Source organism: Marinomonas posidonica, assembly GCF_043643765.1.
Lineage (GTDB): Bacteria > Pseudomonadota > Gammaproteobacteria > Pseudomonadales > Marinomonadaceae > Marinomonas > Marinomonas posidonica_A.
In genome coordinates, this window is record NZ_JBHZSP010000004.1 from 1 (window position 1) to 57671 (window position 57671).

Below are 57671 nucleotides of genomic sequence, written 5' to 3' on the forward strand. Positions count from 1 at the left end.
CCTGAGTCCGATAGCGTATCGAAATCAGGCCTTGAAAGCCGCTTAGAACAGAGTCCAACTTTATGGGGTCAGTTCACATCGTGATTCGAAGGACAGGCTTTTTGTTATATCTACGAATGAATTAGTGTTGCTCTGCCGTTTGCAGGGCTTTCATTTCATCATGGCACTCTTTCATACGTACTTTGACTCGTTGCAAAGTCACTTCACAGTTTTGTGGTTGTGGTTTTTCCAAGGCCGTGTCAACTTCATCCAGCACCTTGTCTTCCACTTCTTCCAGTTGATCAACATAAGTAAAGGCTTTGTTGTCCGATAATTTTGCCATCAACTTGGTGTAAGTTTGACGGGCTTTTACTAGATTATCCGTATCCAACTCGGCATGGCCTTGTTCGGCAATAGCAAAGGGCTGAAGGTCATCAACGGCTTCGCGTTTGGCGTCTATCATACGATTAAAAAAAGCTTGATAGCGCGCGCCTTGAAGTTTGTCTTTCGCTTCTTGGTAGAACTCAATACCACCCTGCATGACTTGAATAATATCGGCAATGTGTTTGCTCTGTGTCGTTTGGGTTTGCATGTTTTCCTCCTTTTTGCGTTTCGAATTCAATCTCTAACGTTTTCTATGGTTGAGGATGGAGAATGAAAAAACAACCGTACCGATTAGGTTGCACTGAGGTTGCATCTTTACTGCATAAAATTGAAACCTGCTTTTGACCATCACAGACCTAATCTGCCACTGTTTATTCGTCTCAAAAGCAGAGTACAATAGCGACCTTTCAATTTTCATGGGAACGAAAATGTATACCTCAGACCGCCAAGTAGGATTCTATAAAATCGCCATCATTTTAGGCTTGTTGTCAGCGATTGGCCCCTTTGCCATTGATATGTATCTACCTGCCTTGCCGCAAATCAGTCAGTTTTTCACGGTAGGGGTGGCTGAGGTGCAATTCAGTTTGACGGTTTTTCTCATTGCGCAGAGTGTGTCACAACTTTTCTATGGGCCGTTGTCAGATAAATTTGGTCGAAAGCCTCCCTTGTTCATTGGTATGGGGATTTTCTTTCTCGCCACACTTGGCTGTATTTTTGCTTCGTCTTTAGATGAGTTAATCGTCTATCGTTTCTTGCAAGGTATCGGGGCTGCCGCCGGTGTCGTCATTGCTCGGGCCATTGTTCGCGACATGTATACTGGGGTGATGGCGACAAAATTGATGTCTTTGCTCATGCTGGTATTCGGGGTTTCTCCGATTCTCGCGCCTCTGGTTGGTAGTACCATTCTGACCTTCACAGATTGGCGTGGCATTTTTGTTTTGGTCGCCATTTGTGCCGGTCTGGGCTTGTTATTGATTCAATTTGGGTTACGCGAAAGTCAGTCTTTAGAAGAGCGCCACCACACTCGCTCACAAGGCAGCAGCTTAAAAGCCTATATGACCCTGTTAAAAGACAATCACTACATGGGGTTGGTGTTTGCCGGTAGTTTCGCATTGGCCAATTTCTTTATTTATCTGGCCAACTCACCTTTTGTACTGATCGAACATTATGGCCTCAATGAAACCCAGTACGGTTTAGCCTTTGGGTTAAACGCCATGTGCTTTTTCTTCGCCGCTCAATTTAATGGTCGCCTATGCTCACGTTATGGCATTGAAAGTGTGATTAGGGCTGGTAAGTGGATTGGTGCTATTGCTATGTGTTGTATGAGCAGCCTATATCTGATTGGCTTCGATTCTTTGTATTTGTTTATGGGATGTTATCTGATCGCCAGTGCAGGAGTCGGCTTAGTGATACCCACCACCTCGATTCTTGCCATGGAAAACCACGGCCGTATTGCTGGCACTGCATCAGCTTTATTAGGTACGATGCAAATCGCCATTGGCCCCATTTTTATTGCCGTTTTAAGCCCATTTATGGACAAAACACCTTTGCCTATGGTGCTGGGCATGACCTGTTGCTCGTTGATTGCTTTATTATTCGTCACCTTCACCTTATCGAGAAAAATACCTTTCGCTAAGGCGTAAATTTGTTATAAAGAAAGTCCGACAACGTCATAATAAAAAGCGGAGGAGCTGATGTCACAGCATCATACTGGTTCTTGTTTATGTGGGCAGGTGAGTTATAAGCTAATAGGAGAATTTAAGAAGTTTTTCTTGTGTCATTGTAGTCGTTGCCGCAAAACCTCAGGCACCTCACACTGTGCGAACTTGTTTGCGCCGGGTGCGGAATTAACATGGGTAAGCGGCGCAGACAACATACACTTTTATCGTCATCCAGACAGTAACTTTGCACGTGCTTTTTGCCAAACTTGCGGTTCCAATGTGCCAATTGATGCCAAAGCTCGCGGTTTGGTTGTGGTGCCCGCTGGTAGCCTAGATTCCGATTTAGACATAAAAGCCCAAGCCAATATATTCATGGGCAGCAAGGGCAACTGGGATGATAACCTTAACCAGGCGCCTTGCTTTGACGCCATGCCAAGCTAACGCAGTGGTGCTTTAAAGCCGTGCCAATTTCTGCGCGGCAGCGAGCAAAGTCGTTTCATCTTTAGCAAAACATAAACGAATGAGCCGTTGTTCTGTTGGTGGGTTCTGATAGAAAACACTGACAGGAATGGCGGCGACGCCAACCTCTTTCACCAAGTACTGGCAAAACGCCACATCGTCTAGGTCGCTAATCTCGCTGTAATCCAATAATTGGAAATAGGTGCCTTGGCAAGGTAGCAGGCGAAAACGACTGGAAGCCAAGGACTCACGCAAGACATCACGTTTGGCTTGATAGAAGGGCGATAGTTCAGCACTGGCTGTTGGAGTACTCAGTAAATGCTCGCCAATCGCGTGCTGTAGTGGTGTAGCAGTACTGAAAGTGATGTATTGATGCAGCTTTCTCAGTTCGCGGGTGATGGCTTCTGGAGCTACCACATAACCCACTTTCCAACCCGTTAAATGGAAGCTTTTACCAAAAGACGACACCACCATACTACGTTCAGCCAATTGATGGTGACGATGCACACTCACACTTTGAGTTTGATAGTGAATAAACTCGTACACTTCGTCGGATAAGACATAAATGTCTCTGTCTTTTATCGCTTGCCAAAGTTGTTCTAAGTCGTCATCTTGCCAACAGGTTCCAGTGGGGTTATGTGGCGTATTGATTATCACCAAACGAGTTTTATCTGTTATCAATGAAGCAAACTCAGACCAATCCGGTCGAAAGTCTGGTGCTTTCAACACCACACGCTTACATGCCCCTCCTGCTAATGAAACCGCTGGCTCATAGAGATCATAAGCTGGGTCAAATAGGATGACTTCATCACCCGCATTCACTAAGGCAGTAATACCATCAAAAATGGCTTCCGATGCGCCACTGGTGACTGTGATTTCAGTATCGGCATTGACCTGACGATTGTAATGGCGAGCAATAAGGCCTTGAATCGCTTCGCGCAATACAGGCAAGCCTGTCATTGGGGCATACTGATTATTACCATGCAAGATAGCGTGAGAAGCTCGCTCCAATAATGTTTGGTCTGCCGAAAAATCGGGAAAACCCTGTGACAAATTAATCGCGCCATATTGCGCCGCAAGGGACGACATTTGCGTAAAAATGGTGGTGCCAACTTGCGGCAATTTAGAAGTCAAAGTCACGATGACAGCCTTAAAAAAATAGTGATAAGCGATACGTTAAAAGACCGACACAAGCAGGGTCAACCTTTCTTTTACAATATGCTATAAATGCCTAAATTGAGGCAAAAAAAAGCCAAGACACTTGGCCTTGGCTTTCACTTGCAAACTAGTTTACTAGCCGAATTAACTTGCTTGTAAGCTTGGGTAATCTGTATAACCTTCCGCACCGGGTGTGTAGAAAGTATCAGGATTCGGTTGGTTCAATTCTGCGCCTTGCTTAACACGAGAAACAAAATCTGGATTCGCCAAAATCCCCGTACCAAAGGCCACACTGTCCGCCTGCTTGTCAGCAATGACTTGTGTTGCTTCTTCTGGAGTGTAGCCCATGTTCACCATCAAGTGACCTTCGTACACCTCACGCACAGCAGGCACAACATCCGCTTGCTGTAGACCAAAGAAATCCGCACGCATCAAGTGTAAGTAAGCCAAATTGTAACGATTCAATGCTTTAGCAAGGTAGGTCACCAAACCAACAGGGTCACTGTCTTTCATACTTTGGAAGCTGTTCAAAGGCGATAAACGCACACCTACACGACCGCTGCCCATCACATCCGTTACCGCATCCAAGACTTCCATCAAGAAACGCGCACGATTTTCAAAGGAACCACCGTATTCATCATCACGCTGGTTGGCACTGTCTCTTAAGAATTGATCAATCAAATAGCCATTAGCCGCATGCACTTCCACGCCATCAAAACCGGCTTCTTTGGCATTGATCGCAGCCTGTTTGAAGTCTTGCACTATGTCTGCAATTTCCGCTTTCGTAAGAGCTCTTGGCACTGTGTAAGCTTTTTTACCTTCAGGGGTGTGAGTATCGCCTTCAATGGCAATAGCGCTTGGTGCCACCGCTTCTTTACCACCATTCAATAGAGGGTGCGCAGCACGGCCCGCATGCCAGATCTGCATAAAAATACGACCATCGGCTTTGTGAACCGCTTCGGTTGTCAGCTTCCAGCCTTGAACTTGTTCAGCCGAATAAACACCGGGATCGTTACCGAACGCCGACGTACCTTCACTGACCATAGTACACTCCGTAATCACTAAGCCAGTTGCAGCACGCTGTGAATAGTATTCTGCCATCAGCTCGTTCGGCTGATGTTCTGGGGCACGACAACGAGTTAACGGTGCCATGGCAAAACGGTTCGGTAGTTCTAAATCACCCAGTTTGACTGAGTTAAAAAGCGGATTCTCGGTACTCATGTTGGTCTCCAAAAGAATATGTTTGATATCAAAGATAGCTAGTTAGTGTGGCTAAGTAGTGGGATTTCAATCGTTTGCACGCTATTTACTGAATTGATATTGGTGGCGGCTATTTAGGATTGGGGCTAGCGACTTGAGTCTTATCGATAGGTTTGCCACCACTTTAGGATCAAATGACGTCACCTTGGAGACTAGGTGCTTTGTGTTGGAAACTTCATCTCATACATGGCCTTGTCTGCCCGAAGAAGTAATTTTTCCAATGATTCGCCAGGTTGAATAATACTCTGACCGAAACTAAATTGAATTTCTTCTAATTGCCCTTGAAGCACAACCGAGAGTGGCGTTTTAGAGGTCTGTAAACTGTGCCAAATTGATTCTAATTTTCCATCTGCTACTTTTGCTAAAATCAAAAATTCATCGCCGCCCCAGCGTCCCACTATCCCCATGCCGCCAACTAACGTGGAAAGATGGCTGGCAATCTCCTGTAATACCTCGTCGCCAGCCAAATGACCAAATCGATCATTGATGGATTTAAATTGGTTCACATCAATGTTGATTAGACCGAAACTCTCATTATGAACTTCCCATTCCGTCATATAGAGATTCATTTGCTCATTAAAACCACGACGGTTGAGCAAACCCGTTAACACATCACAAGATGACAAGCGCTCTAATTCAGCGGTTCGAGTGGCTACTTTTTGCTCTAACTTATTCTGTTGATCAAGCAAGGCTTTAGACATTTTCTGGTACTGTTGTACTAAACGCTTAATTTCCGCACCAGCAAAGCGCCCACATGGCTTAACTTGATGATGTTGAGCCAACGTTTGGATTGATGTATCTAACACTTTGAGTGGACGAGTGACCACAAAGGAAATCATTATATAAAACAATGCCAATGAACAAGCTAAACTAATCAATGAAATGATTAAGATATTTAAAAACTCTTCGAGCGGTAGAAAGCGATCAATGTCGATAAAATTAACCTGATACCAATCAATCTCTGGAATATAGATTACGCTGGCAAGTTGACGAACACCATGGCGATAAACAAACGTCATTTGCACTTGATTCGGATCTTGTTTGGCGGCCGCGTAGTGACGTTTTAAGCTCTGTTGAGAATCGTCATCATCTAATAAGTGAAAAACTTGTTTTTTATCCAAGGTTTGCTTTGTAATTGAGGCGTAATCAATCAAGGATGCCTGTTGGTATAACTGGATTGCCCCTTTATAATTGGTAAAAACAATGGCTGAATAAATATCTTGCTTTTCGACCATTTGTCTCAAAAAATCTTTTAAATTCAGTCCAGTACCCACCACTCCGAGTATTTGCTCACCATCGCGAATCAAAATATCACTCCAAAGTTTTATGACCCCTAACTCAACATCTGGATTCACATTCAAATGGATATCAAGTTGCTTTTCAACGAGACTGTAAAACCAAGCATCAGAGGCTTTATTTGGATCTAAAGTGTACCGATAAAAATCATGTTTAGTCATCACTTCGCCTTTGCGACTAACTTGCTCATCGCTGTAGTAGTAACGATCGTTTTTGGTTAACGCAATGAAATAAGAACGGTCAGAAAAGTAGGGGCGAAATTGTTCTGTTGCTTTAAATGCTTGTTGTTTTAACAAGAGATTATCAGGATTCTTAGCCCACTCTTTTAACGGAACCAGCTGTGCAAAATCTTGAGAGAGCTTTACCTCTTGAATGAGAGGCAGTAAGGTTCTTACTTTATCGAATCGTAACTGCTTTTCAGCATAACGTTCTATCCAACTGACAACGATATCTTCCACGACCACTCTCATGGAAGTCCAAGCCAGAAACCCAACGGGGATAAATACCAGTAACGCGGCAATGAGCAATCGGGCTTTAATCGTCATAAGGTTTCAGTATGCTATGAACAGGGGGTTTAACATTAAACCGTATGAAAACAGATACACAATGCCAAAAAGCCCGATAAAATATTATTTTATGTAACCTGAATCACCACACGAGCAAACTGATTAAATGAGCCATTGCAACAAACCACCAACAGTACGACACCCGCCTATTATGGAGCCGAAGGTGTTTCGACGCTTGCTGTTACTGGCTTGTGTTAGCTTTATGCTGGTTTGGTTAATTGATGAAAGCAGTGGCATCATTTCTCAATATGATGCAACCGCCTACCCTATTTGCATTGGTTCTTTCGCAGTGATTTATGTGGCTAGCCGCTACGCTTCTCATTCACATCAAAATAATCTCCATTTGCTGACCTACCTGATCGTGGCAGGCTACCTAATCAGCACCAGCATTTGGCATCACATCGGCAGTAATGCCTTGTTTTCTAACGCAGCACAATGGCTAGGACTCAATTACGTCATCGCTTACTTATTTCTAGAAGTAAAACGTGCTGCATCTACCACTATAATCGTCTTAGCTGCCACTCTCATTGGTCACTATGTGGTACTCATTCAAAATCATGGATTGGAAGATACGATGGGCGTGGTATTGAATATCGCAGTTGCTCATATTGTTTACATTGTTTTGCTATGGACGGTTGTAAGATTAAGAGTAAAAGCGGCACAGGCCAATTCACGTATTAACCTGCTGGAAAATTATGCTTATGTAGACTTACTGACAGGTATTTTGAACCGTAGGGGCATAGAAAGAGTCTTTGATGAATTGGGCATTGATCAGATTGAAAAAGACTCTCAACGATATGCTCTGATGATTATAGACATTGATTATTTTAAACAAGTAAACGATCAGTTTGGTCATGCGATGGGCGATAAAGTCCTCGCCAAAGTTGCCGCTAAATTAAATCGAGCCATCCGTCCAGAAGACGTCATTGGCCGCTGGGGAGGCGAAGAGTTTGTGGTCTTAACATTGAACCGTAACCCCCAAGAAGTGTTAGCATTGGCGGAACAATTACGACTTGGAATTAGTCAGTTATCATTGGATGATGTATCTGGCATAACAGTTAGCATTGGTATTGGCTTCTCAAACCTAGCCAAAACACGACAAGAAGTGTTCAATATTGCGGACAGTAATCTGTACGAAGCCAAACAGTCTGGCCGTGATAGCGTACGTTGCAGTATCTAATTATCTACTGATACACATTTAATTACATAAAACTTACGATCGATGCTACCATGTAGAAAAGAATGAGAGCCGATTATAAGGCGAAAGGAATAACGATGTTCAGAAGTAATGTTGATGTTGAAATCTTAGAAGCCAACTCAGACCGTGAATGCACCTTCTACGCTGACTATTTGGTTCAGCAAATTCGCAGCACTGCCACCAAAAACCTTCAAGGAAGAACGGTAGAAGAGCGAATTAAAAACATCAATACCGAGCTAGATTTACTGATCCGTAAAAAGAAAGCCCCTAAGAACTTTGCAACGCAAATGACCACAGCCTTTGCTGCGACTCAACTGCCGCACAGTTATTTTCGCTGGATAGACAAACTCGATAGCCGCTTATGCCATTGGCTTTGGTGTTACTTAAAAAAACACACCTTAGACAAAGATCAAGAATACGCAGATCAAGGCATCCATCGCTCGCTTAAACGCCTTTCAAGCCAGCCTTTTTTAATCGAAAAAGACAGTAACGCAGATCGCCACACAGACATCTTGAATGCGTTTTATCATAGTGAACTAGACGCAAAGCAGCAACAGGATCTGCTCGATTCCCTAAAAAGCATGTGGTTTGAAATTGAAGAAGACTCCTCTGTTACGTCTTGGCTGGAAGACAATAATGTTGCTCAATGGCAATGGGCCTATTCGTATCTGCAGAATGTAAAAACTCGTCCACTTCCACTTGCTTGGACCAGCCATAAAGACAGTGAGAAACGAGACATTGTTATTGCGACAATTGATTTATCGAACAACCAAGACCGCAAAGCCTTACTAATTGATAAGATGAAAAAGGCGTGGAGCCAGAAGAAATTCCGCGAAAAATCGAATGGTAAAAAACCTTACAGCATCAGCATGACACAAAATACAAAGCAAAAGCTGAATGCCCTAGCGGAAGAGAATGAGTTAAAAATCAATGAAATGGTTGAGCAACTCATTCAGAACGAATACCAACGACGTAATCCATCTGCCTAAGCCTCTCAGCGATTTCCTATACAGAGCAACTACCTCGTAACGCAAACTGCGTTACGAGGTAGTTGCTGGTACTCTGAGTCTATTTAAGCTGTGTGTTTTTTAAACAAAAGATTGCACTCTGACGACACTTCGCTATAATCGCGCCTCGTATTTGACCGCTGGGTCAATTCGTATTGACCATTAAGTCAATTCATTCTTAACCGATTTGGGTTCCCTCACCCCAATAAAACGAAAAAGGTACAATATGAGCACATTTACCCCCGAGCAGCAGGGCAAAGCCCTAGGCTACCTCGCCATGTTCCATTTACTGGTCATTGCATCAAGCAACTATCTAGTACAGATTCCGTTTACCCTATTTGGCTTCCATACCACTTGGGGCGCATTTACCTTCCCTTTAATCTTCGTGGCTACCGATTTAACCGTTAGGATTTTTGGTGCTCAGCTTGCCCGTCGCATCATTTTTACGGTCATGATTCCATCCCTGATCATTTCCTACGTGCTGTCTGTTCTCTTTGCCCAAGGGGCATTCCAAGGCTTCGCCGCTTTATTAAATTTCGACACTTTCGTGGCGCGCATTGCCTTTGCCAGCTTGATGGCTTATTTACTTGGTCAGGCGTTAGACATTCAGGTTTTTAATCGACTGCGCCAATTGAAACAATGGTGGGTTGCACCAATGGCTTCAACCTTGGTCGGAAACGGACTGGATACGTTGGCTTTTTTTGGCATCGCTTTCTATCGCAGTCCAGATGACTTCATGGCCACCCATTGGCCTGAAATCGCTATGGTAGACTTTACTTTTAAGTTGATCATTAGCTTAGGTTTATTCGTGCCAATGTACGGTGTGCTGCTTAATTTCCTAGCAAAGAAATTAACACAGATTCAACCAAATTTTAGCTTGGCAAACCCTGCGAGATGATGAAAAAAGGCCTATTTCATCGAAATAGGCCTTTGAATATAAAGGAGAATAATGCCTTAGTCGTTATTCAAGGGGATTAATAACTGTATTTAAGGCCTAAACGATAGCGAGGACGCCATTTATCATTTGCGCTAACTTCTTCGCCATTAAAACGATAAGTCTCACCAGACTTATAAGGCTTCAAGCCAAATTCCACAAACGGATTCCAGCCATTCTTGAGTCCCGTATATTCACCTTTAAAGTTCACATCGGAAAACCAAGACGACTTATCTTCCCAACGAGGTCCTGAGGCTTCTGGATTAAATGTGTAGTCTATCGCAGAACTTAGAGACCAATTCTCAACACCTTTATAACCGGCTGAAAAAGTCCAACGGTTATAATGAGAATTGTCATAACCCACTTTGGTTTCGTAATTATAGCGATGTCTAAAACCAACAGACCAATCACTGCTTACCTTGTAACCAAAACTAAAATTAAACTGATGGCTTAATTTGTTCGAACCTGATTCCCATTTATATTGAGGAGTAAAAGTAACAGCGTCAGATAACTTCATACGATAGCTGATATTGCTCTGCTGACCGTTACCTGATAGCTCTCCAAAAGCATGTTCGTTATTACTCTTCCATTTCGCCTCAACACCAAAGCCAATGCCATTGGAAAAACGATGGCTGACTTCAATACGATCTGAATGACTGGCCGCCTGATCATCATACTCAGGCACAATCTCGTGCCTCATATTAATGCTTGTCGCATGAGCTGATACACACACCAATCCTGATAAAACTACACAAGATATAATTTTAACATCCATATAGAAACACCTTTTTATTATTATTGAACAGATATTTTAATATATACCTAAGATAATAAAATCGAAAGCATTTTTTGAATAAAAAATGATCAAATAGCTATCCAATAGAGGAAAAACTGCCGATTTAAACTCATCAATCTAAAAAATTAAGCTTCTAGATCAATGAATTAATGCACGGTGAAAATAACAAGAAGGGAGGTTAAATCTGATTCATTAACGCGGCTAAAACAACATTTCCTGACTTTGACACTCCAGTACTGAGACACAATTACGACCCGCAGCCTTGGATTGATAGAGCGCTTTGTCTGCACAACTTAACATTTCGTCAACGGAACATTGACCTGTCGCTTTATAAGCCACACCAATAGAAACCGTAAAATAAATTTTTTGATTGTCACCATTGAGCACCATACTGCGCTCCATTTTCACTCTTAAACGCTCGGCTTTTTGTATCGCTTCAGCTTGCGTCGCGGCTGGTAACAATACAATAAATTCCTCACCACCAATACGTGCAAGCACTTCCTCTTCGGCCAATACGCTACGACCACTCTCTGCTAGAGCCTGCAGTACTAAATCACCACTTTTGTGACCATATAAGTCATTCACCTGTTTAAAGTGATCCACATCGAGCATGATCAAAGCGATCGGTGAAGAAGTCGTGAGTGCGAGACTCAAAGCTTGCTCACACAATTCGAAGAAATAGCCTCGATTTACCAACCCAGTCAGATGATCGTAATACGCTCGTCGCTCAAGCTCTTCTTGTGCCCGAAAGTTTTCAATGGCAATGCTTGCTAAGTTACTAGCAAAATGTATGAGTTCCAGCTCTTTACTAGAGGGAGTAGATGGCATGGTCTTATAGATAGCAAAGGTCCCCAACAGAGAGCCCTTTGAAGAAATAATGGGATCTGACCAACAAGCGGAAATTCCCGCTAACGTCGCTAAACCATGGAACCTAGCCCAATATGGGTGACAAAACACATCTTCCACTATGACCCGCTGACGCAAAAACGCCGCCGTTCCACAAGAACCAACATTTAAGCCAATCTTTACCCCATCTATCGCTTGGTTATAGGCTTCAGGTAAATTCGGTGCGGCTCCCATTTTTAAGCATTGCGTCTGTGAATCAAATAACAAAACACTGCAAATCGCTTGTGGTATTTCATATTGAATTTGGCGTACCAGCATATGTAAGGTATCAATCAAAGCAGAACTTTTTGCCACCCGTTCTAGCATATTACTGCGAGCACTCAAGCGCTGCTCAGCAACACAGTAATTGGTAACGTCATTGAAGTACCAGAGTCGCTTATGGCCAACGATTGAAAAGCACAAATTGACGTGACAAGCCGCACCTTGCTTATCAAGTAGCTTTACTTGAATGTCTCGAATGGAATAGGGTAAGTCGGTTTCATCCAACCATGGCTCTATGACCTGAGAATAAAAATCAGACTGACCTGAAGCAAGATAGTACCAAGCACGGACGTCAGAAAGATCGGCTAAAACAAATCCAAATAAACGGTGGAAAGCTGAGTTAATGTATTCAATTGAACCACTATCAATACTGGACCAAAAAGCAGGAATGGGTGAGGAATCGACCAAAGTCTCCAGACGAAACAACTCATTTTCAGGGTGCGTCATAACAAATACCATGTGTACACTCGTGTGATCTAAATCCAAGGATCACGATTCCTACAAGTAATACGCAACCCCCTTTTCAATACAAGCAAAGAAGGAGGCTTTTTTGTATGGTTTTTGTACTAAATCAAAAACTAAGTAAAGAGAAACAGCTTAAACGCCGCAACGGTAGACATGATTCGAATTAACCATTTGAACTGAGTTGGCTGCACCTTTTTGAGAAATTGATAGCCAATGAAAGACCCGACTAATAAACCTGGAATCGCATACAAACTGGTTTCAGCACTGTTAACCGTAAGCAAGCCCAATCCAATGTAGAGAGGCAGTTTCAATAAATTGATAATGAAGAAAGCCCAAGCTCTTGTACTTACATAGGTATTTTTATCGAGTTTTTGCTCTAGTAGAAATAAGCTAAACAATGGTCCCGCCGCGTTAGCAATCATACTCACGACTCCACCAAAAAAACCCATAGAATAAGCTGCCCATGGGCGACGCATAAAAGATGCGGGTCGCACATCCAAATACAAGCCTAAGGCAATCATTGCAATGATAGTGAAACCTAGAAAACCAATAAACTGATCCGCATTAATGCTGGCCAAAAAATGACTGGCGATGATGACACCAATAAACGCCAAGGGTAAAAATCGCGCCAACACTGACCACGCGATCTTACTTTTATAACTCGATACCGCCATCAAATCCGTAAGGATGTACAAAGGTAATAATACCCCTAATGCTTCTGGACCTGGGAATGCAATCATGACAATCGGCAGCACTAAAAGCCCCATACCACCAACCGAAAATTTTGAAAAACCGGTTATTAATCCGGCGAGGAATAATACCGCTATGGATGTGTCCATATAAACCTCCTACACATCTGATCTAATCTGTCTTTAATGGGATTATGATAAGACAAAAAATGAAAAATAAATAATTTCGTTTTACTATTATAATGATATGAAAAGCTGATCATCTTGGTGAGTCTATGAAAATCGATCAAATTAAAGCCTTTATTGCAGTGGTAGAAACTGGCAGTTTTCGTTCTGCGGCTGAAGCCATCCATAAAACCCAGCCGAGTGTTAGTGCGGCCATTAAAGCTCTGGAAAGCCAATATGACATTACCTTGTTTGATCGCAACAGTTACCGCCCCGGCTTAACTGCGGAGGGGCATGCTTTTTTCAGACAATGCAAAAAACTCATGTCACAGGTAACGCAATTGGATTCCTTGGGACACGACTTGGCAAAAGGTGTCGCAACGCCACCACTGCACCTTTGTTTAAGCCAGATGAGCCTGGACCAAAACTGTATAGAGCGAGTTAAAGCCTTTCAGCAACACAACGCTGACGTCGACATAGATATCACAACAGATCATTTATACGGCTTGCAAGATAAACTCGCCAAAGGCAAATGTGACATTTCCATTGGCCCAAGATATGGCTTAGATGACCGTCATTCGTTTCTCGAACTCTATAAAATGGAAATGATTACGGTGATGAGCTCAAGTCTGCTTGAACAGCTTAACCTCACCACCAACAAGGTAAAACAAACGTCTCTGCAATCCATTCCACAGCTCCTCGTTATTAATACCGCCAGCGATGGTTCCAGCCATGGACACAGACACGTATTAACCACAGGGAAACGTTGGTACGTGAACGATTTTCAGGTTAAAAAAAGCTTGCTGCTAAATGGTATGGGTTGGGCGAGGATGCCAAAGCACATGATTCTTGCTGAATTAGAAAACGGGCAGTTAGTCCCTATTGAAGTCGACAATTTCATATCACGCAATCATGTGCCCATTTACATGGTACGACTGAGACAACAAACCCATCGCTTCCAAGTTAATTTATTCTGGGAAATGATGCGATCTTTTACGTCTAGATAAGATCTAAAAGATGTATTATCAAGGTGTTACATTCAAACCCCAATCATAATCTAGATAGACGATATCCAGATCGCCATTTTTCAAGGCCTGAATGGCCTGTGCGTCTAATGACAATTCAGCAGCATAATCCAACAAAAACGATGCTAAAGAAGCATAACCTGACCAACCTTTCTCGAAATCTTGTTTGTACCATTTGAAGATTGACGAGAGTTTCAACTCCCCCTTTTCTAGTCGATTACGACTAACATCAGATAAAAATAGGCGAGTTTGTTCATTGAGTTGAGTCTCTAATGTTTGCCCCTGATAGGCTTCAGCCCGTAACGCCGGGCAGCCAATGCTGGCACAATTGACCGCAAAATGAATACGTGGATCTTGGTAACGATCCGAGTCACGAATCATCTTATGCTCAATGTCATCCAAAGAAACCGTGTCACCCAGAAGAGGCGCGATGTCTTTTGACCAAGGCGAACGGAAGAGGCTTCCAAGATCTTTAATCGACTCAAGATCAGGCCATTCCGTCAGAATTAAAGCGACCGTCCAAGCATTATAAGCATTGATTAAGAACGCCAACTGCTCCTCACTTGACCAAGCGTCAAAGCGTGAACGTGACACATCAGACAAACGATCCAAGTAAGCGCTTAGACTCACTTGGTGTTCAGCAAAACCCGGATAATCGACCTGTGTCGCTTGTCCGCCCTGTAACACCCTCACATGCAGTTTGAGCAGTTGATCCCATTCCTTATGGTCAAAACCATCTTCTGCCGCGCTAAGCGTCTGACTGAAGAAACCAAACAGGATCGATGCCATCAACAACCAAATTTTCATTAGCCTAGCCTCGACGCCAGCTATGGTATTTCTCAAGCCAGCTCAATATTTTGGCTGGAGCATGCGCACGTTTCCATTCTCCAGCAGCATATTTATTGGCTTCCGCCCAAGTAGGATAAGTGTGAATGGTGCCCAAAATTTTATTCAATCCAAGACCGTGTTTCATGGCTAAGACAAATTCCGCCAACAAATCACCTGCGTGCTCACCAACAATGGTAACACCCAAAATTTTGTCTTTACCAGGCACCGTCAAAACCTTCACAAAACCCGTACGCGCCCCATCGGCAATGGCACGATCTAAATCATCTAAACCATAACGCACCACTTCGTAGGCCACACCTTTGGCCTTCGCTTCCTGCTCACTTAGACCTACACGCGCCACTTCTGGGTCAATGAAAGTCGTCCAAGGGATAACTCGGTAATCCACTCGAAAGCGTTTTAACGAACCGAACAAGGCATTGACTGCTGCATACCAAGCTTGATGCGCCGCCACATGAGTAAATTGATAGGGGCCCGCCACGTCACCTGCGGCATATATATTTGGGTACAGGGTTTCTAAATAATCGTTGGTGACAATGGTGCCTTTGGTTTCGATGCCCAGGTTTTCTAAACCATAGCCTTCTAATCTGGCTTCACGACCCACCGCACAAATCAGCTCGTCAAATTCAATTGCTCGCTCTTCCCCTTCATGCGCCACGACAATGCGCTTCACATCGCCATCACGCTGACAACGCAACGCCGTGTGAGACGTCAGAACCGACACGCCATCTTGACGTAAAGAAGCTTCCGCTAGATCAGAGACCTCTTCATCTTCTCGTGCCATTAAACGTTGAGAACGCTCAATTTGAATCACTTCAGACCCGAGTCTGGCAAAACTTTGCGCCAACTCACAACCAATTGGGCCACCACCAAGAATCACCAATCGCTTAGGAGGTGTATCGCGCTTAGATAAAGCTTCCCACAAGGTATCACTGGTCAAATACCCAACCTCTTCAAGGCCTTCTAATTTAGGAACAAATGGTCGAGCCCCAGTTGCTAACACAATACTGCGCGCGGTCATGCGTTGCGTACCGCCCTCGTTTAACTGAATTTCGACTGTCCAAGGGTCAATTAACTTGGCATAACCTTGAACCACATTCACCCCTAGCTCAGTGTAACGCTCCACACTGTCATGAGGTTCCACTTGGCGCACTACATCTTGAACTCGCGCCATCACCTGTTTAAACGAAAAGCTTGGTTCACTGCTCTGCAAACCATAGTGCTCAGCATGACGAATTTGGTTTGCTACCTTCGCGCTTTTGATCAATGCCTTACTCGGAATACAACCATAATTTAAGCAATCGCCGCCCATTTTGTGGGCTTCAATCAACGTCACTTTCGCCTTAACCGCAGCCGCAATGTAAGCACTTACCAATCCACCCGCACCCGCACCAATGACAATCATATTTTGGTCAAATGTCTTTGGCTTAGAGTAGCCCGCGTAAACTCGTCGCCCTTTTAACCAATTCAAGCTCTTTTTGGCAACCAAAGGAAACACACCCAAAAGCACAAATGACAACAACAATGAAGGCGATAAAATACCGGATAGACTGTCAATTTGACCCAATTGCGTGCCTGCGTTCACATACACCAGAGTCCCCGCAAACATGCCTAACTGGCTCACCCAGAAAAAGGTCAACGCACGGATACGTGTTAAACCCATCAATAAATTAATTAAGAAGAAAGGGAAAACTGGCACCAAACGTAGGGTAAAAAGATAAAACGCGCCCTCTTTTTCAATACCTTGGTTAATCGCCGCAAGACGATCACCAAACTTGGATTGCACCATCTCCTGCAACAAGTATCGGGATACTAAAAAAGCCAGCGTCGCACCGATGGAACTGGCAAAAGACACAATCAACAGCCCCCAGCCTAAGCCAAATAAGGCACCCGCTGCTAACGTCATGATGGCGGCGCCGGGCAAAGAAAGCGCTGTGACTAACACATACATTAATAGAAAAACGCCGCCCACTAGAATCGGGCTGGCACTGCGCCATTCTTCAAACTGTACCAAACCAGATTTTAAGCCAGACAGTGTTAACAACTGGTGCAAATCAAAATAAAAGAAGCCTGCCGCCAATAAGGCAATGAGCACCAATAAACCTATTTTCTTCATTCATAACCCCACAACACCCGATTAAGGTCGTTAATTTGATTCTATTATTAACAGATTAGACTGACTAAGGCTGACCATTCTTACAGAATAATAGAAAAACAATGAGAAAAGGAAATGAACGCTTGATTCGCCATGACAAAGACAGACGATCCTTGCCATGGCAGTAAGGCTCTCTTAATAGAGAAAGATTAGACGCTTGCGTTGATTCGATTGGCCAACAGACAGAACAACACCCCAAAAACGCAGACTAAAAGCACCAAGCCAACAATGCCAGGTAAACCAAATACAGTCATTAAAGCCGCATAACTTGGCGGTCCAATGGTCGCCCCTAGATTACCAAACTGAGCCAGCAGCCCATACCCTTGAGCTTGCTCCGCTGGATTACGCGCCAATGTTGGAATCATCGCCAGTGATGCACCAGGAATCATCCCTAAGCACAACACCATTGCCCCAAGTAAAATCGCAAACAACCACGGTGTATGTGCTGCAGCCAACAAACTAACGCTAGCCAATGCCACACCAAGATAAGCCATGAAAGCCACCCGTTGTGGTCGCATCAAATACTGAGCAATGGCCCCAGCGAGAAAGGTGCCCCCCGTGCTTAACAAGGGAAGAATCACCAACATGCTTTTATGCAAGGTTTTGTCTTCAATGAGACTTGGCACATAAGTTAAAACGGACACTAGAGTGCAGGTATAAAACAAAAAGACCAAGCTTGGTAACAGCGCTCTTGGATTCTGATAGATGCGTAACATTTGTGCCAGTACACTGCCTTGATTCAGTGCCACAGGTGGCAGAACCAATACGGGATTATTTTTCAAAATTAATAATAAAATCAAGCCCATGCCAGTGATCAAAAATCCGTGATTTAAGAACACTGCACTCAGTCCATGAGTATCTAAAATGTTCTTACCTAAGCCACCGCACACGGCAAATGCCACACCAAAAAAGGTACCCCAAATCCCCATCGTTAAAGACTTATGTTTAGGAGCGCTTAATTTCGCAATTAAAGTGGGCGCGGCGACCACAACACCCAACTGAGAAAAGCCTTCGAGCAAGCGGGTCACCAATAACACATTGAAAGGCGGCAACGTCGATTGGACAAACGACAAGACTCCACCTAATAGGAGCGCCCCGACTAGTACTCTCAAGTAGCCAAAGCGACTGGCGATCATGCCAGCTGATACACCAAAGATCAGTCCAGCAATACCCACCACAGAAAGCGACATCCCTGTTAAGGTTGCACCTTGTTGATAGTGTGCCAACAAGGCATCAAAGGATACGGAAAACTTGGCAAACTGCATCGCAGCCGACACCCCTGCCACCCACAACAAAATGACCTCTAACCACTGAGTTTTCGATACGGTAATGGGGGATTGGATCTTTGACATTCGATTTCCTATAAACAGAATCTGGGCAAATTGAAAATAATTGACCCTTTAGGCAACATTTACCGCACTATTTTAGTTCAAAGCTAGAAAAAAAAGTCAGATGAGGCTAGCTCATTATTGCAAAAAATAAGGAAAGGTAAGTTATCGACGACATACTTCTCACACGACTGAGTACGTCGTCCACACTTGGCTACGTCACTTAGACTCTTTGGGAAACTGCGTTCAACTCCGTCTTACGCAGCTCTTTCATACGTAAGCCAATGTTGCCCAAAATTAACATCAAGCCACCGATGATTTGATAAGCGGTTAAACCCATATCAAGGAATAGCCAATTGATGGCGGCGGCGAAGACAGGAAAAGACAGCTCGGCTAAGGTGGCAAGTTGTGCAGGAACAGTTTTTAGGCCTTGGTAATAGAACCACATGCCGATAAAACCGCTTAACAAGGCCATTAGAATCGCCAGGCCTAAATCTGAGAGCTGCATACTCACTAAGGTCTCTGTTTGTACTAACGCCAAGGGAGCCAACACCAATAAACCGGCCACAAAGCGCCCTGACATAATGGCATTCGCTGGCACATTTTTATGGGATAAATACTTACCACATACGGTTGCAGCACCCCAAGCCACGACAGCAATGAGGGTAAATCCGTAACCCTTTATGATGCTCAAACTATCATTTGAGTAATGCCATTGAGCATCGTCCAAATGGCGTAAGTCTGGCCACATCATTACAAAACTGCCAAGTAAAATGACCATCGCCCACTGCACAAACTGCCCTTCAATTCGCTCTTTGAGAAACCAAAACGCCAGCATAATAGCCACAATTGGTTGCAGCTTTTGCAATAAGATCACTACAGTTGGATTTAGGTATTGAAAGGCCTCGGTAAAGGCCAACGTACCAATAGCAGAGCCAACACCACCAATAAAAAACAAACAAGATAAGCTCACCCGCGACAAATGCCGATAGACATGACGATAGCGCCACAACATGGGTGCAATAAAAATAACCAGCGTAAGGTGTTCAATTAGAACAATTTGCAGAGTGCTATAACCCGCGCCCAGTAAAGGGTAACGAATCAAGGTATCCAATGCCCACGTGAAGCACGCGATCATGATAAAAAATGTTCCTGCCATCTTTGCTTTCTCCAAAAAATAAGATGCACAGGGGTGATGAAACGGACTACACCAAGTTGCACGCCCAGCAAGCACGCAACAGCACAAAACCCTCCTATTAAGGAGGTTCTTTTGCCTTGGTCGATCTTCTATCATCCGGACTGTAACCGTCGGCTCTGGAATCACACCAGATCTGCTGACCTTAAAAGCCCATTAATGGCATTCAAGCGCTCGCGGGCTGTTTGAAAGCTCATCACTTTCAAATTCACCGCCGGTGGGGAATTTCGCCCCGCCCCGAAGTTCGATGTTTATGAAATTTACCTACCAACTTTAACCTTATCACTCTAGATAGGCAATATAGCTTCGCTATGATTAAGGAAAGCTCTGACTATTTCATGCTTTATAGGAGGAATTCACAAAATACAACTTTCAAGACTAGGGAAGTGCTTCATATTCCGCTACACTCGCCTCTCTATTAATAAGGATTTGGAATATCAATATGCCAACATCTTCAAAAAGCGGACTCATGCTTGCCTTCACGGCGTTCTTTCTTTGGGCCATTGCGCCTATTTATTTTAAAGAAATGTCGTTTGTTCCAGCGCAAGAAATCCTTGCTCATCGCGTTATTTGGTCCTGTATTTTGGTCTTTGTACTGATCTTCCTACTGAGATACAGCAAAGCACTCAAAACCGCTTTGACATCGAAAAAAATCATCCTGTCGATGCTCGCTTCCACCTTATTAATTGGCTTGAATTGGGGAACCTTTATCTGGGCAGTACAAAATAATCAAATGCTCAGCGCCAGCTTAGGTTATTACATCAATCCTTTGATCAGCATTCTGTTAGGAGTCATATTTTTCAAAGAGAAACTGGACCCCATTAGAAAAATCGCCGTTGTCTTGTGCTTTTGTGCCGTAGTGTTTGAGGTGTTCCAATTTGGCTCTCTACCATGGGTAGCGCTCGTCTTAGCCGTCACATTCGGCATCTATGGCCTAATACGCAAAAAAGCCGCGGTCGACAGCTTTACCGGTATGGCCATCGAAACCAGTTTCATGCTGCCCATTGCCATCATTTACCTGATTCTTAGCCCATCCCCAACCGCAAATTTACTGGAAAATACTGCCTCAGTAAATTGGTTATTGTTTATCTCAGGACCCGTGACTATGGTGCCATTGATGTGCTTTGCCGCCGCTGCAAACCGTGTCAGCATGACGACGTTAGGCTTCATGCAATACATTGGTCCAACAGGCATGTTTATCCTTGCGGTATTTGTGTATGACGAACCGCTCAGCACAGATAAACTCATTACCTTTGTTTTAATCTGGTCGGCTTTGGCCATGTTAATTTTTGACTCCATTCGCCGCCTACGTCACTCACGACGTAAGCCGATCCCGCCCGTTGAACCGATCTAAAGTAAAAACTCGATAGGCCGGTTTGCACTTGCCCTAGAAAGTAAAGTGTCAAGATTGCCCGCAGAGCGTCATTAACAAGGAAGCTCTGCGGTAACCTACATCCAACCCTGTGTATTCTATGAAAAGCCCCTATTGTTGTTTGAACTAGACATAGGAAATACATCATGACATCAATGTACAAAAAACCTTCGCGACCATTTTCTTTTCATTATCCGGTTTAGTGGTCATCTCAAGCTTTGCTTCAGCCATTCAGCATTTTTTGCAAGGTCAGAGCTTAACTCAAGTATTCATCAATATTATCAACGCCAACATCATCGCCATTGCAGTATTCGAACTGGCTATGGTCATTAAGGAAGGTGCGAATAAGTCTACTAAGACTCAGTCTTTCAGAGAAATCGTCAAATAAGGCGCGACTCTGAAGGAATGTAGGTACCTTTCAAAGAGTCGCAACGCAGTTGGACGTTTTCTCTGAAAGACCCGCAGGGCAAGGTCTAAAAGCCTGTATCCTTTGTTGAGCACCTCGACAATAGGCCAACTATTCACATTCGGTGCTCGCCTCGAATAACAGGCTTTTATCCACATGCTGAGGCAAGAGGACTTGTTCGCACCTTCCTTAACAAAGAGTATGGCAGTGGCAATGAGCACGACCTCATTGTGTTGCTGAGACGGACTTTGCCTCGGTTTATTGGTACGGTTTGCGTCGCTCTGTCATTAGAAGGCTTGATCATGGTGATTAAATACAGTCAATTAGATATGGTAGGCAATTTATATTACCCAGTTTTCATCGTTATTAGCGCAGGTATATTGCTGATTTGATTGGGTATTTTTTTGAAATATGCGCCTCGCGAAGGGTGGTTTTTTTGACCTTTTTTAGGGGCTAAATTTTTGTTTCTTTTTATCTCATTTAGCCCCACAATCGCGATCTCTTTTGCCATTAAACAGTCTCTATGAACATCATCTCTTTCGACGCGTTAAGAACGCTCCACTTACCGAATGTTCGCTACATAAAACCCGATGCCATGTACGATCATTTAGAAGAAATCAAACAAGCGGATTGGCTCTTGTTTCCACAGTATTGGCAATTAAATGCCTTAATCCATGGGCTTAAAAAGAGGATTTTTCCAAGCATTGCCTCTTATCAAATTGGACACGACAAGGTGGAAATGACACGGACCTTCCAAGCCGTCACACCACAACATCATCCAGAGACGTTGATTGCGGCTAATACGCCGTACGAAGCTGAAAAAATATGGCAAGACAAATTCACTCCTTTTGTGGCTAAAATTCCCCGTAGTAGCATGGGTAATGGGGTCTTTTTGATTGAAACTTATGCAGATTGGAAAGCTTATGTGGCGGTCACAGAGGTTCTTTATGTTCAAGAATATCTACCGATCGACAGAGACATGCGCATCATTTGGGTGGGCGATAGAATCGTTAATGGCTATTGGCGTTTACAATCGGAAAGAGGGTTTCACAACAATATCAGCCAAGGTGGGCAAGTTGAAATTGCCTTGATCCCAAAAGAAGCGCAAGACTTAGTGTGCTATTTGGCTCAGCACCTTGGCATCAATCACGCTGGTTTTGACATCGCTATGGTTGGGTCTACGCCGTATGTAATTGAGATAAATAGGATTTTTGGCAACCAAGGGGTAAAAGGTCTACAACATGACGTCAATAAAGAACTGCTAAGCTACCTCAATGAACAGCATCTTTTAAGCACCGTAAATTTGGTCACTCGAACCGATGCATCCTAGTGAAGATAGCGTCATTTTCCCATCAGGATTAAAGTATTCGCAATAGGCTGCGCAACTTGTGAATGTTCAGGTTTGGCTTTGACTAAACATTTTCTCAACGCCACAGAATAATCACTCGAAATTTTGTTAACACTATAGTGCTGACTGAGGTGCTTGATAAAGGTGTTTTTTTGACGATAGAAAAGATTCCACATCAGTTGCGCCTGAACTTTATTGCCTGCGTACATATCCAATAGTTTGGTCTTAATAACCGTATGCTTCAAATAGTATGCATAGAGGTTTAAGCCTTTGCGCATATCGTCGATTTGCGATTGAGAATACACCTCTACTTCAAGTGCAATTTTTTCATCGAGAAACTCCGTGAGCGCCAGGCAAGAGTTTATCTCATTCACTGACCCATTAGCTGATACGAAAACAGGTGAAAACAACAAACAAATAACAATAAGGCCCCGCTTACAGATGTTCATAGTATTGTCCCTTTTTATTATTATAGGAATAATAACTCGTACAACCACAGCTAAAGATTGACGGTCCCTAACCATCAGGCTAGTTTATAAAATTAAACATTCCACACAATATGCTAATGAATATGACTGAAGTCAATCAAAATAAACAGAGGAATAAAACAGGGAAATGTCTCTCAGATAAAAGAGAGCCGACTAATTCAAATAGAACAATTAGTTAATATGCTTTAACGCTTAACACCTTCTTTCTAACTAATTTCAGGAGCATTTTTATTCAAGCGCTTAGGGTGCTTTTCCCAGCGAACTTTGACTTCAAACTAGTACTTCGTATTCTTAAATACGAACATTGAAACTAAGTCATGTAAACTACGAAAGTAAATAAAAGAACGACATTGACCATTGAACAGAGCAAATTCATGACTAAACATACAGCCACATCTGCTGATGTCGCGGCCCTAGCTGGCGTATCTCAATCTACTGTTTCACGTAGCTTCGACTCGAATAGTCGAATTTCTGTGGCGACTCGGCAGCGTGTTTTTGCCGCCGCTGAACAGCTTGGCTATCAAATCAATAAAGCTGCGCAAACCATGATTAAAAAGCGTAGTGATCTTGTCGGTCTTGTCACAGCGGGATTGGAAGACCCCTTTCGTTCTGAATTCCTACATAAGCTGATCATCGAAGTACAAAACAGTGGGTTACGCCCTATGGTAATGGACGTGTCCAACCGAGAAACCATAGATGAAGACTTACATAGCTTGATGCAATATCAACTCAGCGGCGTCATTATCACCTCAGGAACCCCCAGTGAGAAGATAGGTAAAGCCTTTATCAAGCATGGAACACCTGTGGTGCTAGTTAATCGAACAGAGCACTCCGACGATGCAGACATTGTCAATCTAGACAATGCAACGGCTGGAGAAATGGCTGCAAAAGCCTTAATTAAAGCGGGAAAAAAACAGCTTATCGTAGTGCGCGCCAAAAACCCAAGTTTCAGCAGCATCATGCGCGTAAAAGGCTTTTTAAATCATCTACAGCCTTATCTTCAAAACGGACAGATTCATGCAAATGAAGTCTTTTGTGATACAGGTAATTACGACGGAGGTTATCACGTTGCCGAGCAAATACTGAACGCGACAAACCCAGCTGACGGTCTCTTTTTCTGTATGGATCATATTGCCTGTGGCTTCTTGGATGCGGCAAAGAAACGACTATCCACCAGTGAACTAATGTCTATTGGCATTATTGGCTGCGATGACGTTGCACTCGCACGCTACCAATCTTATGACCTTACGACTATTAGACAGCCAGCCGCTGACATGGCAAAAGCCAGTGTACAAACCTTGCTTAATCGATTGAAATACCCTTCATCTGCTCTAAAAAAGCAGACGATCACTGCGGAACTTATCTACCGTTCTACTCTAGCTGCACACTAAGAGACGTAATTCCCCCCATAAAGCAAATTAAATACATGGGGCATCTTATTACCTATTGACCTGAATAGAATTTTTATTCCAAATCGTTTTATTTTTGAAAATCACCTTTCACTATTAAGATTTGCCTAGTATGCTTACCTAGTTGTTCATACGTATGCACAACTATTAAAAACATCAGGAGGCAATATAAAAATGAAAAACTCTCCATATATCCTTAGCCTTGCTATCGCAACTGCAGCGACCTTCAGCGCCGCACCTGCGATGGCAAAAGGCAAGCTAAATGTTCTTTGTTCCACAGATACCGATTGGTGTAGCTTGATGGAAACAAGCTTTGAAGCAGAAACAGGTATTGATGTCTCTCTTATTCGTAAGAGCTCTGGCGAGGCCTACGCGCAGCTGCGTGCCGAAGCTAAAAATCCCAAAATTGATATTTGGTGGGGCGGAACAGGCGACCCACACCTACAAGCCGCAGCGGAAAAACTCACTCAAATTTACAAGCCCAAAGCCCTTCCAAATCTACGAGATTGGGCTCAGAATCAAGCTAAAGTCTCGGGCTACCGTACCGTTGGTGTTTATGCTGGCGCGCTGGGCTTTGGCTACAATGAAGACATTCTGAAATCCAAAGGATTACCAGCACCACAATGCTGGAAAGATCTAGCCAAGCCGATGTACAAAGGAGAAGTGCAAATTGCCAACCCAAACTCATCTGGAACTTCGTACACGGCTCTAGCAACCTTTGTACAAATGATGGGAGAGGATCAAGCTTTTGACTTCCTTGCTCAACTGCATAAAAACATTAACCAATATACAAAGTCCGGCTCGGCACCGATTAAAGCGGCGTCCAATGGCGAGACAGCTATCGGTATTACTTTTATTCACGACATCGTAAAACAAGTGAAAAAAGGCTACCCAGTCAAGGCCGTCGCACCTTGTGAAGGCACTGGCTATGAAGTAGGTTCAATGAGTATCGTCAAAGGTGCTCGCCATCTAAAAGAAGCCAAAGTTTGGGCCGAGTTTGCCTTACGCCCAGATATTCAAACCATGGCAGAAAAGGCCAATGCTTACCAAGTACCATCCAATAAGTCTGCGACAACGCCACCAGGCGCGCCAGACTTCGATACTCTAAAACTGATCGATTACGACTTTGCCAAGTACGGCTCTGCGGACACGCGCCAACATTTGCTGCAACGTTGGGATAATGAGATTAAATCCCTGCCACGTTAATCATTCAGACAAACCTTGTTTTTCCTGAGATCTGCTGGGCCTTAGCTCCCAGCAGAGACTCACGTTACTGTTTGGAGTATCGATCGTGAAACACTCTTTTATTCCGTGGCTGTTGCTCGGCTGGATCGGCTTTTTGCTGATGCCGTGGTATTTGCTCGAAGATGGCTTTTGGTCATTTGTCTGGTTAACCGACGGTTATCCTACTGATTTATATTATGCCCCTGCGATTCTGCAAGGCTTGCTCGGCGATAAGCTTTGGTTGCTGCCATTGGCTTTGCCTTTAGTTGCGCCTTTACGCCTGGTTCCTCTAACAAAGAATGATCCTAGATATAGCCGCTATTTAATCTATTCAGGTGCGTTTGGCTTGATTTATATGATGGGCCAAGGCTTCGCCATTGGCGTTAGTGGTTGGCAATTTGCGGGGCTGGAGTCCTTATTTGGCGAACTAGCATACCAACAATATGGTTTTGGCTACGGTGCCATGCTGTGTGGTTTGTCCTTCCTAATACTGCTAACCACTGGACTAGCTGCCACAGGCTTTTTGAAAGGTGATGTCTTTGTCGCAGGCAGTATTGGTTTGATCGTCGCGCTGGTTGGCTTATTTGTCTTTTTTCCTGTCAGCCAAGTATTAATCAGCGCCTTCATGAACAATGACGGCATGTTTGCGCCAACGGCGTTTTTCGGTAAGTTCTTTAGCGATAATATTTGGTCCTTGTCCTGTCTCAGCGGCGGCTACGCTTGCGGCACTGCGTGGAATTCCCTAACGCTGGCAACTCTGACTGCAACATTAACAACCTTGCTCGGTTTATCCTTTGCTCTGGTCGTTACCCGCACAGGCTTTCGCTGGAAAAGGTCCTTACGCCTGCTCACAGTATTGCCTATTATTACGCCTCCATTTGTTATTGGCTTAGCGTTAATTCTACTATTTGGACGCTCTGGCGTGGTGACCCAGTTCTTCGCCGATGTATTTAATATTGAACCAGGGCGCTGGCTTTACGGTATGCCTGGTGTGTTGCTGGCTCAAGTACTGTCTTTTACACCGATTTCCTTTTTGGTATTGATCGGTGTGGTGGAAGGCGTTAGTCCTTCGATGGAAGAAGCGTCCCAAACTTTGCGAGCAGATCGTTGGCGCACCTTTATCAAGGTGTCACTGCCCTTGATGCGTCCCGGCTTAGCCAATGCATTTTTGTTGGCCTTCATTGAAAGCTTGGCTGACTTTGGTAACCCAATGGTACTGGGTGGCGACTTTGACGTGCTTTCAACCGAGATATTTTTCGCCATTGTCGGTGCTCAAAATGACCAAGGTTATGCCGCGGTACTAGCCATACTCTTGCTGTTCTTTACTTTGAGTGCTTTTTTCCTTCAACGTCATTGGATCGGCAAAAAGTCCTATACCACGGTCACAGGGAAAGCGGATTCTGGTGCTTACATGGGCTTAAACCAAGGGATGAAATTAGCCTGCTACATGACCGCCTTACCTTGGGCTGCATTAACCATCGTCATTTACGGCATGATCATGTTTGGTGGTTTTGTACAAAACTGGGGTTACGACAACAGCTTTACCTTGCAACATTACCAAGACGCCTTTTCTGTCGGTTGGGGTGAGTTTGGTGTGATCTGGGAAGGCGCAGCATGGGATTCACTGTGGACGACGCTGAGCATTTCTGCCATCGCCGCGCCATTCACCGCCATCGTTGGCTTGCTCACAGCTTACTTATTAGTTCGACAGCAGTTCAAATGGAAAAACGCCTTTGAATTCGGCACCATGTTGAGTTTTGCGATTCCCGGCACCGTCATTGGCATCAGCTATATTCTTGCCTTTAACGTACCTCCTCTAGAGCTGACGGGGACTGGCGTGATTCTGATCATCTGTTTTGTTTTCCGTAATATGCCCGTTGGTGTACGTGGCGGTATTGCTGCTATGAGTCAGTTAGACAAGAGCTTAGACGAAGCTTCGCTGACGTTAGGTGCAAACAGCCTAATGACCTTTCGACGCGTCATACTGCCACTACTACGTCCGGCTATCATTGCGGCGTTGGTGTACAGCTTTGTGCGTGCCATTACGTCTGTCAGCGCAGTGATCTTTCTTGTCAGCGCCGATCACAATATGGCGACCTCTTACATCATAGGCTTAGTGGAAAACGGCGAATACGGCATTGCAATCGCTTACTGTAGCGTGCTGATTTTAGTCATGTTGACGGCCATTATCGCTATTAATTTATTTGTTGGGCAACGCCGCCTACGACGCACAGATTCGATTTCTCATTCTTCCAAATCATCGGCTACTTCAAGCCCTTCTCTTAAGGAGAAACACGCATGAGTCTCCACTACAAACCAGGCTCGGTGAGCTTCGAAAACGTCATTAAAACCTTTGGCAATGTCACTGCCATCGATAACGTATCGTTCACGATTGAACCGGGTAACCTTGTCACCTTATTAGGACCAAGTGGCTGTGGTAAAACCACCACGCTACGCATGCTCGCAGGATTAGAACACCCCACTTCCGGCCGTATTATGATAGGCAATAAAGACGTAACGCATCTTCCAGCAACAGATCGAGATGTCAGCATGGTATTTCAATCCTATGCCTTGTTTCCGCACATGACGGTGGCCGAAAACGTCGCCTATGGCCTAAACGCCAGTGGGGTCAATAAAATCGAAGCCAAGGAAAAGAGCGAAGAAGGGTTAGAACTTGTTGGCTTAGCAGGTTACGGACAACGTTACCCAAGTGAGTTATCCGGTGGGCAGCAACAACGTGTCGCTGTGGCACGCGCCTTGGTTCTAGAACCTGAAGTGCTGCTACTAGACGAACCGCTATCAAACCTAGATGCCAAATTACGTCGCCATGTTCGAGAAGAAATCCGTGAACTTCAGCAGAAAATCGGTTTAACCGCTGTTTATGTGACTCACGATCAAGAAGAAGCCCTCGCGGTTTCAGATCGCATTATCGTAATGAATCGCTCAGTCATTGCCCAAGAAGGCAGTCCGCGTGAACTCTACGAAGCGCCAGCTTCAAGCTTTATTGCCGACTTTATTGGTGATGCCAACCTTATCGAGGCGGACATCATTGCCACCGACGGACAGACCGCAGACGTTGCCGTCGGCGCACTGCGCTGCTCTTTACCACAACGGGATTTTAGCAAAGGCCGTGTACTGTTAGCAGTGCACCCAAGTTCCGTGCGTTTATCCATGCGAGACCAACAGTCCAAAGGGCTCATTGGCACCATTAAGCGAGCCACTTATTTAGGCAACCAAATGCAATACGATGTTGATTCCGAAGTCGGTAGTTTATTCGTCGTCGACTATCGTGTTGAACAAGCAATTCCCGTCGGTTCCGATGTGTCTATTGCGTTTTCAAATCGCGGTCTTGCATTAGTTAAGACGGCTTAGAGTGGAGTACAACTCATGTTTTTAGCTCATAACCTAATAGATCAAGCGGCTCTCGACCGATTTAACCAAGCCGAGAAGGTGATTAAAATCGCTGGTGCTCAAGCGTTAGAATATTTTCGAAATCGAGAAAAGTTAATCGTTGAAACCAAAATGGAACCACAAGACGTAGTCAGTATCGCTGACCGTAATGTGGAAGTGACGATCATCGAAAGCTTACAAGAACACTTTCCACAAGATGGCTTTCTTGGTGAAGAACAAGGCATTACCAAAGGCGACAACCAGTATTTGTGGGTGATTGACCCTATTGATGGCACCGCATGTTTCCTCAATGGTATGCATTCTTGGTGTATTTCTATCGCGCTCATGGTGAACGACAAAATTGCCTGCGGTCTGATCTTTGATCCAAACAGCAACGAGCTATTTAGTGCGGCGGCTGGTCAAGGCTGTTTTGTAAACGACAAAAAAGTCACAACACTAACCGTGAATTCGGTACAAGAAGGCGTGATGGGCTTAGGCACCTCGCATAGAGTTCCTGCGACCTTGTGCGTGAACTTCATCGATAAGCTGTTAAACAAGGGCGGTATGTTCATCCGTAATGGCTCAGGCGCTCTCATGCTGGCCTATGTCGCTGCAGGTCGCTTAATTGGCTACTACGAACCTCATATCAACTCATGGGACTGTTTAGCGGGTCTCATCATGGTGAGCGAAGCTGGCGGCGCAACCAATGACTTTTTGGCGGGCGAGGGTTTGCTCAAAGGTAATCCTTTACTCGTATCGGCTATGGGAATAAAAACGTCACTTTACGAGATGACGGGCATTCAATGAGTTAGATTTCAGGCGCCGCCTGAGGTTTATCAACCAATAGGCGGCCTCTGTCATATTAGTATAAAGCGTTCGCAATGTAAGACTTATGAGGTAATTTCAGGAGCATTTTTATTCAAGCGCTTAGGGTGCTTTTCCCAGCGAACTTTGACTTCAAACTGTTGACTATCTTCGTCATCCGAGGCGGTGACTTTTAAACGCAGTAACCCTTTTGGCTCGATCGCTAACGTGCCTTCTTTTTCATCACTGAAGGTCAGTTTGCCCTTACTTAGGCCCTTTGAAAGGGCTTTCAGCACATCTTGAATATCATCAGGCTCCAGCAAGGCTTCATATTTGAACTCAGTTTTTGATTTCATAATCTTTCCCTTCACTTTGACCTTCTTGATAAATGCCTTCTAGCTCTTTTGCTGTCATCACTTTGGCTGTCGGGTAATCACAACTCAGTCCGACAATGCCCGTGCTTTTGTCAATTAACGTGGCACCAATCCCATAATCCGTTAAACCTTCCACCTTACGAGAATGAGAGTCTAACGTAATGTCAGCCTCCACGTGAACCAGACCTTTTTTAATAGTAATACGCTGGCCTTCTTGACGGTTGACGTGGCCTTGCACCACCACATGAATCCCCGATTTATGAATGGCCTTCACCCCACGATAGGTCAAAGGTAAATCGGCATCACGATATTTGGTACGAAACGTATTAGCAATCGAGCTGTAATAGAAGCCAAATAAATCGCGACGTTTGAGATTACGATGAAACGCTTTGTTCGCATATTTCGGCCCACTTTTTAATAGCATTTGGCCCATATTGTCATCCAAACCCGCATGCAAAAACAGGAAAGACCCGCGCTGGGCAACCAGCTCCATCTTACGGAAAAACCAATTAAACTCGCCTTTCTTATGCAGAAACAATTGCTGGCATTTTAGGGAAGCCGCATAAACTTGACGAAGGCTTAACCCTGACGCATGGCAGTGTTTTTCAAAGCTTTCATTTTTCGACTCCATTTTACGCACTTCGCGGTCAATTCCTTCTGCGGTCAAAAAGCCGGCGGCATGAAATGGAAATTCTTTAAACCAAGCTTCACCAGGAAATAAACGCTTACGACAAGTGTCTTCATCAGGAATTTTCTTATCCCATTTGGTATCCACCAAATATTGATCAAACACTTCTCTGAATAACGGCACGACTTTCTTGCCCATACGAACGAACAAATGCTGATTGCCCACATCTTTTTTACGAGCCAACGCCAGCAGACCCATCAACAATCGCAAATCATGATTACCCGCTAACAAGGTCACCCGCGCTTTAAGACGATACAGTTGCTGAACACTGCGTAGTAAATCCAAGTTACTTGGGCCTTTATCTAAACAGTCACCACCAATGATGATCTCAGACTGCTTGCCTTTTTTGGTCAAGGATAAATGGCCCAGATCAGACTTTTTCTTACGCTCTGCAACACCCGCTGCAATCAGCGATGCTTCAAATGCCATCGCATCCGCATGAGGGTCTGATATAAACACCACAGGACGTTTTGGCCAACGTAATTTGTGTTTGGTGTAATGAGAAGGGGTTTCTTCGACACTTAGTACATGATTATTAACCGAGCTTTTGTCCCTAGGCCAAGATGCCCATTCTGTCGGTAACCGAGCAATGATCTCAGTGTGATGTGAATGGGGCTTAATAGCAGGAATAGGGTTAAGCATGGTATCTCTTACCTTAGTAGATGAATCGTATTACAGCACCGTTAAAATCACTCTAGCACAATCCATGAGCGTCAAACAGAAGGCCGGATTATGCTAAAGTTTTATGACAATTTGGTGACGAGCGACTATTTTTTGAACATCCTTGTTCCTATTAAGCAGGTAATACTTGGCCTGAAAACCTTTATGCTGTCGCCAACTGACCAATCAATTGATAACCCAAATCAAAATCGATTTTTCCGGTCAAACGATATACCGCCACATTGGCTAACTGATCGACATAATGAGCAGTCGAATCAATGGCATTTAGGTCTGCAAATACACCTTGATTATCCTGATAGAAAGGCCCTGGACGTTTGCGTAGCCCTTCAATCACATCTGGCTCTTGAGACAAGTCAACTTGCTCTAATCGCGTCTCTTCCGGGCTATCCAAAGACCAATCCAGCATAATCAGGTTCACCAGTTGACCGGTTAATTGGACACGATTAGCACCGTAATCGTCTTCAATTTGTACGTCGTATTTTTCTTCCAGTGACCAAAGTTCCGAAGTCGGCATAGAAGATAAAGCCTGTTGGCGAGCCGCTGGCAAGATATGGCGCAAGCGATCTGAATACAATAATGTCCCCGGATTAACCCTAGGCAACTTAGCCAAGCCAATGGTTTCTGTGCCGCTGCCAACACGTTTAAGCAAGATACGGTCATTGGTTAAAAAGTCACGCGTGCTTTTTTCAAGACAGCGTAACATCAAGGTCGACTTCCCTCCGCCAGAACCCGCCGCAATGGCCGTCACCTGACCTTGCACACTGAACGCTGAGGCATGTCCAAGGGTAAAATCTTGACGTAAGAAGTGATTTAAAAACTGATTGTTAATGAAATTAATAATTTGCGCTAAGTTCGCAGCACATGGACCAACCGCCACCAGCTGATCTGGACGTTGTAAGAAAGACATACCCGTTTTGAACTTCTTAATCCAACGACCGCCCGGCACATCCAAGTAACCTTCTTTTCGACCTTGCTTGCCTACTTCACGAGGGACTTCCAACCAAGCCAATTCATCCCCAGCAGGCGCTTGCTCCATCACGTACACATCGATAATTGAGGTGGCAGCTTGAGTTTCGTGTAAATAGCTTTTGTAATACTCAGTCAGGTCTTCAATCAAACCTCGTTCCGTGGCATGAAACCTGACTTGCAACTGCGCAAATTGAAACTGAGTTTGATGTAAACAAGTGCTGAAATGCGTTTCTACCTGCGTCAGGTCTAAAATGTTCTGAATCATGACTTAGCAACCTCTTTTAACACGTAATCCGCGTATATTTGAGCAGCGTCCACTCCGCACCCTTCCAACGCGCCTTTGAAACCACCAAACGCCGATACTTCAAACACCACCGGGCCTTGGTCCGTCAAAGCAATGTCCACGGTAGTGAAACTTAAGTCATAACAAGCTTGTGCTTTGCGCCCCAATTCAATCAGTTCAGCATCCGGCTCAAAGCCTTCATAGCGACCACCGCTGTTAATCGTCGTATTCCAAGAATCCTTATTACCGACACGAGCATAGGTGCAAACATACTCGCCTCCGACGAACACCATACCCAAATCACGTCCATCCAGATTCACCGTCTGTTGAATATAATAAATGGACTGAATCTGGCGATATTCTTCTAATGCGTTCCGCACAAACTCATCACTGTCTTCTTGCGTCAGCATAATCATACCGCGGGCTTTGGTAGAATAGAGCGGCTTCAAGATGGCTGAACCAAACGCTCTTACCGTCGCAAAAGCGAGTTCAAGATTTTCGGTAACGCGCGTTTTTGGCATCGGAATCTGTCCATGCTGTAACGCTAAGGTGCCTGCCAAACGATTAATCAAATTGCCCACACTCTGGGTTGGACTAAACAAACGCACACCCGCTTGCTCCGCGTAAGACAGCAAGCGCAGACGATCTTCCGTTGCTGGAGAATACACTTCACTGATCTTCTTGATGATCAAACCATCTAGCGTGGTCAGATCCAACCCTTGATACATCAACCTTTGGCTGTCCAAGCATAATTCAACCTGATTCATATCGATCACGGCACGAAACTCAGTTTGGGCCTCTAGACGGTCAGCTAAGACTTCTGTGGACCATTTTCCCGGGATACCAATCACCCCAACTTTAGGTTTACTCAAAATAAAGATCCTTTAACGGTAAAGTGAATTTTTCAGCGTCTTCTGGCGTCAGTTTGGCCAGTTTTTCCAATAAGTAGCGCGACCTTAGATGCATGCGTGTCGCCAATTTTTTATCAAAGATAAAGCGCGTTGAGGTCGCAAAGGAGCGAGCCAATCCCGCCGCCATGCGAACCTCAAAAGTGTCATCATGATGCTGTTTAGCAAAACGACGACCAAAGCGATAGACTTCTTTCGCACTTTCCATCATGCGTTTTCGGGTGGCGCCACTGAGCACCTGCAAACGGTAAATCGACACCATCAGCACAGACAAATCTTGAACATAATCGAAATAGCTCGCCCGATGCAGATCAATGAAATAAATGCGTTTCTCCAAGCCGTCGTAAATCAGGTTGTCGACGTTAAAGTCTCCATGAGTGAGAACACAAAAAGGCACCTGCCAATCCTGCTCTAGCAAGGATACATCGGCCACCAGCGCATCAAAGCCCGGCATAAGGTGCTGACAAATATGAGCCTCTTGTTTAAAAAACTCTGGATGCACCTTACGGCTGTCGCCAATTCGTTTACTTAGCTGCGCCATAAATTGAGCTGAGCAGGATTCTTCCGTCAGAGTGGCTTTCCAAGTTTGATTGAGGGTTTTAAACAGTTTCTTTAACGCTTCCGATAACGCCGCTTCGTCTTCTCCTAGAAGCAAGGTTTCTAATGTTTTCCCTGGAATGTGTTCAATCAGTAACGAGGATTGCTCTCCAGCCTCATTGGCTTGCGCTAATACACTAGGCGCTAGCTTAGGATCAATGTCACGCCAGTGATTCACGCCCGCCACTTCTTCTTCAATTTTGCTGCGTTCGCCTTCTTTATACACGGCCAGTACTTCTTGACCACGTTGGTCTTTGTGAGAAATCGCGGCAATGGCGCTACCTGAACGAGTTAATGCCAAACGACGCACCTTTAAATCACTGAGGTCGTAATTGAGATTGGCAGCACTGTCCAATAAATGCGGGTAGTTTTGTAAGCTGGCCACTTGGCCAAGGTCGGATTTAATAAGTGCATCCGCGACTACACTAAGTTGTTCGATCAGACGCTTTAAGCAAACATTACTAAGAATCGACGCCCTTAGCTCGTCATCCCCTAAGGTCAATTTCACTTTCAGGGTATTTGCTTGCAAAGCCGCATAATTCGCTAGTAATTTTTGACTGCGTCGACCTAGCTTAATGCCCGTACGACGCGGCTCCTGCTCTAAACCGAACTTCACTATATCGAGACTTCGCTTTACTTTCTTCATGAGCTTGATGCAGGCCGCAGCGGAAGGGTGCTCATAGGGTTTATCCAATGTTCCTTCTAGCACACAATCAAAACAGTGCTGGGTCAAGGCATCTAACGCCACCGCTAGCGAGCGCATCGCACTGACGCGGGAATAAAAACGTCCTTTGGTTTTGCGTCGTTGCAACAGACTCGCCGCTTCTAAATCAATTTTTTCACGCAGCGTTTGCACATACCCACGGCGACGGCGGATGCGGGGCAAAACATCAGTTGAGCAAGAAGTATAAAATTGAGTAACCAGCTGACAATGTGTCTCCACTTCATTTAGAAGGAAATACACATGTTCTTGTAAAGCGGACAAATTCATAGCCGAAGGCATAACATCTTTTACCTTTAAATAGTCTTCTTCACTTTAATCCAACTAGACAACAACTTAATGACACTAATGTGACAAAAATATGTCGGCAGGCCACCCACCTGAGTCTGGGCTCACATGCATAAACGCGTTTTTTATAGTCCAATCAATAAAATAGACCATAAGGTCGATATTTTCACATGACTTTTTAAGCAAAATATCGCTACTATCATGATTCACTGCTGGGGAGACGTTACTTAACATGGACATCGATTTTAGAGTAAAAATTCGCCCACATAGAATGTATTCTGGGGCTTCACAAGACACAGAAAGAAGAGATCTGGCTGTGTTTGAAAGTGATCGTGGTCGCATCATCAACTCCGCCGCCATTCGTCGCCTACAACAAAAGACGCAAGTCTTTCCATTAGAACGTAACGCTGCGGTTCGCAGTCGCTTAACCCACTCCATGGAAGTACAGCAAGTGGGACGCTTCATTAGCCAAACCATCTTTAAAAGCCTTTCTCAGGAGCAACTCGCCTCTTATGGTCTAACCGGCTTAGAGCGACAGTTTGAGTCCTTGGTGGAAATGTCTTGTTTAATGCATGACGTCGGCAATCCTTCATTTGGGCATTTTGGCGAAGCGGCTATTAACCAATGGTTTGAGGAACGAATCACCACCTTATTTCAACGTGATGACATTACAGACAGCGACGCCAATCTCACTGGATTAAAAACCGATCTGTGCCACTTCGAAGGAAATGCTCAGGCTCTTAGGATTGTCCATTCTTTGCAGACGTTAAATCTGACGTATTCGCAATTATCCGGCATCCTAAAATACACTCGTCGCGGTGACCAAGCGAAGCCTGCGAAAGAAGATGACAAACATTATTTGCAAAAAAAGGTCGGCTTTTATCTAAGTGAAGCGCCCATAGTGGAGACCATTAACGACACTTTAAATACTCGAAACCATCATCGCTCTCCCTTTGCTTACGTGATGGAAGCCGCTGACGACATTTCTTACTGTATAGCAGACATAGAAGATGCGGTTGAGAAGGGCATTTTAAAATTTGATGAGCTGTTACTCAGATTAAAAGAAGAGTTCCAAATCATCATAAGCAATCAAGGAAAATACCCTAAGATCACTGTAGACAATGCAACACAAATGTCAGACTTAATCGAAAAAAGTCTATGGCAATACAAACGAACCAACATCATCAGTGATTTTTTCGTGCAATTCAGAGTCGCGATCAACACAAAATCGGTGCAGTATGCCAGCGAACAATTTATTGAACACATCGAAGACATTTTCCATGGCTCCTACAACCAAGCCTTACTTGAAGATGGCAGTCTAGTTCATGCGATCTTGGACACACTAAAAGCCGTCGCCTTTAAGCACGTATTTTGTTCTGAAGAAGTGCAGAAGCAAGAGCTGCAAGGCTATCGCATTATTGCTGGTCTGTTGGATATCTACCTGCCTTTGTTACAACTTGACCGGATAAGCTTTGAAAACATCATCAACCAAAAAGGCCACACACCACTTTATCAAACTCGTCTTTGCAACAAGCTTTCCGGACGCCAATTAGCCGCTTATCAAAAGGCCATGTCACAATTATCCGAATTTAAACAAGGATTTGAAGCAGAACTCAGTAACCTAAGCGATAACGCTTGGGAGCTGTATTTCCGCTGTCGTCTTATCCAAGACTACATCAGCGGTATGACCGACCAATTTGCTTATGACGAATACCGTGCTTTGCATGTGATTGAGAGTTAGGGAGGAGACATGAGGATACGCAAAATTCAATCTCGCGACGCGTTCGCTTGGTCAGCACTGAGAATAGCATTTCTCCCTGAAATCAAAGACATCAGCCAACAAGAAGTAAATGACTTTTTTCTAGGCGCCAATCCTAATGTAAAAGAAGTGTTCATTGCAGTGGATGATACCCGCCAAGACATCATTGGTTTTATTGAACTAAATCTTCGCGATAACATTCCTGGCAGCCACCAACAGACCACACCTTACATTGAAGCCTTGTTTGTCTCCCCAAACTACCAAGGACAAGGCATTGGCAAAGCACTCATTAAAACGGCCGAAAACTGGTCGATAGAGGAAGGCTTTCATGAACTAGGCAGCGACGCGCCAATAACCAATGAAAAAAGCATAAACCTTCATAAACAACTTGGCTTTACAGAAATAGAGCGAGTCGTCTGTCTATTGAAACGGTTACCCCATGACACCTAAAGAAATCATAAAACGCTGTGGCTGGGCAGATTCAGCGCCCGACTTTCCTGAATACCACGACACAGAATGGGGCTTTCCTGTAGACGACGACCGACGATTATTTGAAAAACTCTGTTTAGAGACCTTTCAATCCGGCTTGAGTTGGCGAACCATTCTGACCAAGCGAGAACATTTCCGACTCGCTTTTCATGGCTTTGATTTTCATAAAGTGGCACAGTTTGGCGAAAAAGAAATAACCGAATTACTCAACAATGAAGGCATAGTGCGGAATCAACGCAAAATCCTCGCGGTGATTAACAACGCCCAACGCGCCTTAGAAATGATTGAACAAGAAGGCTCGTTAGCCGCGTTTATCTGGCGCTACGAACCCGACGAAAACACCCTGCCGCCGCCCGAAACCCAAACCACTTGCCCTGAGTCCATCGCACTTGCTAAGGAGCTAAAAAAGCGTGGCTGGCAATTTGTTGGCCCAACCACCCTGTACGCCTTCATGCAATCTATGGGACTCATTAACGACCATGCGGAAAACTGTTTTATGCGAGAAGAAATTGATCGGGCGAGGCGAGAGTTTAAGCGACCGTGAAATCACACCCAACCGAAGCCGATGTAATCATTTTTGCGTATGAATCACGGCTTTCAAATCAAAATTAATAGATTTAAGCACTTTTACTATCGTATCAAATTGCGGCCGAGAACCTGATCTGAGGGCTTTGTAAAGACTTTCACGTCCAAGCCCACTGTCTTTGGCTATCTGCGTCATGCCTCGTGCTTTGGCAATATGACCAAGAGCATGAATAAGCTCATCGGTATCACCATCCTCAAGCACCATAGATAAATAAGCAGCAATATCTTCGTCGGTACGAAGTTGCTCAGCCATATCAAAGTTGGTTAATTCTTTTATTGAAGTCATGTCGTCTCATCCAGTTTTGTGGCTCGCTGTTTAGCCAATTCTATGTCTCTGCTTTGCGTCGATTTATCGCCACCAGCCAACATTATGATCAAAGTCGTCCCGCGTTGAACGTAATACATTCTCCAACCTGGTCCAAAATGCTCTCTCATTTCATACAAGCCATCGCCTACAGGCTTAACATCGCCAAGTAAACCACGTGACGCCTTTTCTAGGCGGCGGGCTAAATGAATCCTAGTTGAGTGATCTTTTAGCCGACGCAGCCAAAGGTTGAACTCATCCGTGAGTTTAATATCATACATAAAACAATTCGTATCCATTTGAATACAGTGTGGTTGTTTTTTAACCTAATCTCAATGCTTTTTTACACCTTCATGCAATCAATGGGACTCATCAACGACAACACAGAAGAGTGCTTTATGAGAAAGGAAATTGATCGGGCGAGGCAAGAGTTTAAGCGACCATCTCGAGCCAATCCCTCAAAATAGCACTCATCTGTCATTTCACGATAGCTGACAGATAGTCGAAGTAGTTATTAATCCAATACTTTGGACTGAATTTGCTCTTTGCCAAGCTCTTTTGCTAATAAAAGTTGTGCATCGGCTTCTTCAAAATACGTCCAAAAGTCTTGTGTCACTTCAGGCAAGCCATGTACCAAACCAATACTCACAGAGATAGACAGGTTTTCTCCCATTGCGCTAAGGTCAATGCTATTCACCGCATCCAGAATACTCTGAGCCTTTGCCTGAGCATAGTCTAGCGTCGTCTTCGGCATGACTAGGACAAACTCATCACCACCATAACGGGCCAATATATCCGTAGACTGAAGGCAAGTTGAAACATGACGAACAAAGGTTTGCAGCACCTCATCACCACCGTGGTGGGTCAAATCGGTATTTAACTGTTTGAAGTTATCGATGTCCAGCACCAACACCGCCATCGGGGTACGACCATCAGCAATAAAAAACTGCGACTGTTTGGTTTCAAGAAAACGCCGATTGGGAATGTTCAAGAAGTCATCTTTGATCACCAGCTGGGCAAGACGCTCTTTTTCTGCTTGCAACAAATCACGCAGTCGACGCTCTTCCGTGATGTCTCGATCTGCGCCTATATAGAATTCCGGCATACCATCTTCAGACCGAGTGACCACCGTCCCTTTATTAGCAATCCAACGGTATTTGCCATCCACTAAGAAACGGTACTCTCCTTCAAAAACATCACTTTCTCCCTGCACAATGTTATTCCATGCTTGCCGAGTAACCTCTCGATCATCGGGGTGAACATATTCCAGCCACATTAATGGGTCGTATGATGCTTGTGCCGCAAAATCTTCATCTGGTATTAACGAGGCACTCACATCTCGTCCGCCTGAATAATGATTAATGACGAAAACATTTACTCTTGCTAGTGCAGCCGAGATCGACGGGTCATTAAACAAGACATCAAGTGCTTTTTGCTTACTCGCCATAACGGCTACCTTATATTGAATTCATTACATGAAGCTGAAAAATTTGTTCCGTTTAGGCAACCGATAATAAGTTTAGTCGTTAGTCTTTTCAACGCAGTGAAAACAAACGTTACATATTTTATCCTTGTTTTAAAAAGAAAAATCCTTCTTGGCGCCTGCCTCGCTTTAATCAACAGAATCCTCAGCAAAGCGCCCAAATTTAGTGCGAAAATTAAACATTGCATCGAAACATTTTCGGTCTTAACGTCAGTTCTTGCTGGTCACAAAATGCACGATTAGAGCTTTTAAAATTGCTCTGAATGATGGACAGTGTAAAAACAAGAATGGTGCAGTGTGTTATTTATGTCGATTAAAGAGATAGCTACCCAATTGGATTTGTCGGTATCCACCGTGTCACGAGCACTAAACGATTACCCAGACATTAGCCCGAGAACCAAAAAACGTGTGTTAGAAGAGGCCGCACGACAGGGTTACCAATTAAAAGGCGCGGATGCGGCACATTGGGTGCAATCAAAGCGTGTGATCACCGCCATTATGCCAAACCAAGACATGCAATATCTCGACACCATTCTTTCGAAGGTGCTTGCTGGAACGCGACACGCTCTGCAAGCGGAAGGCTATTTGTTACAAGTGGTCGCAATCGACACTGGCAAACAGGAATTGAGTGAATTTGAACGCCTTGTTAAAGCCGGCGATCAAGACGGTTTCTTGCTCCTTCGCACTCGGGTCAACGACCCCAAAGTCCATCGTTTACTCAAGCTTAACGTGCCTTTTGTGTGTTATGGACGCACCGAACGGGCGACGCAGTTTGCTTGGTTGGATTTGGATAATTACCAAGTCGGCCAGTTAAGTCTCACCCGTCTCTTCGAGCAAGGTCATCGCCACATTGGCGTGATATCGGTCAGCGAGCGCTATTTTTTTGCCCACGAGAGACGCCGTGGTATTCAAGACGCCGCGACTCAGCTTGGACTAACGATCGCTCCCGAACACTGTCTAGAAGTTGGCTTTGATGAGGAAGAAAGTTATCTCGCCTGTGCCGAGTTCTTGATCCAGCATCCAAACATCAGTGCGCTGATTTGCCTTACCAGTACCAGCGCTCGCAGTGCCGCATTAGCGGTAACGCGCTTACACCACACCCAGCCCAACCACAAAACAGAGCCGGTGAGTGTAATAGGGTGTGATACCCCTGCCGATGAGCTGACCGCCAGTATGGGGATCACCAGCATTCAGCAAGCGCCACCGGGACACATTGGTGAGCAACTTGCCAAGATGATGGTGTCGCGCATCAAGGGAACTCCTGTAAAAGAGTTACAGGTCGTGCTAGCACCCGGAGTGGTGAAGACAGGCTTTTAAGCCCAAAAACGTTCGGAAAACTCGTATAAAAATAACATGAGGAAACGACAATGAATCAATCACTGACGATCGCCAGTTCCATTCTGCTCAGTGGCGTATTAATAAGCCCATTATCCAATGCGGCTACGGTCGAATTTTGGACAGCCCAAACCCAATCAGATCGACTGCAAACCATTGAGCTCTTGGCCAGCACTTTTGAAGCCTTAAACGATGGTGTCACCGTCAAGGTGGTGGGCGTAGACGAAAACGAAATGGCCACGCAAATGGCGGCGGCTGTTGCAGCAGGGACCACACCACAATTAATCGAAGTGAACTCTGAAATCATCATGGCATTAGGAGAAGAGGGCATTGTCGACACACAAACTCACCAAAGCGTTATTAATGACATCGGTAAAGGTCGCTTCCATACCGGTGCCCTAACCACCCTGACGTCTCCACAAGGACAATACTATGGTTTGCCGTATCATGGCTGGATTCAAGGCATTTGGTACCGCAAAGACTGGTTTGATGAAAAAGGACTCGCTGCGCCTAATACTTGGGAGAACATCGCAACCGCAGCCAAAGCCCTGACCGATAAAGCCAATAATCAATACGGCATCTTAGTTGGCACCAAGCAAGATAGCTACACAGAGCAAGTGTTCACACAATTAGCCCTGTCCAATAATGCCGCCGAATTCGATGCTGAAGGTAATTTAGTATTCAACAGCCCTGCGACCCTAGAAACCATCCAATATTATAAAGACCTCGCCCAGTATAATCCTCCGGGGCCACAAAATTGGCGCGCCCGAGATTATTACCTACAAGGTAAAATGGGGATGTTCTTCTATTCCACCTATATTATGGATGATTTGGCCCTTGCAGAAGTCGCCAAAGGCTCCTTATCCTCCGAAAACTTCAAAGAGTTAAGCGGTGGCACCTTCGATCCAGAACTGGTCAAAAACACCGCCTTTGCGCCCATCATTTCCCATAAAAGCGCAGCCTCTTACGGTACCTTGTCTGGCCTTGTCGCATTGAAAACCAACAACGCTGACGACACACAAGCCACTAAAGACTTCATTGAGTTTATGTACGATCCTGCCAGCTACATCACCTTCTTGCACATGGCGCCAGGTGGTATGAACCCTATGCTAAAAGGCATTGCCGAAGACCCAGCTTATTTAGACGATCCAAACGGTGTCTTCAAACTCTACGGTGCAGACAAAATGAAGCAGATCGTGTCAGGGTTTGATGACATTCGTTCTTTCTCCGTCGTCAAAGGCAAAACCTTCCCGGCTGCAGGCGCCATCTTTGCGAAGTCAGTGATCCCACGCATGATCTATGACGTGACCATTGAAGGACAAGATCCGCAAGTCGCACTGGACAGTGCAGAGGCGGAAATGAAAACCATCATGGGTGAATAGACAATAGACCCCCTCCCAGCCTCCCCCTTAGCAGGGGGAGGAGCAGACTGTTGTTATTCCTTCCTCTTATCTTCAAGAGGAAAGTTAGGTTGGGTTGTTATTCCTTCCCCTTAAGGAAGGGAGAGGAGCTGGCTGTTGTTATTCCTTCCTCTTATCTTCAAGAGGAAGGTTAGGATGAGGTTGTTATTCCTTCCCCTTATCTTCAAGGGGAAGGTTAGGATGGGGTTGTTAATTTTTTAACCTCTTCTAGCCAAGGACGGAGTAGGTCTAGGAAATTCCAGTTCCCTCCCCTTGTTAAGGGGAGGGCTAGGGTGGGGTCAAATATAAAAAAGGGAAGCAAGTATGTCTTCTGTCTTAATAAAAAATGAATCTAGATTGGGACTAAAACTGGTTGCTCCAGCGGTCGGTATCATAGGTCTGTTGGTGATCTACCCCATTTTATTCAATCTGTACCTAAGTTTTTTCGATGTGCAGCTCAATGGCAGTAAAACCTTTGTCGGATTGGATAACTATACGGAGTTGCTGGGGAATCCACGCTATTACCATTCGGTTGGCGTGTCTGTTATTTACCTCATTGGCACCGTCATCGGCACCACCGTATTAGGATTGGCGGCAGCCATTCTGATGAACCAGACCTTTCGTTTTCGCAATCTGGCCAGAGGCTTAATTCTATTGCCTTACTTCGCGCCGGTGATCAGCGTGGTGTTTGGCTGGCAATTCATTTTTGATCCCGTAAACGGCATTTATAACCATGTAGTAGTGGATGTATTGCACCTAACCAACGAAAGGGAAAACCTAATCGGCAACCCTGATTCAGCTCTGTTCGTGGTGATCTTATTCGATATCTGGAAACACTTCCCCATTGCCTATTTGCTTTTCTTAGCCAAGCTGCAAAGCGTACCGAAAGACTTATACGAAGCCGCCGCCATAGATGGTCAAAACCCGTGGGGACGATTTTGGCATGTCACCTTACCCGAGTTGAGGTTCGTCATTGCTACCGTGGTTTTATTACGTGTTATCTGGAACTTAAATCGCTTTGAAGACGTGTATTTACTCGCCCCAAATGTCGAGACCTTACCGATTTTCACCTATTACCAAGCCTTCGCAGGCATCGTCGATCAAGGCGCAGCAGCCGCTATTTCCGTAATTCAATTGCTGGTCTTGGTTGGCTTAATTTGGCTGTACGTTCGCAAAGTACTCAAGTGGTAGGAGACGACTCATGATGAATAAACGCACGCCCCTTCAATCCGTGATTTTGTATGCGTTAGTACTCGCCTTAGTGATCTTCTGCGTGTTTCCCTTTTTGCAGATTCTGTCAACGTCCCTGAAACACCCGATTGATTGGGGGAATCCCTCGCTCATTCCACGGATATTGCACTTGGACGCTTATAAGGAATTGCTTGGTTTAATGCCGCCAAAAGAAGTGGATGTGCCCGCCAGCATCCAACGTTTACTGGACAATCCAGCCTTGTCAGCAGAAAAGAAACAAATGCTACTGGCTAAATTCAGTTCAGGTGAGGATGTCTTCCCATTCGGACGTTATATGCTGAATACCTTTGTGATCTCTTTTATCACAGGGGTTTGCTCAACCTTCTTGGCATCCCTTGCGGCGTATGCCATTGCCCGTTTGCGCTTCCCTGCCCAATCTCTAATGGCCAATGGCGTACTCTTTGTTTATATGGTGGGGGGCGTCTTGCTGATGGTGCCACTCTACCAAATGAGCGTTAACGTAGGATTGGCGTCCAGCGCAGGCGGCACGATTTTCAGTTTGTTTTTAATCTATCTGATTCAAACCTTACCCGTCGCCATGTACATGCTCGGTAACTATTTCCGCACCATTCCTTTTTCACTGGAAGAAGCCGCCATGATGGACGGTTGTTCGAGGGTAGAAGCCTTCTGGCGCATTATCATGCCCTTATCCAAACCCATGTTGTTTACCGTGTTTATCTACTGTTTTGTCATCGCATGGAACGAGTATTTATTCGCCTCGGTGTTTTTAAAACAGTATCAAGATTTCCAAACCTTGCCACTGGCATTACAAACCCTGTTTACCTCTAAAAACGCTATCTGGGACCGCATCATGGCCGCCTCCATGCTGACCCTATTGCCTGTAGTAATTTGCTTCATGTTAGCGAATAAACATTTGTCCGGCGGTTTAACCGATGGCGGCGTGAAAGGCTAACGATTCCCTCCCCCTTAGCAGGGGGAGGAGTTGAGAACCACTGAGAGACAAAAATGTATGCAGAACGGCATCGGTTACGTCATACCAAAATTAGAAAGGAACTGACAATGAGCTCTGTGATTTTAAGAAACATCAACAAATCCTATGGCAATTTACCCATAGTAAAAAACCTAAATTTAGACGTAAAAGACGGTGAGTTCGTCGTGCTAGTTGGCCCAAGTGGCTGCGGGAAAAGCACCACTTTGCGCATGGTTGCAGGGCTGGAAGACATCACCCAGGGGGAAATCCAAATCGGTGACCGTGCCATTAACGATTTGCCGCCTCATAAGCGCAACATCGCCATGGTATTTCAAAACTATGCGTTGTACCCGCACATGTCGGTGCGAGAAAACATTGTGTTTGGTTTGAAAAAATCCGGTGCCGATGCCGCAACCATTAAACAGAGACTCACCGACGTGTCGGAAATGCTCAAGCTCAATGAATATTTAGACCGCAAACCGGCCGACTTGTCTGGCGGACAACGCCAACGGGTGGCTATGGGCAGAGCGTTGGCGCGTGATGCTGACGTATACCTGTTTGACGAACCGCTTTCCAACCTAGACGCCAAGCTGCGCCACCACATGCGTACCGAAATCGCTCGAATCCAGCATCAATACAACATGACAGCAATTTACGTGACCCATGACCAAATAGAAGCCATGACGCTGGGCGATCGAGTGGTTGTCATGCGCGACGGGATTGTTGAACAAGTCGGCACGCCGATGGACATTTACCTGCAACCCACCAACACCTTTGTCGCCACCTTTATTGGTTCTCCTGCGATGAATTTGATCGAAGCCAAACTAGAAGGTGAAGAGCTCGTATTCGATCAATACCGTATTCCTGCGGCAAAAATCGCCAATGTCGACATGCACTCACTCAGCGCTCACGACACCGTACTCGTCGGCATTCGTCCTGACTTTTTTGAAGACAGTGCCTTATCATCACCCAGCGATAACCTATTTGAATTCAATGACATACAAGTAGATCTAGTGGAAAACCTCGGTTTCGATAAGGAGATCCTCTTCAAACTCGGCGGCGAAGACGCCAAAGCCAGACTCGACCTACGCTCCCACGTAAAACGCCAAGAGCACATTTCATTATCTGTGGATCTAAACCGGGTTTTACTGTTCGACACCAGTACACAAGGCATGCTGCTGAATGCGGGAGAGGTTTGAAAGTGATTTGGTTAGGACGTTAGTGACCCACTCATCGAATAATTGATCAATGCTTGATGATTCTTGATCACCCTGTTTTCTGCTTGGATTTCAAAGCCCATTTTCAGGAAGAAAGCCTTAGCCACTTTACTCGCTTCCACGTACATGGTTTGACAGCCATGCTCTATCGCGGCGTTTTTCGCATAATGAAAAAGCGCCTTTGCCACCCCTCGACCTTGATAATCAGGGTGAACGTATAGGCAATCTATATGGCCATCTGGCTCCAACTCAATAAAGCCGATCACAACACCCTCAATGGTTGCCACAAACGGTCTGATTCTTTCTAACCGTTCTGTCCACATGGTGTAATCTGGCGGTGAGGGTGACCATGCTTCCAACTGTTCTGGTGAATAAACGTTTGTGCTGATTGCATGCACTGAGCGATGAAAAAGATCCGCGATGTCTTTTGCATCGGAGGTTTTGAAGTGTCGAATTTTCATATAATGACCTTAACCCATGAATATCGACGTGCTGAACCTTTCATTTCCTGCACAGTGTTACTCTTTTTCGGGATGGCTTTCTTAACAGTAAAAAAACAGACATTAAGACGACAGCTTCTCTACCAGATAATCAATAAAGACTCGCACACGCTCCGGCATGTGTTGTCCGCCAATGAAAACCGCATGAATCACTTCCTTGTCTTGAGGATTATAACCTTCTAGTAAGGGGATTAATTCACCTGATTTAATGGCATTTTCAATGTGAAAATTACCCACTCGTGTGATGCCAATATCCTGCATTGCAAGCTCCACTAAGGTGTCACCATTGTTGGCAATCATATTGCCAGAAATGGGCAAAATATAGTGTCGTCCCTCATCGCACATTGGCCAACCAGGTTCTAGGCGATTAAAACTAAAATCTAAACAATTATGCTGCTCAAGGTCGGCTGGAGTTTGCGGTACGCCCGCCTTTGCAAGATAGTTCGGTGTGGCCACTATGGTTCGCCCCGTTTCCCCTAAACGGCGGGCACTCAAATTGCTATCGGGCAACAGACCAAAGCGAATCGCAACATCGATGTGCCCCCCTTCCACGTCACTGATCAGATCACTGACTTCGATTTCTAGCTTAATGTCTGGATAGCGTTCTAAAAATTCCTGATATAAGGGAACCATAGTCAATCGACTGTGCGCGGCAGCGGTACTTATTTTCAGCAAGCCGCTCGGACGTGCTCGATTGGCAATGGCCGATTCGGTTTCTTCAAGGTCATTTAGAATGCGTCGTGCCGCCAAGGCGTAGGCGTCTCCCTCACTGGTCAAATGCAAATGACGCGTGGTTCGTACAATGAGTCGCACACCTAGTCGTGTTTCCAATCGCGTCATCATGCGACTCACCGCAGAAGGGGTTAATCCCATTTGTTTGCCAGCGGCACTCAAGCTACCTGTGGTTGCCACCTTCAGGAAGGTTTCCATTTCCGTGGTTTTATCGACTTTCAACTGTTTCATTTATGAATCCAATGCAAAAGAGATTGACACAAACCCTATCTATTCAAAGGAAGTATCTCCAGTTATATTCCTCACAATCATAAATCAACGGGAATTAAGATGAAAATGAACTTACCTTTATTGGCGTTAGCCATTGGGGCATTTGGCATAGGTGTGACAGAGTTTTCGCCCATGGGCATGCTGCCAACCATTGCAAATGACCTAGGCGTCTCCATCCCAACCGCTGGCATTTTAATCAGTGCATATGCTTTTGGCGTATTGGTCGGCGCGCCGATCATGACCTTGGCTTTTGCCAACCTACCGCGCAGACGTTTACTCCTGTTATCCATGGCAATTTTTACCTTGGGTAACTTAATCAGCGCACTTGCAGACAGCTATACGACCTTATTAATTGGTCGCATTATCACCTCGTTCAATCATGGTGCCTTCTTTGGGGTTGGCGCTGTGGTCGCCACCAGCATAGTGCCTCCCAATAAACGGGCAGGAGCGGTCGCGGCCATGTTTTCAGGCCTGACCTTTGCCACCATTGGCGGTGTGCCTTTGGCCAGCTACATTGGTAGCACTATCGGTTGGCGAGTCGCCTTTTTTGGAATCTCTATTATTGGTGTGATTACCATGCTTGCTCTGAGGTTCAGCTTACCGCCACTGGCCAATACGGAGAAAGCGAACATACGTCATGAGCTGAGTGTATTAACTCGCGGTCCAGTACTCGCGGCATTATTGCTCACCGTGGTTGGCGCCAGCTCGATGTTTACCGTGTTCACTTACATTGTGCCGATTTTGCAGCAAGAAACATTAGCATCCACCACCTTTGTTACCGCCATGTTAGTACTCTACGGTGTAGGGTTAGCTGTAGGGAATGTATTGGGGGGACGCTTTGCTGATAAATCTCTGTACGGTACGTTAGTTGTATCTCTGGTAAGCGTCACCGTATTATTACTGCTTTTCTCCATCTCCATGACATCGGCTTGGATAACCGCACCGCTGATCTTTTTCTGGGGCGTCGGCAGCTTTGCGGTGGTACCACCATTACAATCCCTTGTTGTACAGGAAGCCAGCGAGGCACCTAATTTGGCCTCCGCTATGAACATTGGCGCATTCAATCTGGGTAATGCGGTCGGTGCAGCGCTTGGTGGCGCGGTGATCAGTGCAGGACTCGGTTTACCTGCGGTATCTATAGCCGGTGCCGCCACCGCCATATTAGGGTTAATGATGACTGTCTTCTTAAATCGACGACGTCAGACCACGCAAGCTTTAGCATAAAGCTCCATAGTTCTCTGCTTCAACCTAAATCAAAAAGGCATAACCGTCGATCGTTTCATATCGACGGTTATGCCTTTTTTGATTAAAACTCATCTTGCCCTACTAACCGGCCTCGGCCTATGTGCTTGTTAAATCATCCGCACCCAACATAACCTGCTCCAGAGGTAGCTTCAAATGCTTTTACTCTGGTTCCATTTGCTAGGCAGTACTAGATAACGCTGCTTAAAGCGTTTTGAAAAATGACTAGGGTGTGAGTAACCTGTTGCCAAGCACACATCTAAAACCTTATGTCCTTGTTCTAGTAAATGCTTAGCGTTAGTCAGTCTTATCTCTTCTAAATAACGATGTACGGTAGATTGTACCGCCAGATGAAACCCTTGTTTTAATTTGCTTTGATTAATACCAACTGTCGATGCTAGTGATGCTATTGTCCAAGGTTGATCAAATTGATGTTCAATCAATGAAATAGCACTTTGGATTTTAGTATGGTCGGATTTACTTAACTGCAATGGAGTTTTAGTATCGTCAAAAGTGGTTAGAACGTGTGAAAGGGCTTCGAGAGCCTTGCTTTGAAGAAATAGGGATCTAGGAATACCCTCTAGCTCGCAGTAAAAAATCTGTTGGGAGATTTCTTTGAGTTTAAAAGAAGTTTTTTTGGCCAACATAGTGACTTTTGCGACACTGTGATTTTGTTCAAACATAGGGATTAGTCGATCAAGGTTCGCAATGCCAAAACTTGAGATATATTCTAGGCTGAAGCGGATGTCTAAACAATGAATGTGACTATCCTTTTTGAACAATGTTCTCCCTACGACTGGAGCAGCAGAATGAAAGACAACCGTCATCTCTGGCTTTATTGTTAATACTTCCCCAGTATCAATAGAAAGTTCCCCTTTACCGTCCAAAAATATTGCAATGCAAAATGTCGGAGGCCCTTCCGCATGAATGTCTTTGGAAGATTCTAAGTGCAGGTCTAACGTCGATATTTGTAAGTAATTACCAATCTGCTCTGTGATGATCCCTGCTGATGTAATTTTAGTCGCTATTGACTTGTGTAGGTCAGGAGGAGAGTTTGTCGTATAAATTGTTTCCATAAAAACACCAGAGTCTTGATGTAATAATTATATACAAATAGGAATCGTTTTCAATAAAGTTCGGAAAGCGATGTTTTTCAACCAAAAGTGTTAGTTTTCATTTTCTTCACTTCGCATAATCCTCAACCATATTAACTGTGGCGACTATTATGCAAAAACCTCTTTCCATTAACGTATCTTTCTTAGCATTCATTGGTGTTTTGTATAGCTTTCAAAATATTCTAGGGGCAATAACTTTTCAAGGAATGCCTGCTGTATTCAGGCAATCAGGAATACCACCAATACAAATAGGCTTTATTTATTTACTAATGCTGCCTTGGATTTTTAAGTTTATTTGGGCCGTGCCACTGGAAACATGGAGACAAAAGAAAGACCGAAGAACGAAGCGGCTCTTTCTAATGGTTAACAGTATGGCCATTATGGCGTTACTACTCCTAACCCTTACAACCCCCGATGTTGGCTTATATTTTATTTTTATCTGCCTCGCAATTATTGCGATGCTTTCCGCCACCGTTGACACGGCTTTGGATGGTTTTGCTATTAAAGAAAGTAATGCTTTAGATAAGAACTGGGTCAATGTAATGCAGATTGGAGGGGGCTATTTAGGATCGGTTGTCGGTGGAGGCCTATTTCTGTTGTTAGTAGGCCGATACAACTGGAAACTTGCTATTTATGCCATAGCAGTTCTATTACTGATGATGCTTTGTTATGTGTTATTTCAACAACAATCGGTTAAAGAACTGGGGCAGAAGGCGGCAAAACAGAGTCTAGGAAAAACCTTTGCTTCTAAGCAAGTTCAATATGGAATCTTCATTATTGTTATTGCTCAATTAGGTTTGAGATTAGCACAAGGGATGACGATGCCGTTCTTTATTGACTATGGTATTACGTTAACTCAATTGGGGGTTATTGGTAGCATTGGAGGAGTCGCAGCCAGTTTGATCGCCGTATTTCTAACGGGGTTATGGGTAACCCAAAAAGGCCCTTGGTCTGTCTTGCTTTCTTTATTAGCCGTTCAAATTTGCATGTATCTTGCCTTTTACTATCTCAGCCAGAAAGCCGAACTCACGTTCTTACAAACTTCCTCTTTATTATTGTTAAGCAGCGCTTGTGCCGCAGCCAGTTTTGTTGCCCTTTATAACCTATTGATGAAATTAACGTCGCCTGAACAGGCTGGTGTCGATTTTAGTTTGCTACAAGGTGTTGACACGGCAATTGCTTTAATAGCAGGCATTATCAGCGGCGCTTTAGTTCAATACTTGGGGTATCAAAATTACTTCTTACTTTGTGCTCTTACCAGCTTTAGCGCTTTAGTCGCACTTCCATTACTCAACAAATCTTCTTCCACTCTTAAGGTAGTTATTTAAATGAACAATCAAACAGTCGTCATTGTTGGTGCTGGTGTTGCTGGGCTGAGTAGCGCATGGTGGTTAAGCGAATTAGGTTGGAATGTGATCGTTATTGAAAAAAACTCTGATTTAAGAGCAAGTGGTTATATGTTGGGCTTGTCTGGACCGGGTTACAGTGCAATTGAAAAAATGGGCATGTTAGAGGCTTTGCAGAAACACCAATATCGTTATCAAGTTAACCACAACGAGTATTTCAATGCGAAAGGTAGAAAAATTTTCTCACTGAATATTGAGAAAATTTGGGGGAGCCTAAAAATATTGATGTTGTCTAGAACAGATTTAGTGAATGAGCTATACATCAAAGCAAGCGAAAAGAAAAATATAGACATTAAATTTAGCTGTTTGATAACGAATTTAGAGAATAATACAGACAATGTAAAAGTATGCCTTTCTGATGGCAACATCATAACTGCCGATTTGGTCATTGGCGCGGATGGCGTAAATTCTCAAGTTCGAAAAATACTATTTCCTAAACAAGACAATCAAAGCCGTGAGTATTTGGGCTATAAAGTAGCCGCTTTCGTGACAGACGAAGTTGCAAAGCAGGTTCAACATTTTAAATCCTTTTCTGAGCCTGGAAGGACTGTTGAGATTTATCCAGTTGGCGACAATAAATCTGCAGGACTGTACCTTTGGAAAAGTAGCAGCAACACAGTAATGACCTCTCCATCAACAAAAAGAGCCGAACTCGAGGCTCAATTTTCTAATTCACACCCTTTAATTAAGAAAAAAATCTCCTCACTCGATGACGCCTCTCCGTTATTTTTTGACAGTTTAGTCATGATTGATTTGCCGAAATGGTCACAAGGTCGTGTTGTTCTGATTGGAGATTCTGCACATTGTTTAACACTGTTATCTGGTCAAGGTGCAGGCATCACAATGATCTCATCTTACTTACTTGCAAAATCACTACAACGTTACGGCATAAATCAAGGCCTAGAAGATCATGAAAAGAGGCTCCGACCTGTAATAGTGAGACTACAAGAAAGAAGTCGAAAATTAGCAACTTGGTTTATTCCTGACTCCAAATTGAGTTTTAACCTTAGAAATATACTTGTGAGATTTATGCCAAATGCGTTGATTGGTTGGTTTTTCTTACGAGCGATTCGATCGGACATCACTGCGGCGTCCTTCGATGAAGCTGACTAGAAACTACATTTATTAGATAAGAAGAAGGTGTTGTATCGATGTTTCGTTATATAAAAGTAAATACGTTGGTAAAAAGCATGGGGCTTATATTGGTTATATATGGCCAACAGTCATTTGCTACCATTGTACAGTTAGATAGCATCATAGTGAATGCGACAAAACAAGACACGCCAGCGTCAAAAGTCGACGGTGCAATATTAGTCAAGACTGCTGAAGAATTAGCTTTGGCTGGTGTTACGGAAGTAGCAGATTTAGAAAAAGTGTTTCCAGGTTTACTTATTCAGACAAGAGGGAACCGAACCTATGCCAGTACTTCTGTTCGAGGGATAAATTCCCCGGATTTCTATTCACCAACGATTAATGTATTGGTAGATGGTGTCAAACAAGACAATGCTTTTATTACTCAAAAATTAATTAATGTGCAAAGAGTCGAATTTTTAAAAGGTTCTCAAGGTAGTTTATACGGGAGTAACGCTCAGGGTGGTGTGATTAATATTATTACAAAAGATGAAGCATCTCATTCAAATATAGAACTGGGGTATTCAAACCAGAAGCAGTATTTGCAAGGAGCATTATCAGTTGAGTTAAGTGATGAGTTCTACGCTGATCTAATGCTTTACTCGGAAGACGAAAATGGTTTTGTTGATCATCAAACCAGTGGTACAGAAGATGCTAATAGCAACCGATCTGTCAATGCAGGCTTGAAACTAAACTATGTGCAGGAAGATGGACCTTGGGATGCCGTTTTATCACTTTCTAATGACGAACTTGATTCTCATGAGGAGTGGTATCTAAGCGCTGATGAATATAACAATAAGGCGACAACTCAGGATATTCCAGATCTAGAGCGTAAAGTAGAAAGTTATGGCGTCACAGTAAATTATGAAAAAGAAAACGTTAAAGTAACCAGCATAAGCCACCTACAAAATAGGCGTGTAGATCGTCAGTATATTGGCGGTTTATGGAATGAAGATCAAACTGTTACCTCACAAGAAATAAAGTTAGCAACAAAGCATAGTAACAACCTTAGTTCTTTTCTTGGCATTTACTTAGAAAGTCTTGAGTTTCAAGGTATGGCCTATAGCGCCGCGAATGAAATAGACACAGATACAGTGGCTGCATTTGGTCAGTTAAGTTATGCAATTAACAGTGAGGTTGATATCACTGCAGGCGGTCGACTAGAACAAGTAAACACGACATCCGATTACTCTGGCAATTCCTCTTTTGGTATCGCTGCGTACAATGAAGAGTTAACAGACAGCCAATTTTTACCTAAGGTATCAGTAGGCTGGCAAGTGAGCGATATCACTCGATTGTATGTCTCTTTATCGGAAGGTTATCGTCCTAAGGGGTTTAATCGAGTACCATTTGGTGACAATAGTGCGGGTTATGATACAGAAACATCTTGGAGTGGTGAGTTAGGATGGCGTACTAAACTACTAAATAATCGAGTCAATGTTAGTGGTGCGTTATATCAAATAAAATTGAGCGATGTACAACTTTATAGTGGCAGTATACCCAACCAGGTGTTAACCAATTTTGGTGACGCGACCAGTAGAGGCTTAGAGATTGATCTTAATTGGTTGGTTGGGAATGGAGTCGGTATCAACCTTGGTGGTACCTTTGGTAAGTCTGAATTTGGCCGTGGAAATGGAAGTTATGAGGGGAACCATCTAACGTATACGCCTGATACAACGGTACTTTTAGGTGTTGACTATAAACATGAAGAAAGTGGTTTACAGTTAATGGCAAACACTCGCTACACGTCGAAAGTGTATTACAATGAGGCAAACACAGTTTCTCAATCTGCGATAACTCTGTTGGATCTCGCGGCGGAATACACGTATAAAAATGTCAGTTACCGTGTCTTTGTAAACAATGCGACAGATAAAGAATATGTCAGTTATTCATACCAAGGTTCTAGTGCCATTCAGTCCAACTATGAGCAAGGTAGAGAAGTTGGCGTCAGCGCCAATTATCAATGGTAATTTAGAGTAAGTGAAACTAAAAACCTGATAAAACGTGTCGATCTTTAAAAAAGGCATAACCGTCGATCGTTTCATATCGACGGTTATGCCTTTTTTGATTAAAGCACCCTATAACTTACCGGCTCCAGCGTTAGCCGTGACATACTCAATAACGTCACTGGCGGGTAAAACTGGTGAAGGACCATACAAGCTTGGTTGCCAACCCACGTCTTTCGATAAAGACTTACCGCTGACTTGGTTCGCCTCTTCGATAATATCCAACATCTGACCGTTGAACATAGAGCCTCGATCAAATGCGACGTCTCCTTTCATATGGCCAATCGCATTCGCCGGCGTACCGTTCGCAATGTCAAATACGTTCGCTTCTGAGAAAATCGCAGAATGTTTCCCCGCACCCAATGCTTGACGCAAGATATTGTGTTTAGGTTTCGCCTTTAATGAATCCACATGGCGCTCATAATTATTGTCACCCTGACCATCCCCAGAAGCGTCGCCAACAAAGTAATTGTTATAACTGTGAACTTGTCCGTAACGCACCCTTGGCATACGCTGACCCACATTTTTAAAATAATTACCATGTAGTGTTACTCGTAAATAACCATCGTCAGACGTTTTTTTATCACTGTTTCCAATAAGCATAGCCTTATCATGATCATGGAAGTAACTATTTGATATCGTTACTAAATCTGCCTGATTGGTAATGTCGATTAAACCGTCATGATGTTGGACTTTCTGAGTGATTTCATTCTGCGGGAAAGGGTATACAGGAGGAAACAAGGCATCAGGTCGATCGCCATCGGAAAAGGTGCAATGGTCTATCCAGATGCGCTTAGCGCCACTGATAGAGACCAAATCGTATTCTGCATTCCAACGGCCACCACGGCATTTCTGTGGACCGACATTGGCATTCACATACTCAGCCTGACAACCAGGGTAACTGGGGTCGATTTTAAAGCTATCACCAGGATCCCATCCTGGGAAGTAATCAAAGGCATCTTCAAAATGAATATTGCGAATGATGACATTCTCGACACCAGCACTTAAATGAAGCATGCCTTTGATGATTTTTGCATCGTCTCCCAGACCAATCAAACTGGTATTAGACGGAATCTTTACCACAATCTGTGCTTTTTGTTGGTCCGCCGACGCTAGTCTGGCTTCTTCTTGTGGGCCTGACAATTTACGATTCGGACGTCCTTTGACCAACGGTTTGATATTCCAAACACTTGGAGCATAAGCCGCTTGATACAACTCAAATCGATAGGGTGCGACACGATAGTCTTCTTCGGTGAGCTCTCGCCCAGCATCATCAGAGGAAAGGTTAATGGTGCCACGGATCTGAATAATGCTAGGCAAGTCGCCTGATTCAGCTAACGCTGCAACCAACTCTTTGCGATTGGTTACCGTATAAAAATGCTGTTCACTGGCTTGTGAACCACCTAATAAAGGGCCTTCTGCGCCAGCCCAACCATATTCAGCCGGCATGGCTTGCTGACTGATATTGTGTTGAGAAGAGCCTATATCTAGGGTTGAACATCCGGCGATTAAGCCCACCGTGAAACACGATGCGACTAACAGGTTTCTATTCATGATTTTCTCCAGCTACGCAAAGCCCTCAAGCCTTGCTGTCTTATTGTTATTATTCAGCACTGACAAAGGCACAAATAACCCTTGCCAGAGATTAAGACTAGCAGAAAAATAAATAAAAGAAACGTCGTTTTATTTTTTGAGGATCGGTGTTTTTATCAACTCATTAAGGCGGCCACACTGCCACAAACCGTCATCACAAAGAGAAACCATTTCAAATGATTGGGATTGGCCTTTAAAGCAAACTTCACGGCAAGGTGAGAGCCCAACATGGTGCCTGACGCTAGAATCAGACCAGGTAGCCATAAAATCTGATCATTCCAAATGAAGACCCCCAGAGCCAACGCCGTGAACCCCAGAGTACACACCATTTTTAACGCATTTGTACGCACAAGGTCGTAACGTAATGTCCCCGCCAAAGCGGCAATTAGAATAAATCCCACCCCCGCTTGTACAAAGCCGCCATACACACCAGCAACAAACAAAGCGACCCAAGCACTTGGCTTTTGTGACACTTTAAACGGCACTGTGCCTTCTGGTGGTGCAACCAAAGCAGGTCGAATAATCATGAGTAAAGTCATGCCAATCATGGCACTGAGTAATAAGGGTTTTAGCCACACTTCGGGCGCATAACTGGCCACAAAGGCACCGACCACACCACCTAATAATGAGGGAATCATGACTGGTAGAATATCCGCATTATCCAGTTTCTTGGCTTTGCGAAAACCCAAGGTGGCCGAGACATTCTGTAAAAAAACACCCACACGGTTGGTGGCATTGGCAATGTCCGCCGGCATACCCATTACCATTAGAGCAGGCAAGGTTAAGTTAGAAGCACCACCCGCTAAGGTATTAATAATGCCCGCTATAAATCCGGTACCAATTAACAAACTAATCGTAAACACACTGTAGTCCATGCTGCATCCTTAAGAGCACTACAAAAGGGCACTTATCATATAGTGTTGTAAACGATTAAACCTAATAAAAATACTTGTTCAATTTTCGGTTGTTCCCATTCTGACATTAACGCTACTCTGTTCCTCATAATGAGACAAAGAGACACCTGAATATGCTAATCACTGACCGTCAACAAGCCGACGAATACTACCAAGCTTTGATAGAGCGAGACTCAAATTATGTGGGTTGCTTCTTCGTTGGCGTTAAAACCACGTCTATTTTTTGCATTTCTACCTGTCGTGCGCGCAAGCCCAAGCGTGAAAATGTGGACTTTTACACTCACTTTAAAGACGCCATGGACGCGGGATTTCGCCCTTGTAAAGT

General features: G+C 44.4%; 53 protein-coding genes and 1 riboswitch (1 of these 54 running past the window's edge). Of the genes, 27 read left to right on the forward strand and 26 right to left on the reverse strand.

The features are described from left to right. Positions 1-121: 121 nt before the first annotated feature. The gene (locus ACHUFM_RS05490; protein WP_394180340.1) at positions 122-571 is read right to left on the reverse strand and encodes a PA2169 family four-helix-bundle protein; all 450 of its coding nucleotides are present in this window, start codon (positions 569-571) and stop codon (positions 122-124) included. A 220-nt stretch (positions 572-791) separates the two neighbouring features. Between ACHUFM_RS05490 and ACHUFM_RS05495 the strand changes: the two genes are divergently transcribed. Together ACHUFM_RS05495 and ACHUFM_RS05500 are read left to right on the forward strand one after the other, a co-directional pair. Beyond that, entirely contained in the window at positions 792-2006 is a 1215-nt protein-coding gene (locus ACHUFM_RS05495; protein WP_394180342.1) for a multidrug effflux MFS transporter, read from the forward strand. Positions 2007-2057: 51 nt separating this feature from the next. After that, positions 2058-2465, forward strand: a complete 408-nt coding sequence (locus ACHUFM_RS05500; RefSeq protein ID WP_394180344.1) for a GFA family protein — start codon at positions 2058-2060, stop codon at positions 2463-2465. Between the two features lie 12 nt (positions 2466-2477). On the opposite strand, the gene ACHUFM_RS05505 is transcribed toward ACHUFM_RS05500, so the two are convergent. The 3 genes from ACHUFM_RS05505 to ACHUFM_RS05515 all read right to left on the reverse strand — a co-directional run bounded on the left by ACHUFM_RS05505 (position 2478) and on the right by ACHUFM_RS05515 (position 6742). Beyond that, positions 2478-3623 carry a methionine aminotransferase gene (locus ACHUFM_RS05505; protein WP_394180346.1) on the reverse strand — a complete coding sequence of 382 codons (1146 nt, stop codon included), beginning with the start codon at positions 3621-3623 and terminating at the stop codon, positions 2478-2480. Between the two features lie 162 nt (positions 3624-3785). Further along, a complete protein-coding gene (locus ACHUFM_RS05510) occupies positions 3786-4862 on the reverse strand; it encodes an alkene reductase (RefSeq protein WP_394180348.1) in 1077 nt (358 codons plus the stop codon). Between the two features lie 191 nt (positions 4863-5053). Further along, on the reverse strand, positions 5054-6742 hold the full coding sequence (locus tag ACHUFM_RS05515) for a GGDEF domain-containing protein (RefSeq protein ID WP_394180350.1): 1689 nt from the start codon (positions 6740-6742) through the stop codon (positions 5054-5056). Between the two features lie 184 nt (positions 6743-6926). Between ACHUFM_RS05515 and ACHUFM_RS05520 the strand changes: the two genes are divergently transcribed. The 3 genes from ACHUFM_RS05520 to ACHUFM_RS05530 all read left to right on the forward strand — a co-directional run bounded on the left by ACHUFM_RS05520 (position 6927) and on the right by ACHUFM_RS05530 (position 9866). Beyond that, complete coding sequence (locus tag ACHUFM_RS05520) at positions 6927-7943, forward strand: GGDEF domain-containing protein (protein WP_394180352.1); 1017 nt, start codon at positions 6927-6929, stop codon at positions 7941-7943. Between the two features lie 95 nt (positions 7944-8038). Beyond that, complete coding sequence (locus tag ACHUFM_RS05525) at positions 8039-8950, forward strand: hypothetical protein (RefSeq protein WP_394180354.1); 912 nt, start codon at positions 8039-8041, stop codon at positions 8948-8950. A gap of 244 nt (positions 8951-9194) precedes the next feature. Beyond that, positions 9195-9866, forward strand: a complete 672-nt coding sequence (locus tag ACHUFM_RS05530; RefSeq protein ID WP_063332219.1) for a 7-cyano-7-deazaguanine/7-aminomethyl-7-deazaguanine transporter — start codon at positions 9195-9197, stop codon at positions 9864-9866. 76 nt (positions 9867-9942) lie between these two features. Here the strand turns inward: ACHUFM_RS05530 and ACHUFM_RS05535 are convergent, their stop codons facing one another. The 3 genes from ACHUFM_RS05535 to ACHUFM_RS05545 all read right to left on the reverse strand — a co-directional run bounded on the left by ACHUFM_RS05535 (position 9943) and on the right by ACHUFM_RS05545 (position 13169). After that, positions 9943-10677 carry an oligogalacturonate-specific porin KdgM family protein gene (locus ACHUFM_RS05535; protein WP_394180356.1) on the reverse strand — a complete coding sequence of 245 codons (735 nt, stop codon included), beginning with the start codon at positions 10675-10677 and terminating at the stop codon, positions 9943-9945. 222 nt (positions 10678-10899) lie between these two features. Beyond that, positions 10900-12351 carry a sensor domain-containing diguanylate cyclase gene (locus tag ACHUFM_RS05540; protein WP_394180358.1) on the reverse strand — a complete coding sequence of 484 codons (1452 nt, stop codon included), beginning with the start codon at positions 12349-12351 and terminating at the stop codon, positions 10900-10902. Between the two features lie 92 nt (positions 12352-12443). Next, positions 12444-13169 (reverse strand): sulfite exporter TauE/SafE family protein, encoded by a 726-nt coding sequence (locus ACHUFM_RS05545; RefSeq protein ID WP_394180360.1) that lies wholly within the window; start codon positions 13167-13169, stop codon positions 12444-12446. A gap of 125 nt (positions 13170-13294) precedes the next feature. Between ACHUFM_RS05545 and ACHUFM_RS05550 the strand changes: the two genes are divergently transcribed. Continuing rightward, a complete protein-coding gene (locus tag ACHUFM_RS05550) occupies positions 13295-14191 on the forward strand; it encodes a LysR family transcriptional regulator (RefSeq protein ID WP_394180362.1) in 897 nt (298 codons plus the stop codon). An 18-nt stretch (positions 14192-14209) separates the two neighbouring features. On the opposite strand, the gene ACHUFM_RS05555 is transcribed toward ACHUFM_RS05550, so the two are convergent. The 4 genes from ACHUFM_RS05555 to ACHUFM_RS05570 form a co-directional block, all read right to left on the reverse strand. Next, entirely contained in the window at positions 14210-15016 is an 807-nt protein-coding gene (locus ACHUFM_RS05555; RefSeq protein ID WP_394180364.1) for a DUF547 domain-containing protein, read from the reverse strand. 4 nt (positions 15017-15020) lie between these two features. Beyond that, the gene (locus ACHUFM_RS05560) at positions 15021-17171 is read right to left on the reverse strand and encodes an FAD-dependent oxidoreductase (RefSeq protein ID WP_394180366.1); all 2151 of its coding nucleotides are present in this window, start codon (positions 17169-17171) and stop codon (positions 15021-15023) included. 188 nt (positions 17172-17359) lie between these two features. Beyond that, complete coding sequence (locus ACHUFM_RS05565) at positions 17360-18562, reverse strand: MFS transporter (RefSeq protein WP_394180368.1); 1203 nt, start codon at positions 18560-18562, stop codon at positions 17360-17362. A gap of 199 nt (positions 18563-18761) precedes the next feature. Continuing rightward, complete coding sequence (locus tag ACHUFM_RS05570; protein ID WP_394180370.1) at positions 18762-19697, reverse strand: DMT family transporter; 936 nt, start codon at positions 19695-19697, stop codon at positions 18762-18764. 119 nt (positions 19698-19816) lie between these two features. Then, positions 19817-19982, reverse strand: a riboswitch (FMN riboswitch). 193 nt (positions 19983-20175) lie between these two features. On the opposite strand from ACHUFM_RS05570, the gene rarD reads away from it, so the two are divergent. Together rarD and ACHUFM_RS05580 are read left to right on the forward strand one after the other, a co-directional pair. Then, a complete protein-coding gene (gene rarD, locus ACHUFM_RS05575) occupies positions 20176-21087 on the forward strand; it encodes an EamA family transporter RarD (RefSeq protein ID WP_394180372.1) in 912 nt (303 codons plus the stop codon). A gap of 220 nt (positions 21088-21307) precedes the next feature. Beyond that, entirely contained in the window at positions 21308-21493 is a 186-nt protein-coding gene (locus tag ACHUFM_RS05580; protein WP_394180374.1) for a hypothetical protein, read from the forward strand. A gap of 364 nt (positions 21494-21857) precedes the next feature. On the opposite strand, the gene ACHUFM_RS05585 is transcribed toward ACHUFM_RS05580, so the two are convergent. After that, the gene (locus ACHUFM_RS05585; RefSeq protein WP_394180376.1) at positions 21858-22022 is read right to left on the reverse strand and encodes a hypothetical protein; all 165 of its coding nucleotides are present in this window, start codon (positions 22020-22022) and stop codon (positions 21858-21860) included. 12 nt (positions 22023-22034) lie between these two features. On the opposite strand from ACHUFM_RS05585, the gene ACHUFM_RS05590 reads away from it, so the two are divergent. Further along, complete coding sequence (locus ACHUFM_RS05590) at positions 22035-22841, forward strand: ATP-grasp domain-containing protein (RefSeq protein WP_394180378.1); 807 nt, start codon at positions 22035-22037, stop codon at positions 22839-22841. Positions 22842-22852: 11 nt separating this feature from the next. Here ACHUFM_RS05590 and ACHUFM_RS05595 read toward each other — a convergent pair whose 3' ends face one another. Continuing rightward, on the reverse strand, positions 22853-23308 hold the full coding sequence (locus tag ACHUFM_RS05595) for a hypothetical protein (protein WP_394180380.1): 456 nt from the start codon (positions 23306-23308) through the stop codon (positions 22853-22855). 413 nt (positions 23309-23721) lie between these two features. Here ACHUFM_RS05595 and ACHUFM_RS05600 point away from each other — a divergent pair, with 413 nt between their 5' ends. The 5 genes from ACHUFM_RS05600 to ACHUFM_RS05620 all read left to right on the forward strand — a co-directional run bounded on the left by ACHUFM_RS05600 (position 23722) and on the right by ACHUFM_RS05620 (position 30177). Further along, positions 23722-24738 carry a LacI family DNA-binding transcriptional regulator gene (locus tag ACHUFM_RS05600; RefSeq protein ID WP_394180382.1) on the forward strand — a complete coding sequence of 339 codons (1017 nt, stop codon included), beginning with the start codon at positions 23722-23724 and terminating at the stop codon, positions 24736-24738. Positions 24739-24930: 192 nt separating this feature from the next. Further along, positions 24931-25962 carry an ABC transporter substrate-binding protein gene (locus ACHUFM_RS05605; protein WP_394180384.1) on the forward strand — a complete coding sequence of 344 codons (1032 nt, stop codon included), beginning with the start codon at positions 24931-24933 and terminating at the stop codon, positions 25960-25962. 85 nt (positions 25963-26047) lie between these two features. Continuing rightward, positions 26048-28282: an ABC transporter permease gene (locus tag ACHUFM_RS05610; RefSeq protein ID WP_394180386.1), complete on the forward strand. Its 2235-nt coding sequence runs from the start codon at positions 26048-26050 to the stop codon at positions 28280-28282. After that, positions 28279-29352: an ABC transporter ATP-binding protein gene (locus ACHUFM_RS05615; RefSeq protein ID WP_394180388.1), complete on the forward strand. Its 1074-nt coding sequence runs from the start codon at positions 28279-28281 to the stop codon at positions 29350-29352. The genes ACHUFM_RS05610 and ACHUFM_RS05615 overlap by 4 nt, the downstream gene beginning before the upstream one ends. A 15-nt stretch (positions 29353-29367) precedes the next feature. Next, positions 29368-30177, forward strand: a complete 810-nt coding sequence (locus tag ACHUFM_RS05620; protein ID WP_394180390.1) for an inositol monophosphatase family protein — start codon at positions 29368-29370, stop codon at positions 30175-30177. An 83-nt stretch (positions 30178-30260) separates the two neighbouring features. On the opposite strand, the gene ACHUFM_RS05625 is transcribed toward ACHUFM_RS05620, so the two are convergent. The 5 genes from ACHUFM_RS05625 to ACHUFM_RS05645 form a co-directional block, all read right to left on the reverse strand. Continuing rightward, complete coding sequence (locus ACHUFM_RS05625; RefSeq protein WP_394180392.1) at positions 30261-30530, reverse strand: amphi-Trp domain-containing protein; 270 nt, start codon at positions 30528-30530, stop codon at positions 30261-30263. After that, complete coding sequence (locus ACHUFM_RS05630; protein WP_394180394.1) at positions 30514-31878, reverse strand: metallophosphoesterase; 1365 nt, start codon at positions 31876-31878, stop codon at positions 30514-30516. Before ACHUFM_RS05630 ends, ACHUFM_RS05625 begins: the two co-directional genes overlap by 17 nt. A 181-nt stretch (positions 31879-32059) precedes the next feature. Beyond that, positions 32060-33151, reverse strand: a complete 1092-nt coding sequence (locus ACHUFM_RS05635; RefSeq protein ID WP_394180396.1) for an HprK-related kinase B — start codon at positions 33149-33151, stop codon at positions 32060-32062. Continuing rightward, a complete protein-coding gene (locus tag ACHUFM_RS05640; RefSeq protein WP_394180398.1) occupies positions 33148-34041 on the reverse strand; it encodes a GAK system ATP-grasp enzyme in 894 nt (297 codons plus the stop codon). The genes ACHUFM_RS05635 and ACHUFM_RS05640 overlap by 4 nt, the downstream gene beginning before the upstream one ends. Continuing rightward, a complete protein-coding gene (locus ACHUFM_RS05645) occupies positions 34034-35677 on the reverse strand; it encodes a phosphotransferase (RefSeq protein ID WP_394180400.1) in 1644 nt (547 codons plus the stop codon). The genes ACHUFM_RS05640 and ACHUFM_RS05645 overlap by 8 nt, the downstream gene beginning before the upstream one ends. A gap of 238 nt (positions 35678-35915) precedes the next feature. Between ACHUFM_RS05645 and dgt the strand changes: the two genes are divergently transcribed. The 3 genes from dgt to ACHUFM_RS05660 are packed head-to-tail and all read left to right on the forward strand — an operon-like array spanning position 35916 to position 38475. Then, positions 35916-37424 (forward strand): dGTPase, encoded by a 1509-nt coding sequence (dgt, locus tag ACHUFM_RS05650; protein ID WP_394180402.1) that lies wholly within the window; start codon positions 35916-35918, stop codon positions 37422-37424. Positions 37425-37433: 9 nt separating this feature from the next. Continuing rightward, positions 37434-37892: a GNAT family N-acetyltransferase gene (locus ACHUFM_RS05655; protein ID WP_394180404.1), complete on the forward strand. Its 459-nt coding sequence runs from the start codon at positions 37434-37436 to the stop codon at positions 37890-37892. Beyond that, on the forward strand, positions 37882-38475 hold the full coding sequence (locus ACHUFM_RS05660; RefSeq protein ID WP_394180406.1) for a DNA-3-methyladenine glycosylase I: 594 nt from the start codon (positions 37882-37884) through the stop codon (positions 38473-38475). Before ACHUFM_RS05655 ends, ACHUFM_RS05660 begins: the two co-directional genes overlap by 11 nt. 27 nt (positions 38476-38502) lie before the next feature. Here ACHUFM_RS05660 and ACHUFM_RS05665 read toward each other — a convergent pair whose 3' ends face one another. From ACHUFM_RS05665 to ACHUFM_RS05675, 3 genes are all read right to left on the reverse strand, one after another. Then, a complete protein-coding gene (locus ACHUFM_RS05665; RefSeq protein ID WP_394180408.1) occupies positions 38503-38802 on the reverse strand; it encodes an addiction module antidote protein in 300 nt (99 codons plus the stop codon). Next, entirely contained in the window at positions 38799-39101 is a 303-nt protein-coding gene (locus ACHUFM_RS05670) for a type II toxin-antitoxin system RelE/ParE family toxin (protein WP_394180410.1), read from the reverse strand. The genes ACHUFM_RS05665 and ACHUFM_RS05670 overlap by 4 nt, the downstream gene beginning before the upstream one ends. Before the next feature lie 233 nt (positions 39102-39334). Further along, positions 39335-40267, reverse strand: a complete 933-nt coding sequence (locus ACHUFM_RS05675) for a sensor domain-containing diguanylate cyclase (protein ID WP_394180412.1) — start codon at positions 40265-40267, stop codon at positions 39335-39337. A 342-nt stretch (positions 40268-40609) separates the two neighbouring features. Here ACHUFM_RS05675 and ACHUFM_RS05680 point away from each other — a divergent pair, with 342 nt between their 5' ends. The 5 genes from ACHUFM_RS05680 to ACHUFM_RS05700 all read left to right on the forward strand — a co-directional run bounded on the left by ACHUFM_RS05680 (position 40610) and on the right by ACHUFM_RS05700 (position 46419). Then, positions 40610-41620 carry a LacI family DNA-binding transcriptional regulator gene (locus tag ACHUFM_RS05680; RefSeq protein ID WP_394180414.1) on the forward strand — a complete coding sequence of 337 codons (1011 nt, stop codon included), beginning with the start codon at positions 40610-40612 and terminating at the stop codon, positions 41618-41620. Positions 41621-41670: 50 nt separating this feature from the next. Next, positions 41671-43020, forward strand: coding sequence for an ABC transporter substrate-binding protein (locus ACHUFM_RS05685; RefSeq protein WP_394180416.1), 1350 nt, complete (start codon positions 41671-41673; stop codon positions 43018-43020). 342 nt (positions 43021-43362) lie between these two features. Next, positions 43363-44229 carry a carbohydrate ABC transporter permease gene (locus ACHUFM_RS05690; protein WP_394180418.1) on the forward strand — a complete coding sequence of 289 codons (867 nt, stop codon included), beginning with the start codon at positions 43363-43365 and terminating at the stop codon, positions 44227-44229. A 10-nt stretch (positions 44230-44239) separates the two neighbouring features. Next, entirely contained in the window at positions 44240-45202 is a 963-nt protein-coding gene (locus tag ACHUFM_RS05695) for a carbohydrate ABC transporter permease (protein WP_394180420.1), read from the forward strand. Positions 45203-45309: 107 nt separating this feature from the next. Next, on the forward strand, positions 45310-46419 hold the full coding sequence (locus tag ACHUFM_RS05700) for an ABC transporter ATP-binding protein (protein ID WP_394180422.1): 1110 nt from the start codon (positions 45310-45312) through the stop codon (positions 46417-46419). 11 nt (positions 46420-46430) lie between these two features. Here ACHUFM_RS05700 and ACHUFM_RS05705 read toward each other — a convergent pair whose 3' ends face one another. After that, positions 46431-46898: a GNAT family N-acetyltransferase gene (locus ACHUFM_RS05705; RefSeq protein ID WP_394180424.1), complete on the reverse strand. Its 468-nt coding sequence runs from the start codon at positions 46896-46898 to the stop codon at positions 46431-46433. A gap of 102 nt (positions 46899-47000) precedes the next feature. Next, positions 47001-47900, reverse strand: coding sequence for a LysR family transcriptional regulator (locus ACHUFM_RS05710; RefSeq protein WP_394180426.1), 900 nt, complete (start codon positions 47898-47900; stop codon positions 47001-47003). Positions 47901-47999: 99 nt separating this feature from the next. On the opposite strand from ACHUFM_RS05710, the gene ACHUFM_RS05715 reads away from it, so the two are divergent. Continuing rightward, a complete protein-coding gene (locus ACHUFM_RS05715) occupies positions 48000-49163 on the forward strand; it encodes an MFS transporter (protein ID WP_394180428.1) in 1164 nt (387 codons plus the stop codon). A 170-nt stretch (positions 49164-49333) separates the two neighbouring features. Here the strand turns inward: ACHUFM_RS05715 and ACHUFM_RS05720 are convergent, their stop codons facing one another. Then, on the reverse strand, positions 49334-50257 hold the full coding sequence (locus ACHUFM_RS05720) for a helix-turn-helix transcriptional regulator (protein ID WP_394180430.1): 924 nt from the start codon (positions 50255-50257) through the stop codon (positions 49334-49336). Positions 50258-50406: 149 nt separating this feature from the next. On the opposite strand from ACHUFM_RS05720, the gene ACHUFM_RS05725 reads away from it, so the two are divergent. From ACHUFM_RS05725 to ACHUFM_RS05735, 3 genes are read left to right on the forward strand one after another with little or no spacing between them, the layout of a single operon-like run. Continuing rightward, a complete protein-coding gene (locus tag ACHUFM_RS05725; RefSeq protein WP_394180432.1) occupies positions 50407-51624 on the forward strand; it encodes an MFS transporter in 1218 nt (405 codons plus the stop codon). After that, entirely contained in the window at positions 51625-52815 is a 1191-nt protein-coding gene (locus ACHUFM_RS05730; RefSeq protein WP_394180434.1) for an FAD-dependent oxidoreductase, read from the forward strand. It begins immediately after the preceding gene. Positions 52816-52853: 38 nt separating this feature from the next. After that, positions 52854-54803 carry a TonB-dependent receptor gene (locus ACHUFM_RS05735; RefSeq protein ID WP_394180436.1) on the forward strand — a complete coding sequence of 650 codons (1950 nt, stop codon included), beginning with the start codon at positions 52854-52856 and terminating at the stop codon, positions 54801-54803. Positions 54804-54911: 108 nt separating this feature from the next. On the opposite strand, the gene ACHUFM_RS05740 is transcribed toward ACHUFM_RS05735, so the two are convergent. After that, entirely contained in the window at positions 54912-56393 is a 1482-nt protein-coding gene (locus ACHUFM_RS05740) for a pectate lyase family protein (protein ID WP_394180438.1), read from the reverse strand. Positions 56394-56548: 155 nt separating this feature from the next. Next, entirely contained in the window at positions 56549-57307 is a 759-nt protein-coding gene (locus ACHUFM_RS05745) for a sulfite exporter TauE/SafE family protein (protein WP_394180440.1), read from the reverse strand. 152 nt (positions 57308-57459) lie between these two features. Between ACHUFM_RS05745 and ACHUFM_RS05750 the strand changes: the two genes are divergently transcribed. Next, a protein-coding gene (locus tag ACHUFM_RS05750; RefSeq protein ID WP_394180441.1) for a bifunctional transcriptional activator/DNA repair enzyme AdaA crosses the window boundary here: on the forward strand, positions 57460-57671 show its 5' portion. It continues 841 nt past the right edge of the window; only the first 212 of its 1053 coding nucleotides appear in the window; the start codon lies at positions 57460-57462; its stop codon lies beyond the right edge, outside the window.

Coding starts and splice junctions, on each gene's coding strand:
- ACHUFM_RS05565 (WP_394180368.1), bottom strand. CDS start 18,562: ATGTCAAAGATCCAATCCCCCATTACCGTATCGAAAACTCAGTGGTTA.
- ACHUFM_RS05735 (WP_394180436.1), top strand. CDS start 52,854: ATGTTTCGTTATATAAAAGTAAATACGTTGGTAAAAAGCATGGGGCTT.
- ACHUFM_RS05495 (WP_394180342.1), top strand. CDS start 792: ATGTATACCTCAGACCGCCAAGTAGGATTCTATAAAATCGCCATCATT.
- ACHUFM_RS05510 (WP_394180348.1), bottom strand. CDS start 4,862: ATGAGTACCGAGAATCCGCTTTTTAACTCAGTCAAACTGGGTGATTTA.
- ACHUFM_RS05570 (WP_394180370.1), bottom strand. CDS start 19,697: ATGGCAGGAACATTTTTTATCATGATCGCGTGCTTCACGTGGGCATTG.
- ACHUFM_RS05720 (WP_394180430.1), bottom strand. CDS start 50,257: ATGGAAACAATTTATACGACAAACTCTCCTCCTGACCTACACAAGTCA.
- ACHUFM_RS05645 (WP_394180400.1), bottom strand. CDS start 35,677: ATGCCTTCGGCTATGAATTTGTCCGCTTTACAAGAACATGTGTATTTC.
- ACHUFM_RS05560 (WP_394180366.1), bottom strand. CDS start 17,171: ATGAAGAAAATAGGTTTATTGGTGCTCATTGCCTTATTGGCGGCAGGC.
- ACHUFM_RS05625 (WP_394180392.1), bottom strand. CDS start 30,530: ATGAAATCAAAAACTGAGTTCAAATATGAAGCCTTGCTGGAGCCTGAT.
- ACHUFM_RS05605 (WP_394180384.1), top strand. CDS start 24,931: ATGAAAAACTCTCCATATATCCTTAGCCTTGCTATCGCAACTGCAGCG.
- ACHUFM_RS05665 (WP_394180408.1), bottom strand. CDS start 38,802: ATGACTTCAATAAAAGAATTAACCAACTTTGATATGGCTGAGCAACTT.
- ACHUFM_RS05585 (WP_394180376.1), bottom strand. CDS start 22,022: ATGGCAAAAGAGATCGCGATTGTGGGGCTAAATGAGATAAAAAGAAAC.
- ACHUFM_RS05725 (WP_394180432.1), top strand. CDS start 50,407: ATGCAAAAACCTCTTTCCATTAACGTATCTTTCTTAGCATTCATTGGT.
- ACHUFM_RS05740 (WP_394180438.1), bottom strand. CDS start 56,393: ATGAATAGAAACCTGTTAGTCGCATCGTGTTTCACGGTGGGCTTAATC.
- ACHUFM_RS05490 (WP_394180340.1), bottom strand. CDS start 571: ATGCAAACCCAAACGACACAGAGCAAACACATTGCCGATATTATTCAA.
- ACHUFM_RS05680 (WP_394180414.1), top strand. CDS start 40,610: ATGTCGATTAAAGAGATAGCTACCCAATTGGATTTGTCGGTATCCACC.
- ACHUFM_RS05745 (WP_394180440.1), bottom strand. CDS start 57,307: ATGGACTACAGTGTGTTTACGATTAGTTTGTTAATTGGTACCGGATTT.
- dgt (WP_394180402.1), top strand. CDS start 35,916: ATGGACATCGATTTTAGAGTAAAAATTCGCCCACATAGAATGTATTCT.
- ACHUFM_RS05590 (WP_394180378.1), top strand. CDS start 22,035: ATGAACATCATCTCTTTCGACGCGTTAAGAACGCTCCACTTACCGAAT.
- ACHUFM_RS05675 (WP_394180412.1), bottom strand. CDS start 40,267: ATGGCGAGTAAGCAAAAAGCACTTGATGTCTTGTTTAATGACCCGTCG.
- ACHUFM_RS05700 (WP_394180422.1), top strand. CDS start 45,310: ATGAGCTCTGTGATTTTAAGAAACATCAACAAATCCTATGGCAATTTA.
- ACHUFM_RS05690 (WP_394180418.1), top strand. CDS start 43,363: ATGTCTTCTGTCTTAATAAAAAATGAATCTAGATTGGGACTAAAACTG.
- ACHUFM_RS05620 (WP_394180390.1), top strand. CDS start 29,368: ATGTTTTTAGCTCATAACCTAATAGATCAAGCGGCTCTCGACCGATTT.
- ACHUFM_RS05555 (WP_394180364.1), bottom strand. CDS start 15,016: ATGAAAATTTGGTTGTTGATGGCATCGATCCTGTTTGGTTTCTTCAGT.
- ACHUFM_RS05670 (WP_394180410.1), bottom strand. CDS start 39,101: ATGTATGATATTAAACTCACGGATGAGTTCAACCTTTGGCTGCGTCGG.
- ACHUFM_RS05530 (WP_063332219.1), top strand. CDS start 9,195: ATGAGCACATTTACCCCCGAGCAGCAGGGCAAAGCCCTAGGCTACCTC.
- ACHUFM_RS05630 (WP_394180394.1), bottom strand. CDS start 31,878: ATGCTTAACCCTATTCCTGCTATTAAGCCCCATTCACATCACACTGAG.
- ACHUFM_RS05685 (WP_394180416.1), top strand. CDS start 41,671: ATGAATCAATCACTGACGATCGCCAGTTCCATTCTGCTCAGTGGCGTA.
- rarD (WP_394180372.1), top strand. CDS start 20,176: ATGCCAACATCTTCAAAAAGCGGACTCATGCTTGCCTTCACGGCGTTC.
- ACHUFM_RS05550 (WP_394180362.1), top strand. CDS start 13,295: ATGAAAATCGATCAAATTAAAGCCTTTATTGCAGTGGTAGAAACTGGC.
- ACHUFM_RS05595 (WP_394180380.1), bottom strand. CDS start 23,308: ATGAACATCTGTAAGCGGGGCCTTATTGTTATTTGTTTGTTGTTTTCA.
- ACHUFM_RS05655 (WP_394180404.1), top strand. CDS start 37,434: ATGAGGATACGCAAAATTCAATCTCGCGACGCGTTCGCTTGGTCAGCA.
- ACHUFM_RS05545 (WP_394180360.1), bottom strand. CDS start 13,169: ATGGACACATCCATAGCGGTATTATTCCTCGCCGGATTAATAACCGGT.
- ACHUFM_RS05515 (WP_394180350.1), bottom strand. CDS start 6,742: ATGACGATTAAAGCCCGATTGCTCATTGCCGCGTTACTGGTATTTATC.
- ACHUFM_RS05705 (WP_394180424.1), bottom strand. CDS start 46,898: ATGAAAATTCGACACTTCAAAACCTCCGATGCAAAAGACATCGCGGAT.
- ACHUFM_RS05635 (WP_394180396.1), bottom strand. CDS start 33,151: ATGATTCAGAACATTTTAGACCTGACGCAGGTAGAAACGCATTTCAGC.
- ACHUFM_RS05500 (WP_394180344.1), top strand. CDS start 2,058: ATGTCACAGCATCATACTGGTTCTTGTTTATGTGGGCAGGTGAGTTAT.
- ACHUFM_RS05535 (WP_394180356.1), bottom strand. CDS start 10,677: ATGGATGTTAAAATTATATCTTGTGTAGTTTTATCAGGATTGGTGTGT.
- ACHUFM_RS05730 (WP_394180434.1), top strand. CDS start 51,625: ATGAACAATCAAACAGTCGTCATTGTTGGTGCTGGTGTTGCTGGGCTG.
- ACHUFM_RS05715 (WP_394180428.1), top strand. CDS start 48,000: ATGAAAATGAACTTACCTTTATTGGCGTTAGCCATTGGGGCATTTGGC.
- ACHUFM_RS05525 (WP_394180354.1), top strand. CDS start 8,039: ATGTTCAGAAGTAATGTTGATGTTGAAATCTTAGAAGCCAACTCAGAC.
- ACHUFM_RS05660 (WP_394180406.1), top strand. CDS start 37,882: ATGACACCTAAAGAAATCATAAAACGCTGTGGCTGGGCAGATTCAGCG.
- ACHUFM_RS05695 (WP_394180420.1), top strand. CDS start 44,240: ATGATGAATAAACGCACGCCCCTTCAATCCGTGATTTTGTATGCGTTA.
- ACHUFM_RS05615 (WP_394180388.1), top strand. CDS start 28,279: ATGAGTCTCCACTACAAACCAGGCTCGGTGAGCTTCGAAAACGTCATT.
- ACHUFM_RS05710 (WP_394180426.1), bottom strand. CDS start 47,900: ATGAAACAGTTGAAAGTCGATAAAACCACGGAAATGGAAACCTTCCTG.
- ACHUFM_RS05600 (WP_394180382.1), top strand. CDS start 23,722: ATGACTAAACATACAGCCACATCTGCTGATGTCGCGGCCCTAGCTGGC.